Annotated in this window: 53 protein-coding genes and 2 pseudogenes; 29 read left to right on the top strand and 26 right to left on the bottom strand. The window is 71.3% G+C overall.

Annotated elements, in window-relative coordinates:
* Positions 1–282 (top strand): TusE/DsrC/DsvC family sulfur relay protein (locus tag ACWC09_RS37985; RefSeq protein ID WP_450855596.1); only part of this gene is annotated, 282 nt, incomplete at its 5' end.
* A 14-nt stretch (positions 283–296) separates the two neighbouring features.
* Entirely contained in the window at positions 297–770 is a 474-nt protein-coding gene (locus ACWC09_RS37980) for a DsrE/DsrF/DrsH-like family protein (RefSeq protein ID WP_450855595.1), read from the top strand.
* A 10-nt stretch (positions 771–780) separates the two neighbouring features.
* Here the strand turns inward: ACWC09_RS37980 and ACWC09_RS37975 are convergent, their stop codons facing one another.
* Positions 781–1,044, bottom strand: a complete 264-nt coding sequence (locus tag ACWC09_RS37975) for a hypothetical protein (protein WP_450855598.1) — start codon at positions 1,042–1,044, stop codon at positions 781–783.
* Positions 1,045–1,265: 221 nt separating this feature from the next.
* On the opposite strand from ACWC09_RS37975, the gene ACWC09_RS37970 reads away from it, so the two are divergent.
* Entirely contained in the window at positions 1,266–1,706 is a 441-nt protein-coding gene (locus tag ACWC09_RS37970) for a hypothetical protein (protein WP_450855597.1), read from the top strand.
* 5 nt (positions 1,707–1,711) lie between these two features.
* Here ACWC09_RS37970 and ACWC09_RS37965 read toward each other — a convergent pair whose 3' ends face one another.
* The 6 genes from ACWC09_RS37965 to ACWC09_RS37940 all read right to left on the bottom strand — a co-directional run bounded on the left by ACWC09_RS37965 (position 1,712) and on the right by ACWC09_RS37940 (position 8,451).
* Positions 1,712–2,749 (bottom strand): ABC transporter ATP-binding protein, encoded by a 1,038-nt coding sequence (locus ACWC09_RS37965; RefSeq protein ID WP_450855594.1) that lies wholly within the window; start codon positions 2,747–2,749, stop codon positions 1,712–1,714.
* Complete coding sequence (locus ACWC09_RS37960) at positions 2,746–3,774, bottom strand: ABC transporter ATP-binding protein (RefSeq protein ID WP_450855593.1); 1,029 nt, start codon at positions 3,772–3,774, stop codon at positions 2,746–2,748. The genes ACWC09_RS37965 and ACWC09_RS37960 overlap by 4 nt, the downstream gene beginning before the upstream one ends.
* Positions 3,767–4,735, bottom strand: coding sequence for an ABC transporter permease (locus ACWC09_RS37955; RefSeq protein ID WP_450855592.1), 969 nt, complete (start codon positions 4,733–4,735; stop codon positions 3,767–3,769). The genes ACWC09_RS37960 and ACWC09_RS37955 overlap by 8 nt, the downstream gene beginning before the upstream one ends.
* A 7-nt stretch (positions 4,736–4,742) precedes the next feature.
* Positions 4,743–5,768: an ABC transporter permease gene (locus tag ACWC09_RS37950; protein ID WP_450855591.1), complete on the bottom strand. Its 1,026-nt coding sequence runs from the start codon at positions 5,766–5,768 to the stop codon at positions 4,743–4,745.
* Positions 5,765–7,489 carry an ABC transporter substrate-binding protein gene (locus tag ACWC09_RS37945; protein ID WP_450855590.1) on the bottom strand — a complete coding sequence of 575 codons (1,725 nt, stop codon included), beginning with the start codon at positions 7,487–7,489 and terminating at the stop codon, positions 5,765–5,767. Before ACWC09_RS37945 ends, ACWC09_RS37950 begins: the two co-directional genes overlap by 4 nt.
* Positions 7,490–7,554: 65 nt before the next feature.
* Positions 7,555–8,451 (bottom strand): proline iminopeptidase-family hydrolase, encoded by an 897-nt coding sequence (locus ACWC09_RS37940; protein ID WP_450855589.1) that lies wholly within the window; start codon positions 8,449–8,451, stop codon positions 7,555–7,557.
* Positions 8,452–8,692: 241 nt separating this feature from the next.
* Between ACWC09_RS37940 and ACWC09_RS37935 the strand changes: the two genes are divergently transcribed.
* On the top strand, positions 8,693–9,460 hold the full coding sequence (locus ACWC09_RS37935; RefSeq protein WP_450855588.1) for a FadR/GntR family transcriptional regulator: 768 nt from the start codon (positions 8,693–8,695) through the stop codon (positions 9,458–9,460).
* A gap of 3 nt (positions 9,461–9,463) precedes the next feature.
* Here ACWC09_RS37935 and ACWC09_RS37930 read toward each other — a convergent pair whose 3' ends face one another.
* Positions 9,464–10,162 (bottom strand): 2-phosphosulfolactate phosphatase, encoded by a 699-nt coding sequence (locus tag ACWC09_RS37930; RefSeq protein WP_450855587.1) that lies wholly within the window; start codon positions 10,160–10,162, stop codon positions 9,464–9,466.
* A gap of 97 nt (positions 10,163–10,259) precedes the next feature.
* On the opposite strand from ACWC09_RS37930, the gene ACWC09_RS37925 reads away from it, so the two are divergent.
* Positions 10,260–11,108 (top strand): SMP-30/gluconolactonase/LRE family protein, encoded by an 849-nt coding sequence (locus tag ACWC09_RS37925; RefSeq protein WP_450855586.1) that lies wholly within the window; start codon positions 10,260–10,262, stop codon positions 11,106–11,108.
* A gap of 12 nt (positions 11,109–11,120) precedes the next feature.
* On the opposite strand, the gene ACWC09_RS37920 is transcribed toward ACWC09_RS37925, so the two are convergent.
* The 5 genes and pseudogenes from ACWC09_RS37920 to ACWC09_RS37900 form a co-directional block, all read right to left on the bottom strand.
* The gene (locus ACWC09_RS37920; RefSeq protein WP_450855585.1) at positions 11,121–12,293 is read right to left on the bottom strand and encodes an acyl-CoA dehydrogenase family protein; all 1,173 of its coding nucleotides are present in this window, start codon (positions 12,291–12,293) and stop codon (positions 11,121–11,123) included.
* Positions 12,294–12,400: 107 nt separating this feature from the next.
* Positions 12,401–13,954: an acetolactate synthase large subunit gene (locus ACWC09_RS37915; protein ID WP_450855584.1), complete on the bottom strand. Its 1,554-nt coding sequence runs from the start codon at positions 13,952–13,954 to the stop codon at positions 12,401–12,403.
* Positions 13,955–13,976: 22 nt separating this feature from the next.
* Positions 13,977–15,350 (bottom strand): FAD-binding oxidoreductase, encoded by a 1,374-nt coding sequence (locus ACWC09_RS37910; RefSeq protein ID WP_450855583.1) that lies wholly within the window; start codon positions 15,348–15,350, stop codon positions 13,977–13,979.
* Positions 15,347–15,625, bottom strand: a pseudogene (locus tag ACWC09_RS37905) (cytochrome P450); the annotation flags it as partial. The gene ACWC09_RS37910 and the pseudogene ACWC09_RS37905, both read right to left, overlap by 4 nt.
* A 325-nt stretch (positions 15,626–15,950) precedes the next feature.
* Positions 15,951–16,658 carry a TetR family transcriptional regulator gene (locus tag ACWC09_RS37900; protein ID WP_450855582.1) on the bottom strand — a complete coding sequence of 236 codons (708 nt, stop codon included), beginning with the start codon at positions 16,656–16,658 and terminating at the stop codon, positions 15,951–15,953.
* A gap of 171 nt (positions 16,659–16,829) precedes the next feature.
* Between ACWC09_RS37900 and ACWC09_RS37895 the strand changes: the two genes are divergently transcribed.
* The 5 genes from ACWC09_RS37895 to ACWC09_RS37875 all read left to right on the top strand — a co-directional run bounded on the left by ACWC09_RS37895 (position 16,830) and on the right by ACWC09_RS37875 (position 21,953).
* Positions 16,830–17,654 (top strand): SDR family oxidoreductase, encoded by an 825-nt coding sequence (locus ACWC09_RS37895; RefSeq protein ID WP_450855581.1) that lies wholly within the window; start codon positions 16,830–16,832, stop codon positions 17,652–17,654.
* 460 nt (positions 17,655–18,114) lie between these two features.
* Positions 18,115–20,559 (top strand): nitrate- and nitrite sensing domain-containing protein, encoded by a 2,445-nt coding sequence (locus ACWC09_RS37890; protein ID WP_450855580.1) that lies wholly within the window; start codon positions 18,115–18,117, stop codon positions 20,557–20,559.
* Positions 20,556–20,993, top strand: a complete 438-nt coding sequence (locus ACWC09_RS37885; RefSeq protein ID WP_450855579.1) for a roadblock/LC7 domain-containing protein — start codon at positions 20,556–20,558, stop codon at positions 20,991–20,993. Before ACWC09_RS37890 ends, ACWC09_RS37885 begins: the two co-directional genes overlap by 4 nt.
* Positions 20,990–21,364 (top strand): DUF742 domain-containing protein, encoded by a 375-nt coding sequence (locus ACWC09_RS37880; protein ID WP_450855578.1) that lies wholly within the window; start codon positions 20,990–20,992, stop codon positions 21,362–21,364. Before ACWC09_RS37885 ends, ACWC09_RS37880 begins: the two co-directional genes overlap by 4 nt.
* Positions 21,345–21,953: a GTP-binding protein gene (locus tag ACWC09_RS37875; protein WP_450855577.1), complete on the top strand. Its 609-nt coding sequence runs from the start codon at positions 21,345–21,347 to the stop codon at positions 21,951–21,953. The genes ACWC09_RS37880 and ACWC09_RS37875 overlap by 20 nt, the downstream gene beginning before the upstream one ends.
* A gap of 19 nt (positions 21,954–21,972) precedes the next feature.
* On the opposite strand, the gene ACWC09_RS37870 is transcribed toward ACWC09_RS37875, so the two are convergent.
* Complete coding sequence (locus tag ACWC09_RS37870) at positions 21,973–23,013, bottom strand: LLM class F420-dependent oxidoreductase (protein ID WP_450855576.1); 1,041 nt, start codon at positions 23,011–23,013, stop codon at positions 21,973–21,975.
* 328 nt (positions 23,014–23,341) lie between these two features.
* Between ACWC09_RS37870 and ACWC09_RS37865 the strand changes: the two genes are divergently transcribed.
* The 3 genes from ACWC09_RS37865 to ACWC09_RS37855 are packed head-to-tail and all read left to right on the top strand — an operon-like array spanning position 23,342 to position 25,818.
* Positions 23,342–24,523, top strand: coding sequence for a hydroxylase (locus ACWC09_RS37865; protein ID WP_450855575.1), 1,182 nt, complete (start codon positions 23,342–23,344; stop codon positions 24,521–24,523).
* Positions 24,520–25,044: a flavin reductase family protein gene (locus ACWC09_RS37860; protein ID WP_450855574.1), complete on the top strand. Its 525-nt coding sequence runs from the start codon at positions 24,520–24,522 to the stop codon at positions 25,042–25,044. The genes ACWC09_RS37865 and ACWC09_RS37860 overlap by 4 nt, the downstream gene beginning before the upstream one ends.
* A 33-nt stretch (positions 25,045–25,077) precedes the next feature.
* On the top strand, positions 25,078–25,818 hold the full coding sequence (locus ACWC09_RS37855) for a hypothetical protein (RefSeq protein WP_450855573.1): 741 nt from the start codon (positions 25,078–25,080) through the stop codon (positions 25,816–25,818).
* Between the two features lie 64 nt (positions 25,819–25,882).
* On the opposite strand, the gene ACWC09_RS37850 is transcribed toward ACWC09_RS37855, so the two are convergent.
* Genes ACWC09_RS37850 through ACWC09_RS37840 form a run of 3 tightly spaced genes read right to left on the bottom strand, consistent with a single transcriptional unit; the run spans position 25,883 to position 28,580 of the window.
* Positions 25,883–26,659, bottom strand: coding sequence for an SDR family NAD(P)-dependent oxidoreductase (locus tag ACWC09_RS37850; RefSeq protein ID WP_450855572.1), 777 nt, complete (start codon positions 26,657–26,659; stop codon positions 25,883–25,885).
* A 7-nt stretch (positions 26,660–26,666) separates the two neighbouring features.
* Positions 26,667–27,431 (bottom strand): SDR family NAD(P)-dependent oxidoreductase, encoded by a 765-nt coding sequence (locus ACWC09_RS37845; protein ID WP_450855571.1) that lies wholly within the window; start codon positions 27,429–27,431, stop codon positions 26,667–26,669.
* A gap of 24 nt (positions 27,432–27,455) precedes the next feature.
* Positions 27,456–28,580, bottom strand: coding sequence for an acyl-CoA dehydrogenase family protein (locus ACWC09_RS37840; RefSeq protein WP_450855570.1), 1,125 nt, complete (start codon positions 28,578–28,580; stop codon positions 27,456–27,458).
* A 97-nt stretch (positions 28,581–28,677) separates the two neighbouring features.
* Here ACWC09_RS37840 and ACWC09_RS37835 point away from each other — a divergent pair, with 97 nt between their 5' ends.
* A complete protein-coding gene (locus ACWC09_RS37835) occupies positions 28,678–29,850 on the top strand; it encodes a thiolase family protein (protein WP_450855569.1) in 1,173 nt (390 codons plus the stop codon).
* A 6-nt stretch (positions 29,851–29,856) separates the two neighbouring features.
* Positions 29,857–30,618, top strand: a complete 762-nt coding sequence (locus ACWC09_RS37830) for an enoyl-CoA hydratase (RefSeq protein WP_450855568.1) — start codon at positions 29,857–29,859, stop codon at positions 30,616–30,618.
* Positions 30,619–30,657: 39 nt separating this feature from the next.
* Here ACWC09_RS37830 and ACWC09_RS37825 read toward each other — a convergent pair whose 3' ends face one another.
* From ACWC09_RS37825 to ACWC09_RS37815, 3 genes are read right to left on the bottom strand one after another with little or no spacing between them, the layout of a single operon-like run.
* Positions 30,658–31,383 (bottom strand): ABC transporter ATP-binding protein, encoded by a 726-nt coding sequence (locus ACWC09_RS37825; protein ID WP_450855567.1) that lies wholly within the window; start codon positions 31,381–31,383, stop codon positions 30,658–30,660.
* Positions 31,380–32,192 carry an ABC transporter ATP-binding protein gene (locus ACWC09_RS37820; RefSeq protein ID WP_450855566.1) on the bottom strand — a complete coding sequence of 271 codons (813 nt, stop codon included), beginning with the start codon at positions 32,190–32,192 and terminating at the stop codon, positions 31,380–31,382. Before ACWC09_RS37820 ends, ACWC09_RS37825 begins: the two co-directional genes overlap by 4 nt.
* A complete protein-coding gene (locus tag ACWC09_RS37815; protein ID WP_450855565.1) occupies positions 32,189–34,123 on the bottom strand; it encodes an ABC transporter permease in 1,935 nt (644 codons plus the stop codon). The genes ACWC09_RS37820 and ACWC09_RS37815 overlap by 4 nt, the downstream gene beginning before the upstream one ends.
* A gap of 197 nt (positions 34,124–34,320) precedes the next feature.
* Between ACWC09_RS37815 and ACWC09_RS37810 the strand changes: the two genes are divergently transcribed.
* Entirely contained in the window at positions 34,321–35,571 is a 1,251-nt protein-coding gene (locus ACWC09_RS37810; protein ID WP_450855564.1) for an ABC transporter substrate-binding protein, read from the top strand.
* Between the two features lie 36 nt (positions 35,572–35,607).
* On the opposite strand, the gene ACWC09_RS37805 is transcribed toward ACWC09_RS37810, so the two are convergent.
* Positions 35,608–37,086, bottom strand: coding sequence for an aldehyde dehydrogenase family protein (locus ACWC09_RS37805; protein WP_450855563.1), 1,479 nt, complete (start codon positions 37,084–37,086; stop codon positions 35,608–35,610).
* A 253-nt stretch (positions 37,087–37,339) separates the two neighbouring features.
* Between ACWC09_RS37805 and ACWC09_RS37800 the strand changes: the two genes are divergently transcribed.
* Positions 37,340–38,596, top strand: a complete 1,257-nt coding sequence (locus ACWC09_RS37800) for an amidohydrolase family protein (protein WP_450855562.1) — start codon at positions 37,340–37,342, stop codon at positions 38,594–38,596.
* A gap of 72 nt (positions 38,597–38,668) precedes the next feature.
* On the opposite strand, the gene ACWC09_RS37795 is transcribed toward ACWC09_RS37800, so the two are convergent.
* Both ACWC09_RS37795 and ACWC09_RS37790 read right to left on the bottom strand, forming a co-directional pair.
* On the bottom strand, positions 38,669–39,667 hold the full coding sequence (locus ACWC09_RS37795; protein ID WP_450855561.1) for an LLM class flavin-dependent oxidoreductase: 999 nt from the start codon (positions 39,665–39,667) through the stop codon (positions 38,669–38,671).
* A gap of 62 nt (positions 39,668–39,729) precedes the next feature.
* Positions 39,730–40,503: an enoyl-CoA hydratase/isomerase family protein gene (locus ACWC09_RS37790; protein ID WP_450855560.1), complete on the bottom strand. Its 774-nt coding sequence runs from the start codon at positions 40,501–40,503 to the stop codon at positions 39,730–39,732.
* 102 nt (positions 40,504–40,605) lie between these two features.
* On the opposite strand from ACWC09_RS37790, the gene ACWC09_RS37785 reads away from it, so the two are divergent.
* Genes ACWC09_RS37785 through ACWC09_RS37775 form a run of 3 tightly spaced genes read left to right on the top strand, consistent with a single transcriptional unit; the run spans position 40,606 to position 43,482 of the window.
* Positions 40,606–40,908, top strand: coding sequence for a hypothetical protein (locus ACWC09_RS37785; RefSeq protein WP_450855559.1), 303 nt, complete (start codon positions 40,606–40,608; stop codon positions 40,906–40,908).
* 14 nt (positions 40,909–40,922) lie between these two features.
* On the top strand, positions 40,923–42,443 hold the full coding sequence (locus tag ACWC09_RS37780; protein WP_450855558.1) for a class I adenylate-forming enzyme family protein: 1,521 nt from the start codon (positions 40,923–40,925) through the stop codon (positions 42,441–42,443).
* 4 nt (positions 42,444–42,447) lie between these two features.
* Entirely contained in the window at positions 42,448–43,482 is a 1,035-nt protein-coding gene (locus ACWC09_RS37775) for a phosphotransferase family protein (RefSeq protein WP_450855557.1), read from the top strand.
* A gap of 106 nt (positions 43,483–43,588) precedes the next feature.
* On the opposite strand, the gene ACWC09_RS37770 is transcribed toward ACWC09_RS37775, so the two are convergent.
* Entirely contained in the window at positions 43,589–44,365 is a 777-nt protein-coding gene (locus ACWC09_RS37770; RefSeq protein ID WP_450855556.1) for an SDR family NAD(P)-dependent oxidoreductase, read from the bottom strand.
* Positions 44,362–45,681 carry an acyl-CoA dehydrogenase family protein gene (locus ACWC09_RS37765; RefSeq protein WP_450855555.1) on the bottom strand — a complete coding sequence of 440 codons (1,320 nt, stop codon included), beginning with the start codon at positions 45,679–45,681 and terminating at the stop codon, positions 44,362–44,364. Before ACWC09_RS37765 ends, ACWC09_RS37770 begins: the two co-directional genes overlap by 4 nt.
* 103 nt (positions 45,682–45,784) lie before the next feature.
* On the opposite strand from ACWC09_RS37765, the gene ACWC09_RS37760 reads away from it, so the two are divergent.
* Genes ACWC09_RS37760 through ACWC09_RS37720 form a run of 9 tightly spaced genes read left to right on the top strand, consistent with a single transcriptional unit; the run spans position 45,785 to position 55,713 of the window.
* Positions 45,785–47,017 (top strand): CaiB/BaiF CoA transferase family protein, encoded by a 1,233-nt coding sequence (locus ACWC09_RS37760; protein ID WP_450855554.1) that lies wholly within the window; start codon positions 45,785–45,787, stop codon positions 47,015–47,017.
* 25 nt (positions 47,018–47,042) lie between these two features.
* On the top strand, positions 47,043–48,242 hold the full coding sequence (locus ACWC09_RS37755) for a cytochrome P450 (RefSeq protein WP_450855553.1): 1,200 nt from the start codon (positions 47,043–47,045) through the stop codon (positions 48,240–48,242).
* A 6-nt stretch (positions 48,243–48,248) separates the two neighbouring features.
* Complete coding sequence (locus ACWC09_RS37750; RefSeq protein WP_450855552.1) at positions 48,249–48,722, top strand: VOC family protein; 474 nt, start codon at positions 48,249–48,251, stop codon at positions 48,720–48,722.
* A complete protein-coding gene (locus tag ACWC09_RS37745; RefSeq protein ID WP_450855551.1) occupies positions 48,713–49,864 on the top strand; it encodes an acyl-CoA dehydrogenase family protein in 1,152 nt (383 codons plus the stop codon). Before ACWC09_RS37750 ends, ACWC09_RS37745 begins: the two co-directional genes overlap by 10 nt.
* Before the next feature lie 4 nt (positions 49,865–49,868).
* Entirely contained in the window at positions 49,869–51,380 is a 1,512-nt protein-coding gene (locus tag ACWC09_RS37740; protein ID WP_450855550.1) for a class I adenylate-forming enzyme family protein, read from the top strand.
* Positions 51,377–52,654 (top strand): FAS1-like dehydratase domain-containing protein, encoded by a 1,278-nt coding sequence (locus ACWC09_RS37735; RefSeq protein WP_450855549.1) that lies wholly within the window; start codon positions 51,377–51,379, stop codon positions 52,652–52,654. The genes ACWC09_RS37740 and ACWC09_RS37735 overlap by 4 nt, the downstream gene beginning before the upstream one ends.
* 2 nt (positions 52,655–52,656) lie before the next feature.
* Positions 52,657–53,421, top strand: coding sequence for a crotonase/enoyl-CoA hydratase family protein (locus ACWC09_RS37730; RefSeq protein ID WP_450855548.1), 765 nt, complete (start codon positions 52,657–52,659; stop codon positions 53,419–53,421).
* Between the two features lie 2 nt (positions 53,422–53,423).
* Positions 53,424–54,545: a CaiB/BaiF CoA transferase family protein gene (locus ACWC09_RS37725; protein ID WP_450855547.1), complete on the top strand. Its 1,122-nt coding sequence runs from the start codon at positions 53,424–53,426 to the stop codon at positions 54,543–54,545.
* A gap of 22 nt (positions 54,546–54,567) precedes the next feature.
* On the top strand, positions 54,568–55,713 hold the full coding sequence (locus ACWC09_RS37720) for a thiolase family protein (RefSeq protein ID WP_450855546.1): 1,146 nt from the start codon (positions 54,568–54,570) through the stop codon (positions 55,711–55,713).
* 19 nt (positions 55,714–55,732) lie between these two features.
* On the opposite strand, the pseudogene ACWC09_RS37715 reads toward ACWC09_RS37720, so the two are convergent.
* Positions 55,733–55,972, bottom strand: a pseudogene (locus tag ACWC09_RS37715) (theronine dehydrogenase); the annotation flags it as partial.

The following is a 55,972-nucleotide window of genomic DNA, read 5'->3' as shown; positions in this document are numbered from 1 at the left end:
GTCGACGACGAAGGCTTCTTCACCGACCCCGGCCGGTGGACCGAACCGATGGCCGAGCAGATCGCCAAGGAACTCGGCATCGACACGGTGACCGACCGGCACTGGACGGTCATCCGCTTCATGCGCGCCCAGTACGCGGAGAAGGGCACCGGGCCCACGGTGCGGGTTCTCGGCAAGACCTCCGGCGTGGGCGTCAAGGAGCTCTACCAGCTCTTCCCGAAGGGACCGGCGAAGACCGCCGCGAAGATCGCCGGTATCCCCAAGCCCCGCGGCTGCATCTGAGGAGCGCACCCGTCATGGCCGACACCGCCACGATCGAGAAGGTCTCGATCATCGTCTCCAAGGGATCCCTGGAAGGGATCTACCCGGCTCTGATCATGGCCAACGGCGCCCGCGCCGAGGGCATCGAGGCCGACCTGTTCTTCACCTTCTTCGGCCTGGACGCCGTCACGAAGAAGCACTGGGAGCACATCAAGCTGGCCACCGTCGGCAACCCCGGCCTGCACCTGCCGACCCTGCTCGGCGGCATGCCCGGCGTCCCCGACCTCGTCACCCGTTACATGGAACGCAAGATGGACAAGCTCGACATCCCGCCGATCCCCGAGTTCATCGAGATGATCGCCGACACCGGCGCGGGCATCTACGCCTGCAAGGCGTCCGTGGACCTGTTCGAACTCGACAAGGACGACCTCGTCGAGCAGGTCCAGGGCATCATCACGGTGGGCGAGTTCTACGAGCATGCCGCCGGCGGCCAGATCATCTTCACCTGACCGCGGGCAGTCACCGAGGCGCGTCGCCCTCCCGCTCGGCCGCGGCGGCCTGGGCCAGCAGCAGCCGGGCCAGGTCGCGCGCCTCGTCGGCGGTGAGCGCCGCCCACACTCCCGGCTCGCCGCTCTGGTCCCGGCCCACGTCCAGGGCGACCCGGCTGATCGGCCGGTCCGCCACCGCCAGACGCAGGCGCCGCACCTCGATCCGGCGACCGCAGCCGGTCACCAGATGAGCGCCGTCGGCCGTGGGTGACCGGTCTCGTCCCGTGTCCGCCATCGGTCTCACGCCCTTCCTCCTCGATCAGGAACATACCGGCAGGGGTATTACGGACAGCGTCCTGGAATGGCCGATTGTTCCCGGGCGCGCGCCCTTGAACAGCGACCGTCCTTGATCCGTACCCCCAGGTGGAACAGCCGGTGAACGCGGAGACGGAGAGCCACGTGGTACTGCAGCGACCCCACGGACGCACGGATCGCCTCACGCCCGCCGTCCGCCTGATGCGCGGCGCGACCTTGGCCGGCGCCCTCGCCCTCCTCCCTCTGGCCGCCGCCTGCACCTCGGGGGAGGACGACGCCGCGGAGAAGCCGAAGGGGAGCGGACCGGCGGTGACCGCCGCCCCCGAAGTCGGAGTTGTGGCACCGGCCAAGGTGGAGGTGATCGCCGGCCTGATCGGCTGCAAGCCCAGGATCCGCGTCGACGCGAAGGAGCTGCGGCAGGGCGTGTGCCACACCAAGGCGGCCGACCGGGTCATCACCACCTTCCCCGAGGAGAAGTACAAGCTGGCCTGGCTCGACGCGGCCAGCGGGTACGGGGGAAAACACCTCGTCGGCTCGCGCTGGGTGGTCAGCGCGAAGCCGGAGGCGCTGGAGGCCTTCCGTAAGAAGCTCGGCGGGGAGATCCAGCAACTCCGCGGCTTCGGCCCGACCGCGTCGCGGTAGTCCGCTCAGCCGACCAGCGGGTAGTGACAGGCGACCTCGCGGCCCGAGGCGGTCCGGGTCAGCCGGGGGCGTTCGAGGGCGCACTGCTCGCGGGCGTACGGACAGCGGGTGCGGAAGGGACAACCCGTGGGCTTGTCCACGGGGTTGGGCACCTCGCCGGTGAGCACGATGCGTTCCCGGACCGGTGCGTCCGCCGTGAGCGTCCCGTCGTCGATGTCGGGCACGGCGGACAACAGCGCCTGGGTGTACGGGTGCGCGGGGGAGCCGTACAGCGCCTCCGTCCCGGCGAGTTCGACGATCTCGCCGAGATACATCACGGCGATCCGGTCGGAGACATGACGGACCACGCCGAGATCGTGCGCGATGAACACGTAGGTGAGTCCGAACTCCTCCTGCAGGTCCGCGAAGAGGTTCAGCACCTGGGCCTGGATCGACACGTCCAGCGCGGAGACGGGTTCGTCGGCGACGACGAGCTTGGGATCGGTCGCCAACGCCCGTGCGATGCCGATGCGTTGGCGCTGTCCGCCGGAGAACTCGTGCGGGTACCGGTCCAGATGAGCCGCGGACAGTCCTACGACGTCGAAGAGCTCGGCGACCCGGCGGCGGACGGCGGCCGCGTCGCCGTAGCGGTGCACGAGCAGCGGTTCCGCCACGATGTCCCCGGCGCGGCGGCGGGGGTTGAGGGAGGCCTGCGGGTCCTGGAAGACCAGCTGCATGCCGGGGCGGATCGGCCTCAGGCGGCGCGTGGACAGGGTCGAGATGTCCTGGCCGTCGAACTCGACGCGGCCACCGGTGAGTTCGGTCAGCCGGACCAGGCAGCGGCCCAGGGTGGACTTGCCGCAACCGGACTCGCCGACGATGCCGAGCGTCTCCCCGGTGCGCACCTCCAGCGACACACCGTCCACGGCGCGCAGGACTCGGTGGCGCCGGGTGAGGCCGTCCGCGCGCAGGGGATAGTGCTTGGTGAGGTCCGTGGCACGCAGGAGCACGTCACCGACGGGCAGCGCGGCCGGGTCCGTCGCCGCGATGTCCTGTGCCGTCACGAGGCCACCTCCGAGTCTGCTGTCCGGGTCGTCAGCCGCAGTGCCGCGCGCTGGTCGGGAGGCAGCCAGCAGGCGTCCCGGTGCGCGGCGTCGGCGCTGCCCGCGGACAGCACGGGCAGCTCCTCGCACCGCTCGTGCCGCAGTCGGCAGCGCGGCGCGAACGCGCAGCCCTCCGGCAGGCTCCCGGGCGCGACCGGCATGCCCGCGATGGTGGGCAGTCGCCGCAGCCGGGGTCCACCGACGCGCGGCACCGAGTCGAGCAGGCCCCAGGTGTAGGGGTGCCGTGGGCCGTGGAACACGGCCCGGCGCGGGCCCTCCTCGGCCGCCCGGCCGCCGTACATGACCAGCACCCGGTCGGCGATCTGCGAGATGACGCCCATGTCGTGGGTGATGAGCACGACGGCAGAGCCGCGCGTGTTCAACTCCCGCATCAGATCCAGGATCTGGGCCTGGACCGTGACGTCCAGCGCGGTCGTCGGCTCGTCGGCGATCAGCAGGGACGGGTCGCAGGAGAGCGCCATCGCGATGACCGCCCGTTGGCGCATACCGCCGGAGAACTCGTGCGGGTAGGCGTTCACCCGCGAGGCCGCGTCGGGGATGCCGACGTCGGAGAGCAGCCGCACGGCGCGGGCGTTCGCCTCCTTGCGGGATACCTGTTCGTGGGCGCGGATCTGTTCGGCGATCTGCCAGCCGACGGTGTACACGGGGGTCAGCGCGGTCATCGGGTCCTGGAAGACCATGGCGATCTCCCGGCCCCGTATCGCGCGCATCTCCTTGTCGGGCAGGGACAACAAGTCGCGTCCCCGGAAGAGGACTTGGCCCGAGACGGTCACGTTCGGGTTGGTCAGCAGGCGCAGCACGGCCAGCATCGACACACTCTTGCCCGAGCCCGACTCGCCCACGACACCGAGTATGTCGCCGGGCGCCACCGAGAGGGACAGACCGTCCACCACGGTGACGGAGCCTTGGCGGGTGCGGAAGGACACCCGCAAGTCGCGTACGTCCAGCAGGGGTTGGTCAGGCATGGCGGGCCCTCGGGTCGAGTCGGGCGTACAGGATGTCGACGAGCGCGTTGGCGAGGACCACGAAGAAGGCCGCGTACAGGACGGTGCCCATGATCACGGGCAGGTCCAGGTTCTGCAGGGCGTCGAAGGTGAGCTTGCCGATGCCGGGCAGGCCGAAGACCACCTCGGTCAGCAGCGCGGCCCCGCCCACCAGCGCGCCGAAGTCCAGGCCGAACAGCGACACGATCGGGATGAGGGAGCAGCGCAGGGCGTGGCGGATCAGGATCCTGCGCTCGGACAGGCCCTTGGCGCGGGCGGTGCGGACGTAGTCCTCACCCAGGGCGGTGACGACCTCGCCGCGCAGCAGGCGGGCGTAGATCCCGGCGTACAGCAGGGCCAGGGTCAGCCACGGGAAGAGCATGTGCAGGGCCCACTGGCCGGGGTCCTGGCTCAGGCCGACGTAACCGGGCGGCGGCACCCACGAGAACACCGAACTGTGCAGCTGTTTCTGGGTGATGAGGTTGACGACCTCACCGAGCCAGTAGGCCGGGAGGGAGACGCCGACCACGCCGACGAGCATGATCAGTGGGTCCGCGGCCTTGCCGCGCAGGGTGGCCGCGGCCGTGCCCATGACGATGCCGGCCACCATCCAGATCAGGGCGGCGCCGATGACCAGCGACAGGGTCACCGGGGTCGCCTGCACGATCTGCGGGATGACACGGGAACCGCGGTTGACGAACGACTCCAGGTCCCGGTCGACCAGCAGGTGACGCATCATCAGCAGATAGCGGACGGGCATCGGGCGGTCGAGGCCGAAGGAGTGGCGCACCTGGGCGAGCGTGGCCGGGTCGGCGTTGCGGCCCGCGATACGGGCCGCCGGGTCGACTCCCGGTGTGGCGAAGAAGATCAGGAACACCAGGACGCTGATCGCGAACATCACCAGCAGGGCCGAGCCGAAGCGCTTGAGCGCGAAGGAGAGCATCGGAGCGTCACACCCCTCCGCGCAGCCGGGCGCTCGGGTCGAGCGCGTCGCGCACCCCGTCGCCCAGGACGTTGAGTGCCGCCGTGGTCAGGGCGATCAGCAGACCCGGGGCGATCGTCACGGTGGGGCGGGTGTAGAGCAGCCCCAGACCGTCCTCGATGATCGTGCCCCAGCTGGCGTCGGGCGGCTGGACGCCGACCGACAGGAAGGACAGGGCCGACTCGGCGAGCATGGCCAGCGCGGTCATCAGGGGGACGAAGACGATCGCCGTCGGCAGGACGTTCGGCAGCACCTCGCGGCGCAGGATGCGCAGGGTGGGCGCACCCGAGCCGACGGCCGCGTGGATGAACTCCTTGTTGCGCAGCACCAGTACCTGCCCGCGCAACGGTCGTGCGATGTACGGGACATAGATCGCCGCGATGATCGCGACGGGCAGCCAGAGGCTTCCCGCGTCCACGGTGATCGGGCCGAGCCTGAGGCCGTTGGTGAGCAGGACCACCGACAGGGAGATGGCCAGCAGATACACCGGGAACGCCCAAATGACGTCCAGGACACGGGAGATGACCGCGTCCACCACCCCGCCCGCGTAACCGGCGACGACCCCGACCGCCGTACCGAGGGCGCAGGTCAGCAGGGCCGCGGTGAAACCGATGAACAGGCTCGTACGGCCGCCGTAGAGCAGGCGGGCCATCACGTCGCGGCCCTGGTTGTCGGCGCCGAGGAAGTAGTGGGCGGGGTCCCAGGTCGGGCCGATCGGCGTGACGCCCAGGCCGAGGCCGGTGCTGCTCGGGGTGAGCACCGGGACGGTCCTGCCGTCGACGACGGTGGTGCCGGAGACATGGGACTGGAAGGGGTCGGTGTGAGCGACATGGGCCGCGTACAGCGGTGCGCACAGGGTCGCCGCCACGACGATCAGCAGGACGACGGCCGCGGCCAGCGCCGACCTGTTGCGCGACAGGTCGGCGGCGGCCGTCCGCCAGGGGCCCGGCGAGCGCCGGGCCTCGGCGGCCGACGGGGGCAGGAGGGTGGTCACTTGACCCACAGCTGCCCGACCAGCATGTAGAACTGCTTGCTGAACTGGTAGTCGCCCACCCGCTTCGACGTGAAGTCGATGAGCTTGGGGTTGATGAGCGGGACGACCGGCGACTCGCCCATGATCTGCTGGTCGATGGCGCCCCACTGGGTGTTGGCGCTCTTCGCGTCGGTCTGCGCGGACTTCAGCGCGGACTGCATCTTCGCGTCGACGCCCTTGTCGCAGAACCCGGAGATGTTGATGCTGGAGTCGCTGCCGGGGTGGAACGAGGCGCAGGACAGCAGCACGTTGAGGAAGTCCGAGGCCGCCGGATAGTCCTGGTACCAGGACGTCAGCGCCAACTGCACCTTGTTCTTGGTGTTCTGGATGTAGGTGAACTGGATGTTCCCCGACAGCGGCTTGAGCTTCGCCTTGTAGCCGAGCTGGGTGAGCAGGCTCTGCAGGTACTGCCCGATCGACTTGTTGACGTCGTCGTCCTGGGTGACGATGCCGACCTCCTGCCCCGCCGTACCGGACTTCTTCACCAGCGCCTTGGCCTTGGCCAGGTCCGCGGCCGTCCAGGTCTTGCCGCCGCCCTTGGTGTAGTCGCACGAGTCGACGTGTCCGGGGAAGCCCGGCGGCAGGATCGTGCACGCGGGGGAGGCGAGGTTGGTGCCGCCGTACAGCCGCACCACGGCGGACCGGTCGACCGCCCAGTTGATCGCCTGGCGCGCCATCTTGTTGTTGAACGGCGCCATGTTGACGTTCAGCGTGGCGTACCAGAACGCGGTCAGCGGGTTCACATGCGCCTGGGAGGTGTACTTGGTGCCGATCTCGTTGAGGCGGTCGGCGGGCGGCGGGTCGTACATCCAGTCCGCCTGGCCGTTCTCGACGGCGGTGACCTCGGACTCGACGGTCTGCCCGAAGGTGTAGTCGATGACGTCCGGGTAGCCCTGCGGCTCGGCCTCGCGCGACCACTCCCTGAAGTGCGGGTTGCGGACCAGTTTCAGCTCGCGGTTCGGGTCGTAGGAGGCGGCCATGTACGGACCGGTGGTCGGCAGTGGCTTGGTGCCGGCGTCCTTCGTGGGCGAGTCCTCGGGGAGGATGCTGGCGTGCGGGACGGCGAGTTTGTACTCGAACTCCGAGTCCGGAGCGGTCAGGTTGACGGTGACCGTGTTCGCCTTCGCGTCGCCGATCACGCCTTTGGACAGGGTGCAGGAGGCGGGCTTCTTCAGGCAGGCGTCCGCGCCGACGATGCCGTTGTAGAAGGTGCCGGCGGTCGGGCTGGAGACCTTGAAGATGCGCTGGAAGGACGCCACCACGTCGTCGGTCGTGAGTGCCTTGCCGTTGGAGAACGTGATGCCCTTGCGGAGCGTGAAGGTGTACGTCTTTCCGCCGTTGGTCACCTTCGGCAGCGCGGCCGCCAGATCCGGGACGACGGTGAACGACTCCTGCCCGCCGACCTTCTTGAACGACAGCAGTCCGTCGTACAGCGACTGGTACAACTGCCAGTACTGGAGCGTGTAGTTGACCTGCGGGTCGAAGCTGCCCGCCGCCGCGTGGGCGACCAGCTTCAGGGTGCCGCCCTTGTGCTGCGGCTGGAAGGCGGACGCTCCCGAACCGGAGGAGGACGCGCTCGGGTCGGAGGAGGAGCCGCTGCCGGAGGACGAACAGGCGGCGGCGGTGAGGGCGAGAGCGACGGTGGCGGCGGCGAGCACGCCCCGTCTCGTGCTGCGGGACATCGCGATGAACTCCCGTCGGGGGAACGGACGTTGGTTCGGCCGATGGACTCTCGACCGATGGAGTCTCAGTCGGTGGAGTCGAGGAATTCGCCCACGACCCGGAGGTAGAGCTCCTCCTCCTCGACGTGCGGCATATGGCTGGAGTGCTCGAACATGTGCCAGCGCACGTCGGGGATGTGGTCGGCGAAGGGCTTGAGGGTGTCGGGAGTCGCCTCGTCGTACCGGCCGGACACCAGCAGGGTCGGCGCCTCGACCAGGTGCAGCCGGTCGATGACGGACCAGTCCTTGAGCGTGCCGACGACATGGAACTCGTTCGGCCCGTTCATGGTGTGGTAGACGGTCGGATCGGCCGCGATGTTGTCCCAGGTCGCCTGCACTTCGGGCGGGTTGGGGGTCAGGCGGCACACATGGCGACCGTTGAAGACCTGCTCGGCGGCGCGGTAGTCGGGGTGGTCGGTGGTCCCGGCGGCCTCGTGGGCGAGCAGGGTCTGCTGGACCTCCGGCGGAAGCGCGGCCCGCAGTTCGGCGGCTGCGTTCAGCCAGAGCTCCATGGACGCGGGGGAGTTGGCGATGACCAGCCCGCGCAGCCCGGCCGGACGGCGTACCGCGTGCTCGGCGGCGAGCATGCCGCCCCAGGACTGACCGAGCAGGTGGTAACCGTCGGCGATGCCCAACTCCGCGAGCAGGGTGTCGAGTTCGTCGAGGAAGAGCTGGACGGTCCAGAAGTCGGCTCCCCGGTCGGGCAGATGGGTGGACAGCCCGGTGCCCAGCTGGTCGTAGTGCACCACCTGCCGGCCCTGGTGGGCGATGCCCGCGATGCTGAGCGTGTAGTGGTGACCGGCTCCGGGGCCGCCGTGCAGCACCACCAGGGGTGTTCTGCCCGGCTCGCCCGTGATCCGGTACCAGGTGGAATGTCCTTTGAAGTCGACGGTTCCGGTGTGGTTCGGTTCGGGGATCGCCACGAAGGATGCCTCCCAGACCGGCCGTGAGGATCGGGCCGCAGTCTGAAACGAGTTGGGTGTGCCGGGATGGATGAGATAGTGATTGGGTAAATGGTCAGCGCACAAGACCTTTTGGCGGTGCGAGGAGAAGACGTAACGGCGTGTTAACGCAGCCCGTTCGCGTTAACAGAACCGGCGATCGAGGGGGAGTCAGCTGACATCCGTACCTGAGGCAACCGAACCCGGAGGCGAGTTCTCACGGGTGCTCGACCGTGTCCTCCTCGGCGGGGCGCCCTCGCCCGAACTGCGCCCGGTGCGCGTCGCCTCCGCCGTCGACGAGGTCGCCGACCGGCTGCTCACCGCGATCGCCGTAGGGGACTTCCTGCCGGGCGAACGGCTGCCGGTCGAGCGGGAGTTGATCCAGCTGCTGCGGGTCAGCCGCCCCACCGTGCGCGAGGCCGTCGCCCGCCTCCAGGCCGTCGGCGTCGTCGAGATCCGGCGCGGCCGCAATGGCGGGGCCTACGTCCGCGACAGCTGGACCGAGTCGACGGCGGCCGCGGTGCGGCACACGCTGGTGCCCCGCTGGGAGGAGTTCGAGCAGCTCTTCGACCTGCGCGGGCTGGTGGAGGGCATGGTGGCCGCGACGGCGGCCCGGCGCCGGCGTCCGAAGGACCTCGACCCCATGCGGGACGCCCTGACGGCGTACCTGTCCGCACGCACCCCGCGCGACGAACAGACCGCGGACAGCGCCTTCCACCAGGCCGTCCGCGCCGCCACCGGCAACCCGCAGATCGTCATGCTCAGCCGCGACCTGCTGGCGCGGATCAGCCTGGGCTTCCCGGTCGAGCCCTGGGGCAAGGGCGAACGCACCCACTTCCACCGGGCGAGCCACGACCACAAGGCGCTCTACGAGGCCATCGCGGCCGGCGAGCCCGAGCGGGCGGAGGAGATCGCCCGCGAGCACTTCACGATCAGCGCCGACATGATCCGCGAGGTACTGGCCCGGGTACGGGCCGTGGAGCCGTCCTGACGCTCACGCTCCGGGGGCCCGGCGGGGGCGCAGGATCATGTGCCCGCGCTCCGGCGCGGCCGCCATGGCGAAGGAGAAACGATCCGCCTCCAGGCAGAGCGAGACATCGTCGGGATGGATGCCCCGGTGGCCACGGCGGACGCCCGCCACGAGTTCGGCGGCGTGCGCCGAAGCCGCGGCACGCCCGAGGTACGGCGCCGCACTCGGCGTACGCCCCGCGGCGAGCTCGGCGATGTACTCGGCGCAGGCGAGGTCCTCCTCGGCCCTCCCGTCGTCACCGGTGATCACGAACGTCACGTGACGCACCCGCTCGGCACGCAGGACCTCGGCGGTCGCCGCGGCGACGGTGAAGCCGGCACACAGCAGCAGCGGGGCGGACTCGGCGGCCAGGGCGCCGGTGGTTCCGTTCGTGGTCTTCTGCACGAGGGTGCGCCCGCCGAGGTCCAGGGCTCGCACCGCGGCGGGCGAGTTGACCGTGTCGAAGCCGGGTGCGGGTGGCCCGTCCTTGAGCGTGATGAACTCGGGGTGGCCGGCCTTGAGGCCGCGAGCCTCCTCCAGCGACCCGGCCAGGACGATGCTGTCGGCCCCTCCCGCGAACGCCCAGGAGGCGGTGGTGAAGGCGCGCAGGACGTCGATCACGACGACGGCGGCGGCGGAGGGGACCTGCGTGAGCCCGGCGATACCGGTGAAGTGAGACTCCATCCCGACATGATCATCCAATGCGGCCGTGGGAGTTGTCGATTTCGCTGGCCTCCCTTCGTGTAGACACTGAAGGACCCGCGTCGAAAGAAGGGCTGTGATGACGATGACCGGGGTATCCACGCTGCTCGGCGGCCGTGGTCTGGTGGAGTCGCCCCGCTGGCACGGCGGACGGCTGTACTTCTCGGACTGGTCCGCCGGCGAGGTCGTCGCCGTCGACCCGGCCGGGCGCGACGAGGTCGTCGCGCGGGTGGCGGCGCTGCCGCTGTGCACCGCCTGGCTTCCCGACGGCCGACAGCTGATCGTCTCCTCGGCGGACGGGCTGCTGCTGCGCCGCGAGCCCGACGGCCGTCCGGTCACCCACGCCGATCTCGGTATGCCGGGCTGGAACGACATCGTGGCGGACGGCCGCGGCAACGCCTACGTCAACCGAGCCGGCTTCGACCCGATGGCGGGGGAGGACGTCAGACCCGGCACCGTGCACCTGGTCACACCGGACGGCTCGGTGCGCGAGGTGGCCGACGACATCGCCTTTCCCAACGGCATGGCGGTGACGGCGGACAACTCCACCCTGATCGTGGCCGACTCCTACCGCCACCGGCTCGTCGCCTTCGCGGTCGAGCCGGACGGCACGCTGTCGCACCGCCGGGTCTGGGCCGACCTGGGCGAGGGCACCCCGGACGGCATCTGTACCGATGCGGAGAACGCCGTCTGGTACGCCGACGTCCCCCACCGCCGCTGCGTACGCGTCGCCGAAGGCGGCACGGTCCTGCAGACGGTGACGCTGGATCGAGGAGCGTTCGCCTGTGCGCTCGGTGGCCCCGACGGCAGGACGCTGTTCATCACGGCGGCCCGCTGGCAGGGCATGACGGAGGCCGAGATGGTGGCACCCGGCAGCGGTCAGGTGCTCGCCGTGCCGGTCGAGGTGCCGGGAGCGGGTTGGCCGTAGGAACCGACCCGCTCAGAGGAACGGCGTGCCCGCGTCGAGCCCCGACAGCACCCGGCCGTACAGCTCCAGATTGGTCGCCGGGTTGACGAACGAATGCAGGTTCAGGGCCTGCACATCGCGCACCGCCCGCTGGACGGGAACCTCCCGGTGCAGGGACGAGGCCCCCGAGGCGGAGGCGACCAGATCGACCGCCTCCTTGCACAGTCGTGCCACATAGCCGCTCTGTGCCCTGATCCTCGCGCGTTCCTCCTCCGAGTACGGCTCGCCGGCCTCGATACGGGCGACGAAGTCGCCGGTCATCAGCTCCGCGCAGGAGAGCTTCAACGCCGCCTCGGCCGCCTGGAGATGGGTGACCGTCGCCTCGTTCTGCCGCTGGTGGAAGGTGTACGTGATACCCCGCCGATGGATCCGCTCGGTGAACTCCGCCAGCGCGCCCCGCGCCAGACCGAGGGCGTTCGGTGCCGTCCAGGCGCAGAACATCAGCAGGACCGGCATCCGGTAGAACCGGTCGTCGGCGTTCGCCTTCGAGGGGAACTCGCCGCCGAGCAACGGGCCGACCGGCAGCACACGGTGCGCCGGCACGAGGACGTCCCGGGCGACGACGCTGTTGCTTCCGCTGCCGGCCAGCCCGGTGACGTACCAGTCGTCGAGGATCTCCAGCTCCGTCATCGGTACGGCGGTCCACAGCACCTCGGGCGGGCCGTCCGCGGACTCCACCCGGGCGGTCAGCAGATGCCAGTCGGCGTGCCGGCAGCCCGTGGCGAAGCCGGAGGTGCCGTTCACGACATAGCCACCGTCCACGGCGACCGCGGTGGCGTCCGGCACGAGCGTGCCGCCGACCCGGACGTCGGGGCTGGTGAAGATCTCGTCCTGCGCCTCGTCCGGAAAGAGCGCCGCGATGAAGGAGCAGCCCGCCTGGATCATCGCGGCGAAAGCGGTCGAGCCGCATGCGGTGGCCATCTCGGTGATGGCGTCGACCTGGGTGTGCAGCGCTGTCTGGTAACCGCCGTACCGTCGGGGCACGTTCATCCGGTAGACCCCGGCCTCCGTCAGCGCGGCGACGACCTCGTCCGGCACCCGCCGCTCCTGCTCGGTGCGCAGCGCCTGCTCGCGGATGAACGGACGCAGGGCGCGCAGGTGCTCGACGAGGTGGGTGTCGGACGAGGGTGCTGACGGCGGAGCCATGGCGGACCTCCGGGCAGGCACGAAACGGGACATCACCGTCGCGCGGATCGCCTGGAGTGTCAACGCCGTCTGACGCAAGGGGAGTTGACCTTTCCTGTGGGGTGTTCTCAGAACAGTGCGGGTACCGCCGCCTCGATGAGATGCGGACCCGGCTCGGCGAGGGCCCTGCGCAGCTGGACGGTGAAGTCGTCGGCCGTGGTCGCGCGGGTCGCCGGCACGCCCATGCCCCGGGCCAGGGCCACGAAGTCGAGGCCCGGCCGGGACAGGTCGAGCAGATCGCGGCGGGCGGGGCCGTCCGCGGCCGTGCCGAGGCGCTGGGACTCCATGGTGAGGATGGCGTACGCGCTGTTGGCGAAGATCACGGTGGTGATGTCGAGGCCCTCGCGGGCATGGGTCCACAGGGCGGAGACGGTGTACATCGCGCTGCCGTCGGCCTCCAGGCACAGCACCGGGCGGTCCGGGCAGGCGAGTGCGGCTCCGGCGGCGAGGGGCAGGCCCTGGCCGATGGCGCCGCCGGTGAGCGTCAGCCAGTCGTGGCGGGGCGCACCCGCGGTGGCCCCCGGGAGCCAGAGGCCGGAAGTGTTGGCCTCGTCCACCACGATCGCCCCCTCGGGCAGCAGGGCGCCCACGACCGCCGCGGCGTTCTCGGCGGTCAGTGCGCCGGTCGGCGCTGCGGGGCGCCCGGCGGGCTGGAGCACCGCGGGCGTGTCCGCCGCGACCGCCTCGGCCAGCTCCCCCAGGGCCGCGGCCGCGTCGTCGGCGGCCGTGGCCAGGGTGTGGACGGTGCAGGCGTCGGGCGCGAGCAGACCGGGCAGGCCCGGGTGGGCGAAGAACGACACCGGGGAGGCCGCACCCGCCAGCACCAGGTGCCGTACGCCGTCGAGCTGGGCCATCGCCCCCTCGGCGAGGTAGCCGAGCCGCTCCACGGCGGGCAGGCCCGCGCCGCGCTCCAGGCGGGCCGGGAAGGTCTCGCACAGCAGCCGGGCACCCGTGGCGGCGGCGATCCGGCCCGCCGCCAGCAGCGAAGGTTCGCGGGTGGCGGGCCCGCCGAGCAGGAGCGCGGCCGGCTCGCCGGTGCGCAGCGCCTCGGCCACCTCGGCGACGGTCTGCGCGGGCACGGTCGCGGGCGGCGGGGCCGGGATCGGCGGCGCGGGCCGGCCCCCGTCCGACCAGGAGACATCGGCCGGCAGGATCACCGTCGCCACCTGCCCGGGCGCACCGGTGGCGGCGGCCACCGCCTCCGCGACGACTCGGCCGGCCGTGGCGGGGTCGTCGCAGCGGCCCACCCAGCCGGAGACGGTCCCGGCCAGCGCGTCGATGTCCGACTCCAGCGGAGCGTCGTACTTCTTGTGGAAGGTCGCGTGGTCGCCGATCAGGTTCACCAGCGGGGTGGCGGCGCGGCGGGCGTTGTGGAGGTTGGCCAGGCCGTTGCCGAGGCCGGGGCCGAGGTGCAGCAGGGTGGCGGCGGGGCGGCCGGTCATCCGGCCGTGGCCGTCGGCCGCGCCGGTGGCCACGCCCTCGAACAGACAGGGCACGGCCCGTAGTCCCGGCTCGTCGTCGAGGGCGGCCACGAAGTGCAGTTCGGAGGTGCCGGGGTTGGCGAAGCAGATCCCGACACCGCAGTCCAGGAGGGTGCGGGCCACGGCATGGGCACCGTTCACGGTGATTCCGCCTTTCACGCGCTCAGTCGAAGAGGATCCCCGGGTTGAGGATCCCGTCGGGGTCGAAGGCGTGCTTGATGCGGCGCATCAGTTCCACCTTGGCGGGGTCCTCCAGTTCGAGGAAGTACCGCTTCTTGGTCGTACCGATGCCGTGCTCGCCGGAGATCGCCCCGCCCAGGGCCGCGCCCGCGCGGAACAGCCGCCGCAGCACCGCGTCGCGCCGCTGCGGGTCGGGCTGGAAGACGGCCAGGTGCACATTGCCGTCGCCGGCGTGTCCGCAGCCGGTGATGACCGACCCGCTGTCGCGGGCGATGACGTCCGCCTCGGCGAACAGCGCGGGCAGCGAGGCGCGGGGGACGACGATGTCCACGACCTCGTCGGCACCGGCCGCCTTCGAGGCCCAGAACGCCCGCTCCCGCGCCTCCATCAGATCGCGCGCGGCGGCCGCGGGCAGTACGTACACATCGGCCGCGCCCAGGCCGAGCAACTGCTCTCCGAGGCCTTCCACCTCGGCTTCGAGCCGCTCGGCGGACCGTTCTTCCAGGAGTACGACCAGATAGGCCAGGGCGGTCCGGCGGACCTGCTCGGGGATGCCGAGCTCCAGCTCCTGCCGGGCGGTCATCGCCGCCATCGTGAGCATGTCGACGTACTCCAGGGCCAGCGGGTCGAGGCCCTCGGCCAGCAGTCGCGGCACGGCGCGCGAGATCTCCTCGGCGGAGGCGAAGGGCGCGAGAACGGTCCCCCGGTGCCCGGACCGGGGCCGCAGCCTCAGGGTCGCCTCGGTGACCAGGGCCAGGGTGCCCTCGGAGCCGACGACCAGCTGGGTCAGGTCGTAGCCGGTGCTGGTCTTGACGTACTTTCCGCCGCCGCGCACGATCTCGCCCGAGGCGAGGACGGCCTCGACGCCGAGCACATGATGGCGGGTGACGCCGTGCCGCACGGCGTGCATACCGCCGGCGTTGGTGTTGACGGTGCCGCCGACCGTGGCGCTCTGCTCGCCCGGGCGCACCGGGTAGCAGAGGCCCAACGGCTCGGTCCGACGGTCGAGTTCGGCCAGTGTGACCCCGGGCTGCACCACGGCGACATGGTTGGCGGTGTCGATCTCGACGATCCGGTCCATCCGCTCGAAGGACACGACGATCCCCTCCGCGCGAGGAACGCAGGCCCCGCACAGGCCGGTCCCCGAGCCCCGCGGCGTCAGCGGAATCCGCTGCGCGGCGGCCACCGCCACGATCCCCGACACCTCCGCCGCGGTGGCGGGGCGCACCACATACGCGGGCGGCTGTGCCACGGCGGTCAGCGACTCGTCGTGACCGTACTGCGCCGGAACGCGCTCCCCGCTCAGAACGTGCTCCGGCCCCACCACCTTGGCCAGCAGCGATCCGATGTCGGTCATGATCCGGTCCCCTCGACGACGGTGACGTGCTGCGTGCGGTCCGCAGCCGTGCTCGCCATCATGGGTCCGTGGCCGCCGATCACGGACCGGCCCAACAGGCCCTGTCGAAAGGCCAGTTGGCCCCGTGGGCCGGTCACCGGGTGACCGGCAGCCCGTACACCCCGTACACGGCGGAACAACGTGCCGTAGACGACCTGGAGTTCGAGACGGGCCAGGGGCTGGCCGAGGCACTGGTGGACGCCGAAGCCGAAGGCCATGTGGCGGCGCGTCTCCTTCAGGGTGGGGGAAGGGGAGCCGCCGTCATGCAAACCCACGAACCTGACAACTACCAGTCAGTGAACTGACAGCGGATCGATGTGGCCGGATATCGGCCGTGATCCGCTGCCGTCACTGCTCCGGCGCATCGAGCCGCGGTGTGACGGCGGGCGGGGGCCCATCCGTGGTGGGGCGCCGACGGCCCGCTCGCACCCGACCGTGCGCAACTCCGCGCCGCCCGGCAGCGCATGCTCGCGCTCGCCCCGGCCCTGATCGTGCCGGGTCACGGCACACCCTTCCCACCCTTCGGCGCCACACCGGTGCGAGCCGGGCGGCGCCGTACCGTCAACCGGTGGCGTCGACGGGCTCCCACTCCGCCTCGGGATCGAGCGGCAGGCCGGGCCGGTCGCGCTTGAACGCCGCGGCCTGCTCCTCGACCTTCGGCAGCGCGTGGTCGGGCGCGCCGAAACCGCGGAACAGGGTCGCGCAGTACTCACGGGCCAGATAGGTCGCGTCCCACTGTCCGTCCGGCCTGACCCACTGATAGGTGTGGTTGTGGAGGTTGAGGAACTGCAGGGTGGCCAGCCGCGGCGGCAACGCCCGGAAGGTGCCCTGGTCGACGGCCTCCGCGAGCAGCCCCGAGATCAGGTCCTCGAAGTCGGAACGCTGGCCCAGCAGGGTCTTCAACTCCGGGCCGCTGAGGCTGCGGTAGTCGTGCTCGTAGACCCAGATGTGGTCCAGCCTGCGGAAGATGATCGTCAGCAGCGACTCCGAGAGCAGCCGCAGCCGCAGCAGGGGGTCGGTGTCGAGCTCCGCGATCTGCCGGGTGCGGGACAGCAGCGGCCCCATCACCCGGGACTGGATCTCGACGAGGAGGTTCTCCTTGGACCCGATGTAGTAGTACAGCGCGCCCTTGGCGAGCCCGACCGCCCGGCCCAGGTCGTTGATGGACGTCGCCGCGTAGCCCTGCCGGGCGAACAGCTCCGCCGCGACGTCGATGATCTTCTGTCGTCTGACCTCGAAGCCCGGTCCATGGCCCGGCGGTCGTGGCATGAGTCCTCTCCCCGCTTGATGTGACGAACGGCCGACCGAACCGACTCCCGGGGCCACGTCGGACGCGCTTGCGCACATCCGGGGGAAGTGGACGCCGGGACATCACTCGGTTCGCTCGACCAAACGGTACGTTAAAAGACGGAGCTCAGGCGGGACAGTGAGGAGTGGCGCATGACCACGGTAGGTATTGCCACCGGTGCCGGTCGCGGGACGGGAGAGGCATGCGCGCGGCGCCTCGCCGACAGGGTGGACGTTCTGTTGCTCGCGGACCGCAACGAGGCGGCCGTGGCGGCCGTCGCGAAGGACCTGTCCGGCTCCGGCAGGAAGGCCGTCGTCGAGCCGATCCGTGTGGACGTCACGGATCCGCAGGACCTCGCCGCGCTGGCCGGGCGGGCCGGTGAACTCGGCACCCTGCGGGCGGTCGCGCACGCGGACAGCGTCGAGCCGGAGGACGCCGACTGGCGCGGGATCATCGAGGTCGACCTCGTCGGAACCGCCCTGCTCGCCGAGGCGCTGCGCCCCCTGGCCACCGCCGGCACGGCCTTCGTGTACTGCGCCTCGGTGTCTCCGCTGATCGCCCACGTCGAACCCGACCCGGTGGTCGCCGCCGTCCTGGACGACCCGGCGCAGGACGAGTTCCTCGACCGCATCCGCGAGGCGATCGGCCCGGCCGTCGAGGACCCCGCGTGGGCCTACCCGTGGGCGACCTACGGCGTGCAGCGCTTCACCCGGGCCGAGGCGGTCCGGCTCGGCCCGGTGGGCGCCCGTGCCTGCTCCGTGTCGCCCGGGGCGATCGACACCCCGCAGACCCGCCTGGAGGCGGCGCGGCACAAGGCCGTCCAAGAGCTCATCCAGCGCACCCCGCTGGGCCGCACCGGCCGCTACGAGGAGGTCGCCGCCGTCGCCGCGTTCCTGCTGTCGGACGAGGCGAGCTTCGTCAACGGCGTCGACATCGTCGTGGACGGGGGCCTGTGCGCGGCGGTGCGGGACGAGTAACAGCTCCAGGTGTGTGTGATCTAGGTCACATATGCGCCCGAGTGGGGTGGCCTTCGCCGTGGCACCCCCGGGTGACCTCCCGGCGTCCGTCGAAGTGCGTCCCGCAACCGCTTCACCCTGCGTAATCAGCTGAAACATCTTCATGGGTCGCGCGATCGCACGCGATCTGCCCCCCGAATTTCTACGCGCGTAGTGGACTGATCGTCCTAATCGCGTGGGTGGGCGTGCTTACGCGTTCCCTTGACCCCGATCGACTGGCTCGGTTTCATACCTATCCGGCTTGCAGCCCCACCGGCGTTCCCGCTGCGCTCCGCCAACTCCCCAGCCTGCCCTGGCGTGTTCCCGCATGCCCGGGCCGCTCCGCCGTGCCCTGCGCCACCCCGGAAAGGAAATACCCGGTGCCCCCGTTCCCCACCCCAGCCCAACTCCACAGCCGTGCCGTCCGATGCGAGTGGGCGAGGTGAGCCGACACCGGGTCAAGTCCGCGCGGACCAAGGTCAACGCCGGTCGCGGCCGCAGTATTCGGGCATCGCTCATCGCCCTCGCGGTGGTCCCGGCGGCGGCGATGGCCCTGCTGTGGGCCAGCGGCTCGGCCGTACAACTCGACCAGTGGCACAAGGCGGAACAGGTCGGGAGTTCGGCGCGGACCACGTATGCCCTCGTGCCCGCCATCGGCGCGTTCCAGGAGGAACGGCAGCTGACGGTCCGTCGGCTCTCGTCGCACGGCGACAGCAGCGCCCTGGAGGCACAGCGCCGCCGGACCGACGCGGTACTCGCCGCTTTCCGCAAGGCGGATTCCGCTTCCGCGGGCGACGGTTCCGCGCAGTATCGGGACCAGCTGGTCGTCGTACGGAAGCGGCTGGCCGATCTGATCGCCGAACGGACGGTCGTCGACAAGGGGAAGACGACCCGGCAGCACGCCTACGACGTCTACTCCGAAGCCGTGGCGTCCGTGCTGAATCTCTTCGGAATGCTCAACACCGACAGCGGCGACGGGGCCACCGCGGCCGACGCCGGTCACGCCCTGGCGTTCATGCGCGCGACGGAGGCACTGGCGCAGGAGGAGACGATCCTCGACGGGGCCCTCGCCACCCGGCAGTTGAGCGTACGGGAGCGGACCGACCTGACGGCCGCCGCCGCCGTCCGCGCCTCCGTGCTGTCCAACGAAGTGGCGCCGTACCTGCCCACGGACCTGCGCGGGGCGCTCAAGAGGGTCATGAGCGGCCGGGACTGGGCCGCGATGAGCGCCTTGGACACCGCCGTCACCGACGCGACCACGGTGAAGGACGGCACGATCGAAGTCCCCCGTGCCACGGCCGACCGCGCCTCCGCGCCAGGGCGTGTCTCCACCGACGTGCGGGACGTCCAGAACCGGTATCTGTCCACGGTCACCGGCAACGCCCACGACCGGACCCGCACGCTGCTCTACCGGGTGCTGCTGGGCAGCGCGCTCGCCCTGGCGGCGGTGCTCGCCGTCGCCTTCCTCTCCTGGCGCATCACCCGCTCGCTGCTCGGCCGTATGGCCCGCCTGCGCACGGAGACGCTCGAACTGGCCCAGGACCGACTGCCCGAGCTGATCACCCGCCTGCGCGCCGAGGGCAGCCGGGCCGATGTCGACCAGTTGCCCGAACTCGACTACGGCACCGATGAGTTGGGCAAGGTCGCCGAGGCCTTCAACAGCGCCCAGCGGACCGCCGTGAACGTCGCGCTGGAACAGGCCTCCCTGCGCGAGGGAGCCCGGCTGGTCTTCCACAACATGTCGCGTCGCATCCAGATCCTGGTGCACCGTCAGCTCACGGTGATCGACGCCATGGAACGCAAGGAGCAGGACCCGCAGCTGCTGGCCGACCTCTACCGCGTCGACCATCTCGCGACCCGGATGCGGCGCAACGCCGAGAGCCTGACCGTCCTGTCCGGCGCGGCCCCGCGGCGCCGCTGGAAGCAGGCGGTGCCGCTCGCGGACCTCCTGCGCAGCGCGGTCTCCGAGATCGAGGGCTACGCCCGCGTGGTGGTCGAACCGATGCCACCGATCGCGGTGGCGGCTCCGGCCGTCGGCGACGCGATCCATCTGATGGCCGAGCTGATCGAGAACGGTGTCACCTTCTCCCCTCCGCACACGGAGGTCCGGGTCCGGGCCCTCCCGGTGGCCCAGGGGTACGCCGTCGAGGTGGAGGACCGGGGCCTGGGCCTGTCGGCGGAGGAGTACGACGCGGCGAACGTCCTGCTGCACGACCCGAAGGACTTCAGCTTCACCGCGCTGGGCGAGGACCCGCGGCTGGGCCTCTTCACGGTCGGACACCTGGCGCAGCGGCACGGGATCACGGCCGGCCTGCAGGCCTCGTCGTACGGCGGAACGCTGGCCGTCGTCGTCCTCCCGCACGCCCTCACCGAGCCGGCCACCGAGACCGTGCCGCCCCTGGACCCACGGGCGGAGCGCCATCTGGCCTCGGTCGCCGGCTCCGTGGGCGCGGGTACGTCGCCGGGTGGTCTGCCGAGGCGCACCCGCGCAGCAGGGCAGCATCCCCGAACGGCACCCCCGGAAGGTGGTCCGCCCCGCGTCGCGGTACCTCCGGACGGGGCCGCCCCCGTCGCCGGACCTCCCCAGGGGGCCCCTTCTCCGCAGCCCCGTACCGGTCGCCCCAGCCGTCTCCCGCGCCGGGTGCGCCAGGCCAACCTCGCGCCGCAGCTGAGGACAGGGCCCGTGGAACCGGACGGCGAGTCCGAGCGCGCCCGGCAGGCCCCGGAGCGCAGGCCGGAGCAGGCGCGCTCGATGCTCGCCGCCCTGCGGGACGGCACCCGCCGGGCCAGGGCCCAGGAGGAAGTCCCCGAACCCGTCTGGCCCTCGGTCCCGCCCGAGCGGCGTCCGCTGCCCACCCGTCCCCGCCCCACGAGGAGCACCCCATGACAGCGACCAACACCACCCAGGACGGACTGGCCTGGCTCCTGGACAGTCTGGTCGAGCGGATCCCCGAGACCCTGCACGCCATCGTCCTGTCGGAGGACGGGCTCCTCGTCGGCGCCTCCGAGGCCCTCGAACGAGCCGACGCGGAGCAGCTCGCCGCCATCGCCTCCGGCGTCCACTCCCTGGCGCAGGGCACCAGCCGGCACTTCGGCGGGGGACGGGTGCAGCAGACCGTCATCGAGATGGACGACCTCTTCCTCTTCGTCACCACCGCGGGCGGCGGTGCCCGGCTCGCGGTCCTCGCCACCTCCGCGGTGGACGTCGGCAACGTCGGCTACGAGATGACCATGCTCGTCCGTCAGGTGGGCCAGTTCCTCAGCGCCGCCCCGCGATTCCCCGAGTACGGCGACGGACGTTTCGCGGGTGAGCATGAATGAGGCACTGGTCGGAGGAAGACCCCTGGGCGGACGACGACCCGGGCCCGCTCGTCCGCCCCTACACCGTGACCCGCGGCCGTACCTCGTCCGCCCGCCCCGGTATCGAACTCATCTCGCTGATCAGCACCGTCCGTCCACCCACCCGCGACCAGCGGCTGCAACCCGAACAGAACCGCCTGCTCGCCCTGTGCCGCACACCGACGGCCCTGGTGGAGGTAGCCGCTCGCCTGGACCTGCCCGTCACGGTGATCCGCGTACTCCTCGACGACCTGCTCGACCACCAGCTCGTCTCCGTCTCCCCGCCCTCCGCGACCGGTACCCCCGACGCCCGCTTCATTCAGGCAGTGATCGATGGCATTCGCAGAATCTGACCGCGGCCGCACCGCGCTCGCACCCGACGCCGCGACGGCCAAGATCCTCGTCGCCGGCGGCTTCGGCGTCGGCAAGACCACCCTGGTCGGCGCGATCAGCGAGACGGAGCCCCTGCGCACCGAGGAGCTCATCACCGAGGCCAGCGTCGGCGTCGACGACCTGGCCGGCGTGGAGCGCAAGACCACGACGACGGTCGCGATGGACTTCGGCCGCATCACCCTCAGCCAGGCCCTCGTGGTCTACCTCTTCGGAGCCCCCGGGCAGGACCGCTTCTGGTTCATGTGGGACGACCTGTCGCGGGGCGCGCTGGGCGCGGTCGTCCTGGCGGACACCCGGCGCCTGGAGAGCTGCTTCCCGTCGGTCGACTTCTTCGAGCACCGGGGCATCCCCTTCGCCATCGGCGTCAACTGCTTCGACGGCCGCTGCGAGGAGGACGAGGAGGAGATTCGCGCCGCGCTGGACCTCGCTCCCGACGTGCCTCTCGTGCTGTGCGACGCCCGCGACCGGGAGTCGGTGAAGAGGGTGCTGCTCGCCCTGCTCGAACACGTCATGCGAGGCTTGGCGGCCGAGGCCGCGGCGGCCTGGTGACATCGGGGACGGGGCTGTTTCAGGAGGTCATGGCCCTGAGTCGCTCGACGTCGTTCAGCCGCTGTGCCGTGGTGGGGGCCAGGGGCCGGACCTGGAGGGTGGTGACGCCGGCGGCGCGGAAGGCCGCGAGCCGTTCGGCGACGTAGGAGGCCGGGCCGATCAGGGAGGTCGCCCGCAGCAGATCGGCGGGGACGGCGGCCGCGGCCTCGTCCTTGCGGCCCGACAGGTACAGGTCCTGGACGGTGGCGGCCGCGGACTCGTAGCCGTAGCGGCGGGCGAGGTCGTTGTAGAAGTTGTGGCCGCGGGCCCCCATCCCGCCGATGTACAGGGCGAGTTGGGGCCGGGCGAGTTCGATCAGGTGGTCCACGTCCTCGCCGATGGCCAGGGGCGGGGAGACCACCACGTCGAGCGCGCCGAGGGCGGGATCCCGCCGTGCGGAGCCCTCGGCCAGCGCCGGGCCCCACACCTCGGCCGCCCGCTCCGGATGGAAGAACATCGGCATCCAGCCCTCCGCGATCTCGGCGGCCAGTGCCACGTTCTTCGGCCCGATGGCGGCCAGCACGATCGGGATGCGTGCGCGCACCGGGTGGTTGATGAGCTTGAGCGGCAGGCCGAGGCCGGTTCCCTGCTCGGGCGGGAGCGGGATGCGGTAGTGACGGCCCTCGTGCACGACCTTCTCCCGGCGCCAGACCGACCGGCAGATCTCCACGATCTCGCGGGTGCGGGCCAGCGGAGCGGTGTACGGCTGTCCGTGGAACCCCTCGATCACCTGCGGCCCGGAGGCACCGAGACCCAGCGTGAACCGGCCGTCGGAGACGAAGTCGAGGCCGGCTGCCGTCATCGCCGTCAGCGTGGGCGTGCGGGTGTAGATCTGGAGGATTCCGGAGGCGATCTCCAGGCGCTCGGTGTGTGCGGCGATGAAGCCGAGCTGGCTGATCGCGTCGAAGGAGTAGGCCTCGGGCACGAAGACGATGTCCAAGCCCGCCTTCTCGTAGTCGCGGAGCCCGGCCACGGCCTCCTTGAAACCGCCGCTGTAGCTCAGGGGCATACCGATGCGCATCCGGACCCTCCACCCACCCATGCACCGCCAATAAAGGACACTCTATAGAGAGATTGACCGGATCTGCGAGGCCGACTGAACGGCGTCGACGTCCTTGTCGACGGCGCGGTGTTCGCGGCCGTCCGCGACAGGTGACGACCGGCATGACCGGCGCACGTCAGGGGCGGGTGGGGCACACGGCCCACCCGCCCTTCGTCGTGCCCGCGCCCCAGTCCCGGTCAGCGGAAAGCGCACAGCGGCCGCCGGTCCCGCGCGCCGACACTGAGGCCGTCCGGCCGCCGGTGACGCGCGGCCCATGCGAGGGATCAGGGACCGGGAGGTGTGCGGAGTGACGCATGAAGTGGTCGGCCGTGTCGAGGAGTCGGGTGCCGAACTGGCCGGGCTCGCCGACGAGAACGAGTCACTCGGCAAGCTGAGCGACCGGACCGTCGAACTGCTCCGTTCCACCGGGGTCGTACGGCTGCTGCAGCCCAAGGAGTTCGGTGGATTCGCCGCCCATCCCCGGGACTTCGCGGAAGCGGTGATGGCGGTCGCCCGGCACGACGGGGCGGCCGGCTGGGTGTGCGGTGTCGTCGGCGTCCACCCCTGGGAGCTGGCCCAGCTGGACCCGCGCCTCGCCCACGAGGTCTGGGACGAGGACCCGGACACCTGGATCGCCTCGCCCTACATGCCCAACGGCATCGCCGAACCGGTCGACGGCGGCTATGTCCTCAGCGGCCGCTGGCCCTTCTCCTCCGGCAGCGACCACTGCCGCTGGGACTTCCTCGGAGCCCTCCTCGGCGACGGCAAGGGCAGGCCCGCCGGGCCCATCACCGTGCTCCACGTCGTCCTGCCCCGCTCCGACTACGAGATCATCGACGGCACCTGGGACGTCGTAGGACTGGCGGGCACGGGCAGCAAGGACGTCGTCGTCGACAAGGCGTTCATCCCCGAGTACCGCACGATCCGGCAGGAGGCGGTCCAGGAGGGCGCCGCCGCGGAGGCGGTCGGGCTCACCGACACCCTCTACAAGCTGCCGTTCGCCTCGATGTTCCCGCTCGGCATCACCGCCGCCGTCATCGGCATCTGCGAGGGCGCCCTCGCCGTCCACCTCGCCCAGCAGCGCGACCGCGTCGCCGTGACCGGCGTCCAGGTGCGCGACGACCCGTACGTCCTCTACGCCGCCGGCGAGGCCGCCGCCGAGATCGCCGCCTCACGGGTCCAACTCATCGACGGCATCAGCCGGTTGTACGACAAGGTCGAGGCCGGCCGGCCGGTCACCATCGAGGATCGCGCCGACGTACGGCGCAACCAGGTCCGTTGCGCCTGGCGTGCCGTCTCCGCCCTCGACGAGATCTTCGCCAGGTCCGGCGGCAACGCGATCCGCCGCGACAACCCGATCCAGCGGTACTGGCGGGACGCCCACGTCGGACTCCAGCACATGATCCATGTGCCGGGCACCGCGTACCACGCCAACGCCCTGGCCCAGATGGGACTCGAGCTGCCCGAGTCGATGCGTGTCCTGATATGAGCCGGCGGTTCCGCGACGTCCTGGGCAACTTCCCCACGAGCGTGGTCGCGATCACCACCACGGACGCCGAGGACCGGCCGCACGGCATGATCGTCGGCACCTTCACCTCCGTGTCGCTGGACCCGCCCCTGGTGTCCTTCCTGGCCGACCGCTCCTCCACGACCCTGCGGACGATCAGGGCCGCGGGCCGCTTCTGCGCCAACGCCCTTGCCGGCAAGCAGGAACGGCTGTCGAGGAAGCTCGCGACCGGTCCGGCCGGGCAGCGGTTCGAGGGCACGGCCTGGCAGGCGTCCGCCCTCGGCAACCCGGTGCTGGACGGGATCGTCGCGTGGGTCGACTGCACGATCGAGCAGGTCGTTGAGATCGGAGATCACCTCCTGGTCGTCGGGCGGGTCCATGACCTGCGCGCCGAGTCGCCGGGGACCCCGCTGCTGTTCTTCCGGGGCGGATACGGCGACTACCTGTCGAGCGCGGGACCGCTGCTCGACAGCCTCGTGGGCTGGCACGAGATCGGCCGGTAGACACCGGCCGGTCGACAGAAAAGGGAGCCGCAGATGAAGCAAGACCTCCATTTCAGACTGCAACGCATCTCGGCGTGGTGCGGAGTCGTCCTGTTCGTCGGATTCTTCGCCGCCTTCGCCGTGGGGCACCTCACCCCGCCGATGAGTCCCACGGAGAGCCCCCAGGACATCGTCACGTTCCTCAAGGACCACCGCACGGGCATCCTCACTTGTGTCGCCCTGATGGTCCTGCTCGTCCCGTTCGAGTACCCGTACGTCGTCGTGACGAGCATGCAGCTGCGCCGGGTCGAGGGCGGCTGGGGCCTGCTCTCCATGATCCAGCTCACCACGGGCGTGGTGGCCCCGCTCGGGTTCTTCTTCCCGCTCGCCATCCTCGCCGCCGCGGCCTGGCGGCCCCAGGCGCACTCCGCCGACGTCCTGTCCGCGATGACCGACACCTTCTGGCTGATGTTCGTGGGCAACGCCTGCATCTTCGTGCTCCAGGTCTGGTCGATCGGGTACGCCGCCTTCATCGACCACCGCCGCGCCAAGCCGGTCTTTCCGCGCTGGTACGGCTGGCTCAGCATGGTGCTGGGCGTGCTGCTCATCCCGGGCGCCTTCGTCTTCCTCAACAAGACCGGACCGCTCGCCTGGGACGGCCTCCTCGCGTACCTGATCCCCTCGATCGCGTACGTCTTCTGGAAGATCGCCACGCCGTACGTGCTGCTGAAGGCGATCACGTCCGAGCAGAAGGAGCTGACCGAGAGCACGACGGCCGAGCCGGCGACCGTGTAGAGGCACAGCCGTACACGCCTGTGGCCCCGCGAGAGCCGTCGCGGGGCCACAGACGTGTACGGGGCTAGACGGAGAGCGCGAACCCGCCCGTCACGCGCAGGGTTTCGCCGGTGACGAAGGACGCCTTCGAGGAGACCAGATACAGCAGCGCCTCGACGATGTCCTGCTCCCGGCCTTCCTGGCGCAGGATCTGCTCCCCGAGGACACGGTCCGCCTCGGCGGGGGAGAGCTGGGCCCGTACGGTGTCGGTGAAGATGAGGCCCGGCGCGATCGCATTGACCCGGATGCCGTCGGCGGCGAACTCGCGCGCGAAGGACACCGTCAGGCCGCGTACGGCGAGCTTGGAGACGCCGTAGATGCTTCGGTTCGCGTACGCCGCCGACGAGGAGATGTTGACGATGGAGGCGCCCTCGCGTCCCCGCATGGCCTTGTGCGCCGCGAGCGAGCAGATGATGGTGCCCATGACGTTGACGTCGATGACGCGCCGTACCTTGGCGAGGCCCAGTTCGGTGAACGGCCTGTTGTAGGCGGCGTGCAGGCCTGCGTTGTTGACCAGGACGTCCAGTCCGCCATGGCGTTCGACGATCTCACCCACGACCGCGCCGACCTCGTCCTCGTCGGCCACGTCACAGCCGACGCCGGCCGCGCTCAGGCCCTTGGCGGTGAGTTCCGCCGCCGCCTCGGCCGCGGCGTCGCCGTCGATGTCGGCGAGCACGACATGGGCGCCGAGGGACGACAGCGCCTCGCCGAAGGCCTTGCCGAAGCCGCGACCGCCCCCGGTGACGAGGGCCACCCTGCCCTGGTGTTCCGCGCTGTCGTCCGGCATCAGAACCTCACTCATCAGAACCTCACTTCGGTCCGAACCGCTGGCCCGCGTCGAGCCGCAGGCACTGGCCGTTCAGCATCGGGTTGTCGACGACGGCGAGGGCGAGCTTGGCGTACTCCTCGGGTCGGCCCAGCCGCCTGGGGAACGCGGCGTCCTTCACCAGCGCGGCCCGCGTCTCGGCGGGGATCTTCTCGGTGGCGCCCGTCTCGAAGAGGCTGGGCGCGATGGCGACGACGCGGATGCCGAGCGAGCCGAGGTCGCGGGCCATGGTGAGGCTCATGCCGGCGATGGCCGCCTTGGCCGCCGAGTAGGCGACCTGACCGATCTGTCCCTCGTAGGCGGCGATCGAGGACGTGTTGACGATGACGCCCCGTTCGCCGTCGGGCTCCTCCGGCTCGTTGCGGCTCATGCGCGCCGCTGCCAGCCGGCTGATGTTGAAGCTGGCGACGGCGTTCAGGTCGAGCACCCGGCGGAAGGTCTCCAGGTCGTGCGGACCGTCCTTGCCGAGCGTCCGCCGTACGCTGCCGCCGCCCGCGGTGGTGACGGACACATGCAACCCGCCGAGAGCCTCCACGGCGGCGTCCAGGGCGCCCTCCGTCGCCTCGAAGTCGGTGACGTCGACGGGATGGAAGCTCCCGCCGAACGCGGCGGCGACCTCGGCTCCCGCCGACGTCGGACGGTCCAGTACGGCGACGTCGGCACCGCGGGCCGCGAGCAGCTCGGCGGTGGCCCGGCCCATGCCGGAGGCGCCGCCGACCACCACGGCCTTCTTGCCCTTGATCTCCATCGGGAACCTTTCGGATCGTTCGGCTCAGGCGGACGCGGGAGACCGCCGCAGGAGGGTGCACAGCCGGTCGCGGTGCACGGCGGCGTCGCCGTACAGCACGCTGTCGGCACGGGCGCGGCGCAGGTGGAGGTGGAGGTCGTGCTCCCAGGTGAAGCCGATGCCGCCGTGCAGCTGGAGGGCCCGGGCGGCGACCTCGCCGGCCCCGGCCGCGACGTACGAGGCGGCTGCGCAGGCGGCTCGGCCGGCGTCGTCGGCCCCCGCGTCGGCCGACATCGCCGCGTAGGAGGTGGCGGCCCTGGCGCCGTGCACCAGCAGCGCCATGTCGGCGCACGCGTGCTTGACGGCCTGGAAGGTCCCGATGGGCCGCCCGAACTGCACACGGGAGCCGGTGTGTTCGACGGTGAGCTCCAGCATGCGCTGCATCACTCCGAGGGCGTCGGCGCACCGCAGCACGGATGCCTCGTCGAGCAGCCGCTGGATCTCCTCGGGCCGGGCGGCCAGGCGGCGCTCGTGCGGGACGCGTACGCCGTGGAAGCGGACCTCGTAGAACGAACGGGTCAGGTCCAGGACCTGCTGCCGGCGGACGGTGATGCCGGGGCCGGCGCGGTCGACCAGGAAGGACGCCGGGACCCCGTCGTGGCGTGCGGTGACGAGCAGCCGGCGGGCGCCGCCGGCGTCCTGCACCGCCGTCTTGACCCCGTCGAGGACGATCGCGTCCCCGTCGGTCCGGGCGGTCGCGCGGATACCGTCGAGGGACCAGGGGGCGTGCGGTTCGGCGAAGGCCCAGGTCGCCCAGCCCGATCCCGTGGCGAGTTCGGGCAGCACCTCCGCCCGCAGTCCGGGCGACCCGGCGGCGGCGAGTGCCCGTCCGACGACCGAGGTGGGCGCGAACGGACCCCGCCCCAGCGCGCGCCCCAACTCCTCGGCGACGAGAGTGAGTTCCACGAGTCCCTGGCCGGTGCCGCCGTACTCCTCGGGCAGACCCAGACCGGGCCAGCCGAGGCCGGCCGTCAGCCGCCACACCTCGGGATCGACGTCCTCGTCGCGATCCGTCCACGCCCGTACGTGCCCGATCGGGGCCCGGTCCGACAGCAGGTCGCGCGAGGCCTCGCGCAGCATCTCCTGCTCCTCGCTGAGCTCGAAGTTCACCGTAGCAAGGTATCCTCTTTTATCGCAGCGGTCGAGATCTGCGCTCAATCTCGCGGGATATCTGTTGATCGTTCCCCTATTTAAGTACTCTGAATTCATGGTTGATGCCGTTCTTCTCTCCGCGTGCCGCACCGCGATCGGAACCGCCCGCCGAGGAACCCTGCGGGACACCGACGCCTTCGAACTCGCCACGACCGTGGTCCGCGAGGCCGCTCGGCGCAGTGGACTGCCTCCCGAGACCGTCGACGACGTCGTCCTCGGCGAATCCCTGGCCGGAGGCGGGGACATCGCCCGGTACGCCGCGCTCCAGGCAGGGCTGACGCACGTCCCCGGCCTGGCCCACAACCGGCACTGCGCCTCCGGACTCGCCAGTGTGGCGACCGCCGCCGCGAGCGTGCGGGCCGGGATGGACCGGGTGGTGATCGCGGGCGGGACCCACTCGTCGTCCACGGCGCCGGTGGCGCGGCGGCGCATTCCGGGCACCGACGACTGGCAGGACCCATGGATGGCGCCGACCCATGTCCCCACGCCCGAGGCGCCCAACGACGACATGGGCGTCCTCGTCGGCTGGAACACGGCCCGGCTGGCCGGCCTCACCCGTCGGGAGATGGACGCCTGGGCGCTCCGCTCCCACGAGCGGGCCGTACGGGCCATCGACGAGGGCCGGTTCACCGAGGAGATCGTGCCCGTCAAGGTCGCCGGCCGGGACGGAGCGACCGTTGTCTTCGACACCGACGAGCATCCGAGGCGCGACACCAGCGCCGAGAAACTGGCCGCGCTGAAGGTGCTGCACCCCGAGATCGAGGGCTTCTCCATCACGGCCGGCAACTCCAGCGGTGTCAACGACGGCGCGGCCGCGGTCGTCGTCGCCGGCTCGGACGTGGCCGCCGCGCACGGACTCACCCCCCTCGCGACGGTACGGGCCTGGGCGAGCGTGGGAGTCGATCCCGTCGAGACCGGGCTCGCGCCGATCGCCGCGATCCGCAGGGCGCTCGACCGTGCCGGGCTCGGCCTCGACGACGTCGACCTGTTCGAGGTCAACGAGGCGTTCGCCGCGGTCGCCCTCGCCACCACCCGCGAACTGGGCCTCGACCCCGAGCGGGTCAACCCGTTCGGCAGCGGGTGCAGCCTCGGCCACCCGATCGCGACCACCGGCACGCGCATGGTCGTGACCCTGGCGCACGAGTTGCGCCGTCGTGGCGGCGGGACCGCGGTCGCGGCCATGTGCGCGGGCGGCGGCATGGGCTCGGCCATGGTCCTGACGGTGTGAACGACGGTGATCGAGGCCGGGGCCGACGGACTGGAGGGTCGTTGGAGCGACGGCGTGCTGTGGCTGACGCTCGACCGGCCGCAGACGCGCAACGCGATGACGATCGCGATGCGACGCGGGCTCATCGAGGCGGTACGGGCGGCCGACGCGGACGCGGAGACCCGGCTGGTGGTCCTCACGGGCGCCGATCCCGCGTTCTCGGCCGGCATCGACCTCAAGGAGGCGCTGGGCAACGGCGGAAGTTCCCCGCGGGGAGCGCGCACGGACCCCGCCGAGGTGGTACGGGCGTCCCGCACGCCGGTGCTCGGGGTGATCAACGGCCTTTGCTACACAGGGGCGTTGGAGCTTGCCCTGTCGTGCTCGTTCCTCATCGCCTCCGACCGGGCCCGGTTCGCCGACACCCATGCCGCCGTCGGACTGACCGCGGGCTGGGGGATGAGCGCGCTGCTGCCGCGAGCGGTCGGCGTACGCCTCGCGCGCCGGATGATGCTGACGGGCGAGCCGATCGACGCCCGTCAGGCGCTCGCGGCGGGCCTGGTGACCGAAGTCGTACCGCCGGACCGTCTGCTCGACCGGGCGCGCGAGATCGCCGGTCTGATCCGAGCCGCCCACCCCGGAGCCGTGGCGGAGACGCTCGAGCTGCTCGCCGCCGGGGAGGACACCAGCCTCGCCCACGCGCTCGCGCTGGAGGCGCAGGCGAAGCTGCGGCGACGCCATGACGTGGCCGATGTGGCGCGACGGTTCGCGGCACGCACGGACACCTCGTGACCGTGGTGATGTGCCGCGCGGGCGACCAGCCGTGACAACTCAGGCCGCCGTCGCCTCCCCGAGGTAGCGGCGCAGGAGTTCCGGCCCGGCGCGATCCGCCTCGCCCGCCCACGCGATCCGGCCGCGCCGCAGGAGGAGGCAGTGATCGGCGAAGTCGAGCGCCCGGCTCGCGAACTGCTCGATCATGACGACCGCGACGCCGGCGGCCCGCGCCCGCCGCAGGCTCTCGAACACCACGTCGACCATCTTCGGCGCGAGACCGAGCGACAGCTCGTCGGCGATCACCAGCCGCGGGTGGACCATCAGGGCCCGCGCGAGGGACAGCATCTGCTGCTCGCCGCCCGACAGCGTCCCCGCCGCCTGCCGCTGCCGCTCCCGCAGCACGGGAAAGATCTCGAAGGCCCGGTCGAGGGCCGCGGACCGCCCGCGCCGGTCGCGGGCGGTGGCCATCCGGAGGTTCTCCATGACCGTCAACGTGGGGAACACCCCACGGCCCTCGGGGAGATGAACCAGCCCGGCCCGGCGGATCGCGTCGGGCGACTGCCCGGTGAGGTCCCGGCCGTCGAGCACGAAGGTTCCGGCGCCGGGCTGCACAAGCCCCGAAAGCGCCCTGGCCAGCGTGCTCTTGCCGGCTCCGTTCGGTCCCAGCACGGCCAGCGCGCTGTTGGGCGACACCTCGAAGGTCACGTCCCGCAGCGCCTGAGCGGTTCCGTAGTGGACGGTCAGATCGCGGACGGCGAGCAGCGGAGACGCGGTGCCGTTCATGCGGGAGTCCTTTCCTCGCCGTGGCCCGCGCCCAGGTACGCGGCGCGTACGGCAGGGTCCTCCCGCACCTCGGCGGGGGAGCCCTCGCTGATCTTGACGCCGAAGTCGAGGACGTGGACCACGTCGCTCATCCCCAGCACGAGCTCGACATCGTGCTCGACCAGGAGCAGCGACACCCCGTGGTCGGCCACGACGCGGGTGAGCGTCGCCGCCAACTCGTCGGTCTCGCGCGCGTCCAGCCCGGAGGACGGCTCGTCCAGGAGCAGCACGCCCGGGTCGACGGCGAGCGCCCGCGCGATCTCCAGCAACCGGCTGGTGCCCAACGGCAGCCCGGAGACCGGCCGATGGGCCTGCCCGGTCAGCCGCAGCGCCCTGAGAAGCGCGTCGGCGCGCCGGTCCTCGTCGACGGGCGCCTTCCGGAAACCGCCCCCGGTGACGAGGTCGGTCCAGATCCGGTGCCGTGTGTGCCGCAGCCGGTACGCCAGCACCACGTGCTCGCGGACGGTCAACCCCGGGAACAGCTCCGGATGTTGAAAGGTACGGGCGAGACCGCGCCGGGCCCGCGCCTGCGCACTGGCCCGGGTGACGTCGTGACCGTCCATCAGCACCGAGCCCGCACTGGGCGCCAGCAGCCCGGAGAGTACGGCGAACAGCGTGCTCTTTCCCGCCCCGTTGGGGCCGACCAGCCCGACCACCGAGGCAGGCGGCACCGCCATATCGACCTCGCTCAGGGCGACGAGACCGCCGAAGCGGACGGTGACGCCCCGGGCCTCGATGCGAGCAGGTGTCCCGACGGAGGCCGCGCTCATACGAATTCTCCCTGAGGCGTCGAAGGCTCCTCGACGGGAGCTCGCCGCCCCTGCCGCCACCGCCCCAGCTCACGCAGCTGCCGGGCGTGCATCGCGATGATGCCCTCGGGGTTGCGGGCGAGCATGACCGCGCCCCAACCGAAGAGGATGACCGGGACTTCGGCCCAGCGGGTCGGCAGATACGTCTGGAACACACTGGGCAGCACGGCGAACGCCACCCCCGCGACCAGAGCGCCGACAACGGGCCGTGCTCCCACGGTGACCAGGACGGCCAGCCAGACCAGCCCGGTGAACGGGTTGAACGAGTCCGGCAGCGCCGACTGGTAGGCGAGGGCCACGAAACCGCCGCCGACCGCGGCGACGAAGGTGGCAGCGGCGGAGACGAGCACCTTGACCGGCACGATGCCGAGACCCAGCGTGCGCGATCCGGTCTCGCTCCAGCGGACCGCCGTCACGGCCAACCCCGCCGTCGAGCGGCGGAGGTTGACGACGAACAGACCGAGTGCGGCGAACACCGCCAGGGCGAGCAGGGCGAAGGTCCGGTTGTCCAGGGCCCATTCGGGGCGGGGCATGAAGATGCCCTGGCCCGAGTTGTAGAAGCGGTCCCGCATGAAGACCAGGTTCTGCGCGAGGAGTCCGAAGGTCAGTGTCACCAGGGCGACGTACAGGTTGCCCAGACGGATCGTCAGCAGACCGAGCACCACACCGATCGGAACCACGCACACCGCGCTCACCAGCACCGCCGCCAGCGGAGGCCACCCCGAGTTCGTGGTGAGGTCGGCGGCGAGCAGGGCGCCGAACCCCGCGAAGGTGATCTGGCACAGCCAGATCATGCCGCCCTCGCCCGTGACGAGCGTGCACGACAGCAGGGCCGTGGCCAGCGCGATGCCGGTCGCGGTCAGCCCGGTCCAGAAGTCGTCGAGGACCAGGGGGAGGCACGCGACCACGGCGAGTACCGCGAGCGGGGCGAGGAACCCCGACCGGATGGCCGTGGCAGGAGCGCTCGCGTTCTCCGCCCGGACCGCGCGGTCCAGGACCCCGCCCGCCGACGTGTCCCCGGCCCGTCCGCGCACCGCGTGGGCGACGAGGAAGACGAGCATGAACAGGAACGGCACGCTCGGCACGATCTGCGAGGACAGCGCACTCTGCGGATCGAGGTAGCGCTGGATCACGCTGGTGACGACGCCCATGGCGAGCGCGACCCCGACGGCCGTCGGCAGGCTGCGCAGCCGTGCCGCCACCACGGCCGCGAAGGCCGCCGCCATCAGGAAGGTCATACCGTCCACCGACAGACCGGCGGTGGGCGCGACGAGCACCCCGGCCAGACCGGCGAGCAGCGCACTGAACGCCCACACCCCGACCGACACCCGCGCGGGGCTGACCCCGGACATCGCGGTGAGCGCCTCGGAGTCGACCAGGGCGCGCACCTTCAGGCCGATGTCGGTATATCGCAGCAGCACGGTGCCGACGATCAGGACCACGGCGAGGCCCGCGTACGTGATCAGCTGGTTCATGTCGACCACCGTGCCGAACGGCCGGTAGACGGCGACCGGTTGGGGCGCCAGACCCGGCGCGGTGACGTTCACCAGCTGCCCGAACACGAGATTGACCAGGGGCGGCAGCGCCACCGACAGACCGATCGTCGCGACGATCTTCACCAGCGGCGAGCGCAGCCGCAGATGCCGGAAGAGCACCGCGTACAGCAGTACGCCCAGCGCCGGACCGAACAGTCCGATCGCGACGACCGCGGCGAGCGGCAGCGGCCAGCCCTGCTCGACGTAGAGGAAGTAGTAGAAGCGGGCCACGGCGAACGCCATGGCCCCGAACGCGAAGTTGAACACGCCCGACGACACATGGGTGACGACCAGCGAGGCCGCCGCGATGGCGTAGACGGCCCCGAGAGCGAGGCCGGCGACAACGTAGGAGAGCAACGACGGCCTCCTGGAAGGTCGTGCTCGGGAGAGCAGCGGAGTCCCGATTAAAGTGCGCTCATAAGGAGCCCACGTCAACCCTCAGGGGGCATATCGCCGCGCGATCCGATGACAAAGGATACTTAATATGCTCCACTGTGCCTCGCGTACCACCTGTCGGAACCGTCGTTCGACGGGCCGGGGACGGAGGAGAGCACATGAGAAGAGTCGGTGCCATCGCAACCTGGACGAGCGCCGCCGTACTGGTGCTCGCGGCCTGCGGCGGCGGATCCGCCGGGGCGGCCGGCACGAGCGGGCCGGTGAAGGTCGGCGTGCTGACCTCGCTGAGCGGCGCGGCGGCAGCGCACTATGCGGACACGGAAAGCGGAGTCAAGGCGCGGCTCGCGGCCTACAAGGCCGCCGGCGGCACGTGCGCCTCGCGCGGCTTCGACGTGGTCATGGGCGACGACCAGTCCACCCCGCAGGGCGCGCTCACCGCGGCTCAGCGGCTGGTGCAGCAGAAGCACGTGTACGCCGTGCTGCCGGTGAGCACGTACTTCTACGGCGCCGGACAGTACGCGGGCACCCAGGCGGGCGGCACCCCCTTCCTCGGGGGCGCCTTCGACGGCGGCGAGCAGTGGCTCGACCCGAAGTACGACAACCTCTTCCCTGCGATGTCCGGCACCGACTACGACCGGGCCGCGACCACCCTCGGCGCGTACTGGAAGAAGCTCGGCGGGACCAAGGCCGCCGTGGTCGCCTACAACACCCCGAGCTCCGCCAAGGCCGCCGAGGGCGCGGCGGTGTCGGCCGAACACGCCGGCCTGGGGCGCGGATACGTCAACGAGCGCATTCCGTTCGGGAGCAGCGACGTCGGTCCGATCGTCCTGGGCATCAAGAAGTCCGGCGCCGACGTGCTCTACGCCCCGGTGATCCCCGAGACCGGCTTCGCGCTCGCCACCGGTCTGCGCCGGGCGGGCGTGAAGATGAGGTCGATCCTGCTGGCCACCGGTTACGGGGCCGACCTCCTGAAGTCGCCGCCGACGTTGAAGGTGGCGCAAGGGGTGGGCTTCATGACGTCGTACGAACCCGTCGAGACGGACACGAAGGCGACCCGGGCGTGGTCCGCGGCGCTCAAGACGTACGCCAAGTCGGCCTCCGGCATCCCGTCCTTCTCCCAGGCCGTCGGCTGGATCAGCGCGGACCTGCTGCTGCACGGGCTGGAGAAGGCCGGTTGCACCGCGAGCCAGGAGAAGCTGATGGACGCCTTGCGCACCGACAAGAGCTGGACCGCCGGAGGACTGTTCCCGAAGCCCGCCGACTTCGCCGCCAAGGGGTCGTACTCGGTCGGCGGTCCGGGCGACTGCACCTTCGTCTCCCTCCTCAAGGGCGAGAAGTTCGTGCCCGATCCGGCGGGGGCGCCGGCCTGCGGTGAGCAGATAGCCGGTGTGAAGGTGAGCATCAAGTAGGGCGCCCGCGGCCGGGTGGCCCGCTCACCCGGCCGCTCAGCGCGAAGCCCAGCTGACGGTCTTGGTCTGCAGGTACTCGTCCAGCCCGAACTCGCCCCACTCCCGGCCGAGTCCACTCTGCTTGTAGCCGCCGAACGCCGCACGCGGATTCACCCCGGCGCTCCCGCCGTTGATCGCGACACCGCCGGCCCGGATGCGGGACGCCATCGCGTACGCGGCCACGGTGTCGGCGCTCCAGACGGCGCCGGCGAGACCGTACGGGCTGTCGTTCGCGATCCGCACCGCCTCCTCGTCCGTGCGGAACGGGATGACGACGCCGACCGGGCCGAAGAACTCCGTACGGGCGATGGTCATGTGGTTGTCGACGCCGGTGAAGAGGGTGGGTTCGACGAAGTAGCCCCGGTCGAGACCGGAGGGGCGCTTTCCGCCGCAGACCAGACGCGCCCCCTCCTCCTCGCCGATCCGGATCAGCTTCTCCACCTTGTCCCGCTGCGCCTCGCTGATCAGGGGGCCCATGGTGGTGGACGGGTCGGCCGGGTCGCCGACCCTGACCTCGGCGAGGGCCGCACTGAGCCGGGCGACGAACTCGTCGTGGACGGACTCGTGGACGAGCGTGCGGGTGAGCAGTGAACAGCCCTGTCCGGCATGGGTGGTGATGCCCGTGAGCGCCGAGCGGACGGCGCCGTCGAGGTCGCCGTCGGCGCGGACGATGTTGGCCGACTTGCCGCCGAGTTCCAGGACGACCTTCTTGAGGGAGGCCGCGGCCTGGGTGTAGACCGTGCGGCCGACCGTGTCCGACCCGGTGAAGCTGACGAGGTCGACCAGGGGATGCGTGGTGAGTTCGCGGCCGGCCTCCACATCACCGGTGACGATGTTGAGCACGCCGGGCGGCAACCCGGCGGCATCGGCGAAGTCGCCGATCAGCAGGGATTCCAGGGGGGTCGAGGGGGCCGGTTTCAGGACGGCCGTGCAGCCTGCCGCGAGGGCCGGGATCACCTTCATCATGCTGAGGAAGAACGGGAAGTTGTACGCGGAGATCAGCGCGCACACGCCGAACGCCTCGCGGCGCAGCACCCCTTGGGAGATGCCGATGCCCGGGGCGATCGTCGGGTCCATCGGGCGCTCCCAGGCGAAGGCCGGCAGCACCCGCTCGGCCATGTCGCGCAGATGCGTCACCGGGACCCGGGTCTGCAGGGTCTCGGCCAGCGCGCGGACCGAGCCCGCCTCGGCCATGTTGACGGCGACGAGCTCGGGCAGTCTGCGCTCCATCTCCTCGGCCATGCGCAGCAGGACGGCGCCCCGTTCCGCGGGCCTCATCCGCGGCCAGGGACCCTCGTCGAAGGCGCGCCGGGCCGCCTCGACGGCCTGCCGTACGTCCGCCGTCGACGAGCCCGGGACCTCCGCGACCGTCTCCTCGGTCGCCGGGTTGCGGACCGGGATCGGGGTGTCCGCGCGGCCGTCGGTCCGGCGTCCGTCGATGTAGAGCTGCGAAGAGAACGAGTACGCCGTCGTCATGTGTCGTCTCCAGATCGCCGGCCGACGTGTCAATTTGAGTGTACTGAATGAACAACCCGAAGTCAGTGGTGGTGGCGTCCACCCCTGTGTCAGTGAAATGTCAGCCTCGGTGCTGACGGCTGGTCGTCAATCCGTATGCCGAATCATTGACTCGACCGGTCGGTACAGCTAACTTCGGCAGTGCTGCGGGGGTGGGTTCCAGCACGAACGACGAGGTTCGAAAGAGGTACCGCCTGTGTTCAAGGAATTTGTCGTGTCCGGCGATTCGCACATCATCGAGCCGGCCGATCTCTTCAGGGATCGGCTGCCGAAACAACTGCGGGACCGGGCCCTCTGGGAAGAGGAGTTCACCCTCGACGAGCCGATCGTGGAGGGCGGGCACACCGAGTTCAAGAAGCTCCACACCATCGGCTTCGACGGCTGGACCATCTCCAAGTACCGGCAGTTCGGCGGCGAGACCCCGGACGGCGAGCCGGACCACATCATCCGGGACATGAACCTCGACGGCGTCGACGCCTCGGTGATGTTCCCCAATCTCTCGCTGTTCGTCCTGTTCACCGACGACCACGAGCTGTCGATGGCCCACGCGCGGGTGTGGAACGACTACATCGCCGAGCGCTTCCTGAAGTACAAGGACCGGCTGCGTCCGACGGCGGCGATCCCCGTGACCGACATTCCCGAGGCGGTCGCCGAGATCGAGCGGTGCGCCCGTCTGGGTCTGGGCGCGATCCTGCTGCCGGAGACCCCGCCCGCGCCGTACTACTCGCGGATCTACGACCCGGTGTGGGCGGCCGCCCAGGCGCACGGGATGCCGGTGTTCGTCCATGTCGCCACCGGCGGGGTGCGCGTCAGGGAGGCCGAGTCCGACACGGCGGTCACGGTCCGGGGCATGATGACGGCCGTCAACATGGGCAAGGGGCAGCTGACCGACGACATGGTGTCGGGCCGGCTCCTGGCCGGCGGGGGCGGTGACGGCGGCCCGCGGCGCATCATCGCGGATCTCGTCGGCGGCGGGGTCTGCGAGCGGTACCCCGACCTCCACTTCAATCTCATCGAGTACGGTGCCGGCTGGCTGGTCTCCTTCATGGGCTACATCGACAAGGCCTGGAAGACCGGCACCGGTCAGGACGCCGACTGGTGGCTCGGTTTCTGGGACGACAGCCGCTCGCCGAAGGACCAGCCCGCGATGGGCAGGCTGTTCGCCGTCAACGACAAGTGGCCCTACCCGCTCAAGCCCAGCGAGTACATCCAGCGGCAGATCCATGTGCAGTTCGCGGACGACCCGACCGCGGTGAAGGCCCGTCACATCACCGGGTTGTCGACCATCATGTGGGGCAACGACTACCCCCACGCCGAGGGCACCTTCCGCAGCAGCGCCGAGTGCATCGCCGAGAACATCGACGACACCGTCTCCGACGAGGACCGCGCGGCCATCCTGGGCGGCACGCTGGCCGACGTCGTGCACTTCGACAAGAGCCGGAAGCTCGCCCCCGTCACCGAGAACGCCTGAGCCGCGGCCGAGCGGCGGACCGGCCCCGGAGCGCTCCCGCTGCTCCGGGGCCGGTCGCCGTACGCGTGTCGCTCAGACCGCTTGCGGTACCGCGCCCACGAGCGCGAGGGACGCCTGGGCATAGGCGGCCTTGCGCCCACGGCTCACCATGAAGCTCGGGGGCGCGAAGTAGCCGACGTCGCGGGGGAGCGACCCGGCCCGGCGCGCGAGGGCGTCCTTCGCGTCGGCGGTGCTCCCGCAGACGGCGATCTCGGTGAGCATCTCGTCGGTGACCGCCCGCGCCATGCCCTCCGTGTCGCCGGCCCGGAACGCCGCACGGACCAGTGCGACCGGCTCCTCCCAGCCGTGGTGGGCGACGAACGGGTCGTACGTCTTGACGGTGAGATAGAAGGCGATCATGCGCTTGGCGTCGGCGACGGCGCGCTCGGGTGCGGCGTCGTCGACCGCCGTGATGACCCAGCCGTGTTCGAGCGGACGCGCGCCGTCCGTGCGGCCGCGCTCGACCGACGGCCGTACGACGTCGTTCCACCACGAGGCGGTGAACAGGCCGTGCCCGATGACCCCGTCGGCGGCCCGGCCCGCGGTGGTGGCCATACGGGTGTTGAACGCGGCGAGCAGGACGGGGATGTCCAGCCGGCCGAGCACCGGGGCGCGGACGTCGGCGTCGAGCTCGTAGAACTCGCCGGAGTAGCGGACCTGTTCGCCGTTCTCCGCGTGCAGCCAGGCCCGTACGGCGCCGACCGTCTCGGCGATCCGGTCCACGGGCCGCTCGGGGGGCACGCCCAGCCAGTCCCGGTTGATCCGGAACGCCGCACTGCCCAGACCGAGGAAGAGCCGGCCCGGGGCCCGGTCGTGCAGATGGCGCAGTGCGGTGGCGTGCGCGTAGGGGGTGCGGGCGAAGGCGTAGGCGATGGCGGGGCCGGCCAGTGCGCGTTCGGTGTTCGCCACGATGTCGGCCACCGTGAGGTAGGCGTCGTGGTCCGCGAACTCCCCGGCGCAGAAGGCGCCGACACCGGCCTGCTCGGCCTCCCGTCCGACGTCCCGGCCGGGCCAGGGCATGCCGAACCGCATGAGAGCCTCCCGATGCTGGGCACCTAAAAAAGTACACTTATTTCAGGGAGGGTAGGGGAGTGTCAGCGCAGTGTCCACTGCCCCCGGGGCACCGCTGAGCGGTCGACCTCCGCCTTTCCGATCGGGTTGCCGACCTGCGTGTACGACAGTCCGGTGCGCAGCGCCTGGGTGCGGGTCGAGTCGAGCGACTCCCAGATCGCGCGGACGGTGCCCTGGATCGCGGCCGGCGGTTTGGCGGCGATGGCGCGGGCGATCTCATCGGCCCGGTCCCACAGGTGCGCACGCGGCAGCACCTCGCTGACCAGGCCGATCTGCAGGGCGCGGGCAGCCGACACGCGTTCGTCGAGACCGAGCAGGGCGATGCGCAGCGCCTCGCCGAGAGGGATGCGGCGGGCGAGGCCGATCGGCTCCAGGGCCGCGGTGAGGCCGTAGCTGACATGCGGGTCGAAGAACGTGGCCTCCTGAGAACAGATCATGATGTCGGCCTCGTTGAGCCAGTAGAAGGCGCCGCCGGCGGCCATGCCGTGCACCGCGCACACCAGGGGCTTCCACACCTGGTTGAGCTTCGGCGAGAGATACTCGCCCGGGTCGGTCTGCGACCAGACGTTGGGATGGCGGTCGATGCCCTCCTTCACGTCCATGCCGGTGCAGAACGCCCGGTCGCCCGCCCCGCGCAGGACGACGACCCGCACGTCGTCATCGGTCTTGACGGTGTCCCAGAGGGTGGAGAACTCCTCCAGCATCCGCTGGTTGAAGCCGTTCATGGCCTCCGGCCGGTTGAGGGTGATCGTGGCGACGTGGTCGGTCACCTCGTACAGGACGGTCTCGAGTTCCATCAGGCGGCTCCGTTCTCGACGCGATCGAGGAAAGTAGTATACTTTTCTCTGGTTACTCGGTACCCCTGACTCGGTACCACGAGAGCCGCGGAGGACACTGCGATGAGGCCACGCGTGGGGCAGATGCTCGCCAGTACGGTCGACACGACGGCGGTGATCGTCGTGCGGTGCCCGGACGAGGACCTGGAGATCACGTGCGGCGGGGCCGCCATGAGCGAGGGGACCGGGCCGGGCTCCGGCACCCCGGACCCCGCCCTGATGGGCGGTGCGCTGCTCGGCAAGCGGTACGCCGACGAGGATCTCGGCCTTGAACTCCTGTGCACGAAGCCCGGGCCGGGCACGCTGGCCGTGAACGGCGCACCACTGCCCGTGAAGAGCGCCAAGCCGCTCCCGGCCTCGGACTGAGGGGCGGGCGGCCCGTGAACACAGGAATGCTGCTGGACATGGCCGCCGAGGGATTCGGCGACCGGGTCGTCATCGGGCGCACGGACGACGGGCTGACCGCCCGGCGATTGCGGGAACTGGCCGTCGGCGGGGCGCACTTGGTGCGCGCGGCCGAGGCCGACGCGATCGTGTACCTCGCGGTGAACGGCCCCGCCCTCCCGGTCGCGCTGTTCGCCGCGGCCCGGGCCGGGGTGCCGCTGGTACCGGTCAACTACCGCCTGGGCGACGCCCAGCTCGACGCGCTGCTGGCGAACCACCCCCGTGCGCTGGGCATCGCGGATCCGGAGCACGGCGAGGCACTGCGCCGCGCCGGGCTGGAGGTGCGGAGCCCGGCCGAGTGGCTGGCCCGGGCGGCGGAGAACGCCGGGCCACCCGCCGTTGCCGACCCGGCGCTGTCCGACGCGCCCGCCGTCCTGATCTACACGAGCGGGACGACCTCCGCGCCGAAGGGCGTGGTCCTGCGTCACCACAACCTCGTGTCGTACGTGCTCGGCACGGTGGAGTTCGCCGGAGCCGGCCCCGACGAGGCGGCCCTGGTGAGCGTGCCGCCTTACCACATCGCGGCCGTGTCGAATGTCCTGACGAACCTCTACGCGGGGCGCCGGGCCCTCACCCTGGAGCAGTTCACACCGGACGGCTGGCTCGGTCTCGTACGGGAGCAGCGGATCACCAACGCCATGGTGGTGCCGACGATGCTCGCCCGCATCATGGACACCGACGGACTGGACCGCTCGGTGCCGACGCTGCGCGCGCTCGCCTACGGCGGCGCCCGGATGCCGGTGCGGGTCATCGAAGCGGCGCTGGGCGAGTGGCCGCACGTGGACTTCGTGAACGCCTACGGGCTCACCGAGACCTCGTCCACGATCACGGTCCTGGGACCGGAAGAACACCGGACGGCCGTGGCGAGCGACGATCCCGTCGTGCGCGCCCGGCTCGGGTCGGCCGGACTGCCCGTGCCGGGCGTCGAGTTGGAGGTCCGTGACCCGTTCGGCGCAGTGGTGGCCCCCGGCGCGACCGGCCAGATCTGGGTGCGCGGCGAGCAGGTGTCCGGAGAGTACGCCGGGCAGGGCTCCGCGGTCGACGAGCGGGGCTTTTTCCACACCCGCGACCAGGGGCACGTGGACGCCGACGGCTACCTCCACATCGAGGGCAGGGCCGACGACACGATCATCCGCGGCGCCGAGAACATCGCGCCCGCCGAGATCGAGGACGTCCTGCTCGGCCACCCGGACGTGCTCGACGCGGTGGTCGTCGGCGTCCCGGACGAGGAGTGGGGGCAGCGGATCGAGGCGGTGGTCGTCCTGCGGGAGGGTGTGCTGATCGACTCGGACGCGCTGCGCGCCCAGGTGCGCGGCACGTTGCGCGGCTCGAAGACTCCGGAGCGCATCACCCGCTGGCCCGAACTGCCCCGCACGCCGACCGGCAAGCTCATCCGCCGCGACATCGTCGAGGCACTGACCGCCGTCGGCCGTCAGGCCGTCGGCCGACAGGGATAGGGACATGACCGTCATCGCCAACAATGCCGATCTGACCGCGGAGTTGACGCAGCGTACGGCTGTCGTGCTCCGCGGCTGGGCTCCCGACGCCACGGTGGAGTCGGTCGAACCGCTCGCCGGCGGCACGTCGAGTCTCACCTACGTGGCCACACTGGCGGGCGTCCCGGCCGGGTACGGGCGCGTGGTCCTCAAGGTGGCCCCGCCCGGCCTGGCACCGGTCCGCAACCGGGACGTGCTGCGCCAGGCGCGGCTCATGCAGGTGCTGGCGGGCGTGCCGGGGGTACGGGTGCCCAAGGTGCTGTTCTGCGACAAGGGTGAACCACCGGTTCAACAGCCTTTTGTGGCCATGGAGTTGGTGCCCGGGGACTGTTTGGAGCCGGTGCTCGTGCCTCGGGGGACCGTGCCCGCCGGGCAGGTACGGGCCCGTGCTCTCGACGCGGCCCGGATGCTCGCCCATCTGCACCGCGCGGACCCCAAGCGCACCGCCCTGGCCGTGGAGCCCGTTGTCACCCTCGGCGCCGAGATCGACCGCTGGACCCGGGCGTTCACCACCGTTCCCGCGGACCTGCGCACCGGTTACGAGGCGGTCGCGGACCGGCTGCACGCCACGATGCCCGCCGCGATGATGCCCGTGTTCACCCACGGCGACTACCGGCTCGGCAACACGCTGTGCGAGGGCGACTCGGTCACCTCGATCATCGACTGGGAGATCTGGGCGCTCGGCGATCCTCGCGTCGACCTGACCTGGCTGACCTTCTTCACCGACGAGGCCCGGCACCCGGCGGCGCCCTCCGTCGAGCCGACCGGGATGCCGGGCAAGGCCGAACTGATCGACGCCTACCAGGAGATCAGGGGCGAACCCCCGCACGACCTGGCCTGGTTCGAGGCGCTGACCAAGTACAAGGAGTCCGCCGCGACAGCTCTGCTGATCAAACGGGCCCGGAAGGCCGGGGAGTTGACGGACATGCACCGGCGCATGCGGCCCGCGCTGCCGGTGCTGCTCGCGGAGGCGACGGAATTGCTGGGTCGCAGCAGCTGAGACAGGCCGTCGGTCGTCTGCGGCGTCGTCGTGGGTGGTCGCGCCCACGCGGCGGAGCCGCACATCGACACAGTCCCGCGCCCCTTCAGGGCGTTGCCGAACCGCCTTAGTACAGCCCGCCGTCCACCCGGATCAGCGCCCCGGTCGTGTAGCTGGACGCATCGCTCGCCAGATACAGCGCCGTGCTGATGATCTCCTCCGGCCGCCCCGGTCGGCCGGCCGCGCTGCGCGTCGTCCGGCGTTTCTCCTCCGTCCAGGCCTTGGAGATGTCGGTGAGGAACGGTCCGGCCGAGATCGTGTTGACGCGTACTTTCGGGCCGTACTCCAGGGCGAAGACCGTCGTGAGGGTGTTGAGAGCGGCCTTGGCGCCGGCGTAGGGGCCGAACCGCGGCTGCGGGAACAGGGCCCCCGAGGAGGAGACGTTGATGATCGAGCCGCCGTCGCCCTCGGACATCCGCTGCCCGATCAGCGAGGCCAGCCGGAACGGGCCTTTGAAGTTGACCCCGATCACCTTGTCGAACAGCTCCTCGCTGGTCTCGGCCGACGAGGGGGCGAGAGGTGACATGCCGGCGTTGTTGACCAGGACGTCCACCTTCCCGAACGCCTCGTACGCGGCGTCGGCGAGGCGGCCGAGGTCGTCCCAGTGCCCCACGTGCGCGGCGACCGGCAGCGCGCGCCGGCCCAGGTCGCGGACCTCCGCGGCGACCGTCTCGCACGCGTCGAGCTTGCGGCTGGCGATCACCACGTCGGCGCCGGCGGTGGCGAAGGCCCGCACCATCTCCCGGCCCAGGCCCCGGCTGCCGCCGGTGACCAGCGCGACCTTGCCGGACAGGTCGAACAGGTCGGCCGGGGCGATGGACTTGTCGTCGCGCCCGTTCGTCACGCGTCCACCCGACCCGACAGGCTGTCGTCGTCGACGATGTGCGCGTACCGCTTGCGGGCCGCCTCCAGCTTGGGCGGGATGTGCTCGCTGGGGAACAGGCCCTCGGCCGGCCGGTAGTTCTTCAGCAGCTGTCTGGCGATCGTGGTGCGGTGCACCTCGGTCGGACCGTCGGCCAGGGCGAGGTTCGGTGCGGCCATCCACCACTTGGCGAGCGGGAGTTCGCCCGTGGTGCCGAGCGAGCCGTGCAGATGCACCGCCCGCTGGATGATGTCGTGCAGCACCTTGGCCGTCTGCACCTTGCACATGGCGATCTGGGTGCGGGCGGCGCCGTGCGGCTGGGTGTCGATGATCCAGGCCGTGTGCAGGACGAGCAGCCGGAACTGCTGCAGCTCCACCCACGAGTCGGCGATGAACTGCTGCACCGCCTGCTTGTCGGCCAGCGGCGTGCCCTGCGTACGCCGGGACAGCGCGCGCTCGCACATCATGTCGAAGGCGCGGCTGCACTTGCCCACCGTACGCATCGCGTGATGCACCCGGCCGCCGCCGAGGCGGGCCTGGGCCACCTCGAAGCCCTCACCGGGGCCGCCGAGCATGGCGTCCGACGGGACGCGCACCTGGTGGTAGCGGATGTAGGCGTGGATGCCCTCGTCGAGGTTCTCGCGCTCGTCCATCGTGCCCACGTTGCGCTTGATCTCGATGCCGGGTGTCTCGGCCGGGACGATGAACATCGACATGCGCCGGTGTGGCGGCGCGTCCGCGTCGGTGACGGCCATGACGATCAGGAAGGCCGCGTACCGGGCGTTGGAGGAGAACCACTTCTCACCGTCGATGACCCACTCGTCGCCGTCGCGGTGGGCGCCGCAGACGAACTCCTTGGGGTCGGCGCCCGCCTGCGGCTCGGTCATGGAGAACGTGGAGACGATCTCCCCGTCCAGCAGTGGCCGGAGGTAGCGGGCCTTCTGCTCCTCGGTGCCGAACATGGCCAGGATCTCGGCGTTCCCGGTGTCGGGGGCGGCGGTGCCGAACACCGTCGGGGCCCAGTAGGAGCGGCCGAGGATCTCGTTGAGGAGGGCGAGCTTCACCTGGCCGTAGCCGGGGCCGTCCAGATCGGGGCCGAGGTGGCACGCCCACAGGCCCTGCTCCCGGACCTGCCGCTGCAGCGGACGCAGGATCGCGCGGGCCTTCTCGTTGCGCGTGTCGTACGGGTCCCCGCCGTGCGGGAAGAGGAGGTCGAGCGGCTCGACCTCCTCGCGGACGAAGGCCGCCGCCCAGTCCAGCTTCGCCTGGAAGTCGGGTTCGATCGTGAAATCCAGCATGCCGAAAACAGTATACTTTTTATGGCTCACGGTCCATACTCATGGGCAGACTCGGCGCATTGGGTATGCGCAATAGGAGATGAGCCGCGGAGGAGTTGGTCCGATGCAGAGGCCGATGGAGGGCGTGCGGGTGCTCGAAGTCGCCCAGTTCACCTTCGTCCCGGCGGCGGGTGCCGTGCTCGCCGACTGGGGCGCCGACGTGATCAAGATCGAGCACGCCGAACGGGGCGACGCCCAGCGGGGGTTGGTCCGGGTGCTCGGGTACGAGGCCGTCAGCAAGGGCTCGTCGTTCTTCCCGATCATGGAGGGGCCCAACCGCGGGAAACGCAGCGTCGGTCTCGCCCTGGAGAAGCCGTCCGCGCGCCCCGTGCTGGAGGAACTGATCCGGGGCAGCGACGTGTTCCTCACGAACTTCCTGCCCGAGGCGCGGGCGAAGCTCCGGATCGACGTGGAGGACGTCCGGGCGATCAACCCCGACATCATCTACGTCCGCGGCAGCGGCTTCGGTGCGCGCGGCGAGGAGGCGGGCAAGGGGGGCTACGACAGCACGGCCTTCTGGGCGCGCGGCGGAAGCGCCGCCGGTGTCACCCCGCCCGGCGCGGACCGGATGACCCGGATGCCGGCCGGCGCCTACGGCGACGCGATGGGCGGGATGACCATCGCCGGGGGCATCGCCGCCGCCCTCTACTCCCGTGCCACGACCGGTGAACCGTCCGTCGTGGACGTGTCGTTGGTCGGCGTCGGCGCCTGGGCGACGCAGTTCACGGTCAACATGGCACTGATGTCCGGCGGCCCGCTCCCCGTGCACACCCCGCCCCGGCACGGCTCGGCCACCAACCCGCTCATCGGGGCCTACCGGTCCTCGGACGGCCGCTGGATCGAGCTGTCGATGCTGCAACCGGGCCGGTACTGGGCGGAGTTCTGCAAACTGGCCGGCCGCGAGGAGCTGGCCGCCGACGAACGCTTCGACAGCACCGAGAAGTTGATGGCGAACGCCGCCGAGGCCGCCGAGATCGTCGCCGACGTCATCGCCTCCCGCCCCTACGCGGAGTGGGTCGAGATCCTCTCCCGGGGCGAGGGCCAGTGGGCGGCCGTGCAGAACGCCTGGGAGGTCGGCCAGGACCCCGCCCTGCGCGCCAACGGCCTCATCGCCCCCGTCGTGGACGCCGACGGAGTCGACCGCGAACTGGTCGCGAGCCCCGTCCAGTTCGACGAGATGCCGGTCGGCCTCACCCGGGCGCCCCAGTTCGCGGAACACACCGACGAGGTCCTGCGCTCCCTCGGCCTGAGCGAGGACGAGCTCATCGCGCTCAAGATCGACGGCGCGGCGACCTGACGGACGTACGAAGAGAGGAGCCGTGATGAGTACGACGCTCGAACCCGACGGCACCCATGACGGAGTGCCCGCCTACCACTTCGACAACCGGCTCGGCGGCCCGGTCCTCAGCCACCAGGAGCGCTGGGACGAGATGGCCGCCGGCCACGCCGGTTTCCGCAGCACCGTCGCCCGCGGCTACTGGGTCGTCACGGACGGCCCCGCCGTGCAGCAGGCGCTCCAGGACTGGCGGACCTTCTCCAGCACGTCGGTGACCGTACTGGAACCGGACCCCAAGTTCCTGTGGATCCCCGAGATGCTGGACCCGCCCACGCACTCCGTGTGGCGGCGCCTGCTGGGCCGTTACTTCTCGCCGAGCTCCGTCGCCGCCCGGGAGGCGGAGGTCCGCCGGGTGGCGGGTGAGATGATCGACGAGCTGAAGGGCCGCGACGGCGCGGACGTGCTCGACGAGTTCGCGCGCCGCTTCCCGACCGTGATCTTCATGCGGCTCATGGGCCTGCCGGAGGAGGACCTGCCCACCTTCCTCGCCTGGACTCACGAGCTGCTGCATCTCTCGCACCGCGAAGATCCCGACGGCGCCCGCCAGTTGGCCGCCATGCGGGAGGTGTCGGCCTACTTCGAGGAACAGATCGCCCTGCGCCGCAGGACCCCGCGCGACGACCTGCTCTCCACCGCCATGGCCTGGACGATCGACGGCGCACCGATCGACGACCGGGACATGCACGCCTTCTGCATCCTGATGTTCCAGGCGGGCTTCGACACGGTCCCGATCTCCGTCGGCTGGGCGCTCTACCACTTCGCCACCCACCCCGAGCAGCGGGCGGAGATCCTCGCCGACCCCTCGCTCATCCCCACCGGGGTCGAGGAGATCCTCCGCGTGTACTCACCCGTCGTCCCGGCGCGCAAGGCGACCCGGGACGTGGAGATCGGCGGCTGCCCGGTCAAGGCGGGCGAGATGGTGATGCTGCCGATCGTGGTCGCCAACCGCGACCCCGAGCGGTACGACAACCCGCTGGAGGTGGACCTGCACCGCAGGGCCACCAACCACATCGCCTTCGGCTCCGGCCCGCACCGCTGCCTCGGCTCGCACCTCGCCCGCCTCGAACTCAACGTGGCGGTCGAGGAGTGGCACCGGCGCATCCCCGACTACCGGGTCGCCCCGGGCCAGGAGCTGTGGCAGCACGGGAACATGTACGGCATCACGTCGCTGCGTCTGGAGTGGTGACCGGGAATGACCCCTCCCCTCAGCGCGGCGGACCTCTATCACACCGGGATCGTGGTCCCCGACATCGAGGCCTGGAAGGCCCGGATGACCGAGGTCGCCGGCTACCGCTGGACCGAGACCATGACCGGCGACGTACGGGTCCGTCTGGCCGACGGCGACCACGCCCTGCACCTGCGCTACGCGTACTCGCTCGACGCACCGCACATCGAACTCGTCCAGGAGGTCCCCAAAACCCCCTGGACGGCGGCCGAACGCATCGCGACCCACCACCTCGGCTACTTCTGCGACGACGTCCCGACGACGTCCAAGCGGCTGGAGGAGGCGGGATTCCCGCTGGAGGCGTGTGCGATCGTCGACGGCGCTCCGGCGCTCTTCGCCTACCACCTGGATCCCTCCGGCGTACGTATCGAGATCGTGGACCGCGCCCTGATCCCGGACCTCGACGCCTACCTCCGCGCGAAGGCACCGACGTGGCGCTGACGTTCACCGAGGAGCACGAGGAACTCCGGTCGACCCTGCGCCGGTTCCTCGCGGACAAGGCGCCGAGCGATGCGGTGCGGCGGTCGATGGAGTCCGAAGAGGGGTACGACCCACGCCTCTGGCGGCGGATGGCCGACCAACTCGGCCTCCACGGGCTCGCGTTGCCGCAGAAGTACGGTGGTTTCGGCGGCGGCCCCGTCGAGTTGGGGATCGTCCTGGAGGAACTGGGCCGGGTCCTGCTGCCCTCGCCGTACTTCGCCAGCGTGGCCCTCGCCGGACAGGCGCTCGCCGTGTCCGGCGACGACACGGCGAAGGCCCGCTGGCTGCCCGCGATCGCCGACGGCACGTCGACCGGCACGCTGGCGCTGGCCGAGGAGAGCGGGTCGTGGAACGTCGGGGACGTGACGGCCGAGGCCGTGCGGGACGACGCGGGCTGGCGTGTGTCGGGCACGAAGATGTTCGTCGTCGACGGTCACCGTGCCGACCTGCTCCTCGTCGTGGCCCGCGCGCAGGCCGGGCCAGGGCTGTTCGCCGTGGACGGCGGGGCGGCCGGAGTCTCCCGTACCCGCCTGGAGACGCTCGACCCGACAAGGCGGCTGGCGCGCGTCGACCTCGACGGCGCACCGGCGCTGCGGGTCGGCCCGGAGGGCGACGCCACCGCGTATCTGCGCACGGTGACCGACCTCGCGGTCGTGGCGCTCGCCGCCGAACAGGTCGGCGGGGCGCAGGCCTGTCTGGACTCGGCGGTCGGGTACGCGAAGGTGCGGGTGCAGTTCGGGCGGCCGATCGGGTCGTTCCAGGCGATCAAGCACAAGTGCGCCGACATGCTGATGAAGGTGGAGGGCGCCCGGTCGGCGGCGTACCACGCGCTGTCCGTGGCGGCCGAGGAGGGCGTTCGCGGAGCCGGCGAACTGCCGGTGGCCGCCGCCCTCGCCGCGGCCTACTGCGCGGACGCCTTCACCCACGCGGCCAAGGAGAACATCCAGATCCACGGCGGCATCGGCTACACGTGGGAGCACGACGCGCACCTCCACCTGAAACGCGCGAAGTCGTCCGAGCAGCTCTTCGGCAGCCCGGCGACGCACCGGGGGCGGCTGGCCGACCTGGTCGGAATCTCCGCAACCACGGCGACGGAAGGCTGAGTACGTGGGAATTCGCGACCGTCTGTCCCGGCTGCTGACAGAGGCGGACGCCGACGCCGAGGCGATCGAGCACGACGGCGAGTGGTGGACATGGGGCCAGGTGCAGAAGACCGCCCGGCAGATCGTCGACGCCCTGGACGCGGCCGGCCTTCGGACCGGTGCCCGCGTCGGTGTCGTCCTCGAGAACCGGCCCGAGCATGTCGCCGTCGTCGCCGCGGTGCTCGCCTCCGGGCGCTGCCTGGTGATGCTGAGCCCGTTGCAGCCGGCCGCGCGACTCGCGAACGACATCGCCGGGTGTGAGCTGCCCGTCGTCGTCTCCGGTGCCGAACCCCTGTCCCGCGAAGGCGTGTCGGCAGCGGTGACCGCGCACGGAGCGGCGCTGGAGCTGGGCACCGACGGCACCCTGCGGCCCGCGGGCGGCACCGCGCCCGCCGACGCCCCGGTCAACCCCGGCGTCGCCGTGGAGATGCTCACCTCCGGCACCACCGGCCCCCCCAAACGCGTCCATCTGCGCATCGGCCAGCTCGACCAGGCCCTCGTCTCCGGCGGCCAGACCCCGAAGGCGGAGCGACTGCTGTCCCGGTCGGCGGCCCTCGTGGCCACACCCCTCGTGCACATCGGCGGCCTGTGGCGGGCGCTCGGCTGTCTCGCGACCGGGCGCCGCATGCTTCTGATGCCCAAGTTCGCCGTGGAACCCTGGGTGAGCGCGGTGGAGCGCCATCGGCTGAAGGCGGCCAGCCTGGTGCCGGCGGCCATCCGCGCCGTGCTCGACGCGGGCGTGCCGAAGGAGCGGCTGGCCGGCCTGCAGGTCATCACCTCCGGCACCGCACCCTGCCCGGCCGAACTCGCCGACGCGTTCTTGCGGACCTACGGCGTTCCCGTCCTGATGACCTATGGCGCGACGGAGTTCGCCGGAGCGGTGGTCGGCTGGACGCTGCCGCTGCACGAGCGCTGGTGGCAGCGGAAGGCGGGCAGCGCCGGACGCGCCTTCGACGGCGTGGAACTACGGGTGACCGGCGAGGACGGAGCCGAGCTGCCCGTCGGCAGAACCGGGCGGCTGGAGGTGCGGACCGAGCAGAGCACCCGGGGTGGCGGGGCGTGGACGCGCACCAGCGATCTCGCCCGCATCGACGCGGACCGGTTCGTCTGGATCGAGGGACGCGCGGACGACGCCATCATCCGCGGCGGCTTCAAGGTGCAGCCGGAGACGGTCAAACGCGTACTGGAGACGCATCCGGCCGTGCGCGAGGCGGCCGTGGCGGGGCTCCCGGACGCGAGGCTGGGCGAGGTGCCGGTCGCCGCGGTCGAGATCGAGCCGCAGCGGCAGGCCCCGGACACCGCCGAACTCGTCGCCCTCTGCCGCGCCCGGCTCACCCCGTACGAGGTCCCGGCGCACATCGTCGTCCTGGACGCCCTGCCCCGGACCCCGTCGAGCAAGGTCAGTCGTGTGGAGCTGCTGGACCTCGTCCGCGCCAGGATCGAACCGCAGGACCGCGTCAAGGAGAACCAACGATGACGGACACACAGGAGAAGTCCGCCGAGACCTTCGGCGTACTGACCGACGAGGCCGTCGAGCGCTCCCGCCGCCGCCTCGGCGTCCCCCAGCCCCAGCGCAACCCCCCGCACAACTACGAGGTGACCTGGGACGGCGCACGCCACTTCGCGTACGGCTACGGCGACGACAACCCCCTCTACTGCGACCCGGAGTACGCGGCCGGCACCCGCTGGGGAACACTCCTCGCACCACCCACCTTCCTGTACACGATGGGCGAGGACGCCGCCCCGACGCCGGACCCCGAGACCAGGGCACTGCTCAGGGGCGACCCCTTCGCCGGACTCGGTTCCTACCAGGCGGTGATGGAGTACGAGTGGTGGCGCCCGCTCCAACTCGGCGACCGCTGCCGGGTGTTGCAGACCCAGGTGGGCGTCCACCTCAAGCCCAGCCGGTTCGGCGGCCGCACCGCACACGTGGTCCGCGACTACCTCTACGCCAACGGGCGCGGCGAGATGCACGCCCTGCGCCGGGGCACCTGGATCAACGCCGAGCGGCACACCTCGAAGAAGCGGGCCAAGGAACGACTCGTCCAGGAGCCCTACGGCCCGGGGCAACTCGCCGAGATCGACGCGGCGTACGCGGCCGAGACCCGTCGCGGTGCCGAGCCCCGCCACTGGGAGGACGTCGAGATCGGTGAGGAGCTCCAACCCCGGGTGAAGGGGCCGCTGACCACGACGGACGTGGTCGTCTGGCACCTGGGCTGGGGCATGCAGCTCACCCCGCCCGGGGCGTTCGGGATCGCCGCGAAGGTCCGGCGCAAGGCGCCCGGCCTGTATCCGCCGAACCCGCTGAACGTGCCCGACACCGTGCAGCGTCTGCACTGGGAGCCGGAGCGGGCACGGGAGTTGGGGTTGCCGGGTCCCTATGACTACGGAGGCATGCGCGAGACCTGGCTCTGCCATCTGCTCACCGACTGGATCGGCGACGACGGCTGGCTGTGGAAACTCCGCTGTGAGCACCGGAAGTTCAACTACCTGGGCGACACCACCTGGGTGCGCGGCACGGTCGTCGACAAGCGGCGGACGGACGGGCGGGCCGAGGTGCACATCGAGGTGCGGTGCGAGAACCAACGGGGCGAGATCACCACCCCCGGTACAGCCGTCGTCCTCCTGCCGACCCGCGACCGCGCCGCCGAACTGCCGGCACCGCCCGCCGACGACCTGGACGGCATGGTCGCCCATGAACTGGTCCAATTCGCCGTCACCGGCGATCAGTCGCACGATCAGAGGAGGTAGGCGTGTCCGACGAGGTGCTGGTGGAACGCCGTGGCGCGATCCAGGTCATCACGATCAACCGCCCGGCGAAGAAGAACGCACTGGACGCCGGGGTGGCCACCGGCGTCGCGGCCGCGGTGGACGAGCTCGACGAGTCGGACGAGCTGCGGGTGGGTGTCCTCACCGGCGCGGGCGGGACGTTCTCGGCGGGGATGGACCTCAAGGCGTGGCTGCGCGGCGAGACGCCCGCGATCGAGGGCCGCGGCCTGTGCGGGATCAGCATGACCCCGCCGCGCAAGCCGTTGATCGCCGCGGTCGAGGGCTGGGCCCTGGCCGGCGGCTTCGAACTCCTGCTGGCCTGCGACCTGGTCGTCGCCGCCCGCACGGCACGGCTCGGCGTGCCCGAGGTGACCCGGTCGCTGGTCGCCCGCGCGGGCGCCGCCCTCCATCTGCCGCGCCGGATCCCGTACGCCGTCGCCCTGGAACTCCTGCTGACCGGACAGCCGATCGACGCCGAGCGTGCCGCCGCGTACGGTCTGGTCAACCGCCTCACCGACGAGGGCGGCGCACTCGAAGGCGCCCTGGAACTCGCCGGGACCATCGCGGCGAACGGGCCTCTCGCGGTCGCGGCGACCAAGCAGATCGCCCGCTCCACCGCCGACTGGTCCCTGGACGAGGCGTGGGGCAGGCAGTTCGACATCGCCGAGCCGGTGTTCCAGTCGCAGGACGCCCGGGAAGGCGCGGCGGCCTTCGCCCAGAAGCGGGCGCCGGTCTGGAAGGGACGTTGAGTGTGACCTCGGGACCGCTCGCCGGCTGCCGGGTCGTCGAACTCGGGGGCATCGGACCGGGCCCGTTCGCCGGGATGCTGCTGGCCGACCTCGGGGCGGAGGTCGTCCGCGTGGACCGGCCGGGGCGGGCGGACGAGCCGGACGCGGGCGGACCGGCGGATGTACTGGGCCGGGGCAAGCGGTCGGTCGTACTCGACCTCAAACAGCGGGAGTCGGCTGCCGCGCTCCTCCAACTCGTCGAGCGGGCCGATGTGTTGATCGAGGGGTTCCGTCCGGGTGTCACCGAGCGACTGGGCCTCGGACCCCACGACTGCCTGGCCCGCAACCCCCGCCTGGTCTACGGCCGCATGACGGGCTGGGGACAGGAAGGGCCGCTCGCCGCCGCCTCCGGACACGACATCACCTACATCGCGCTGACCGGCGCGCTCGGCGCCATCGGCGCCGCGGACGGCCCGCCGCAGATCCCGCTGAACCTCGTCGGTGACTTCGGGGGCGGCGGCTGCTACCTCGTCATCGGCGTCCTGGCGGCCCTGCACGCCGCCGCCCGCACCGGCCACGGCCAGGTCGTCGACGCGGCCATCGTCGACGGCACCGCCCACCTCCTGGCCAGCACCTTCGCGAAGCTCGCCCGCGACGAGTGGAGCGACCGGCGGGGCGTCAACCGCTTCGACGGCGGCTGGCCCTTCTACGCCGTGTACGAGACCAAGGACGGCCGCCATATGGCCGTCGGGGCACTGGAGCGCAAGTTCTACCGGAGCCTCGTGGTACTGCTCGACCTGGACGTGGACCCGGACCGGCAGCACGACCGCTCGACCTGGCCGGAGCTGCGGCAGCTGCTGACGAAGCGGTTCGCGGAGCGCACCCGGGACGAGTGGGCGCGGCTCTTCGAGGGCACGGATGCCTGCGTGGCGCCCGTCCTGAGCCTTACGGAGGCCGCCGCCCACCCTCATCTGGCCGCGCGCGCAAGCCTGTTCACCCGCGACGGAGTGGTCCAGCCCGCCGCAGCGCCCCGCTTCTCGGCGACCCCGTCGAGTCCCGGCCGCACGGCACCGGCCGTCGGCGCCGACACCCGGGCGGTGTTCCGGGACTGGGGAGTCGACGCCACCGGGCTGTTCCCCGAATGACCTGACTGACGAAGGAGTTGTCATGCGAGACGCCGTCATCGTCGACGCCGTACGCACCCCGATCGGCAAGCGCAACGGAACGCTGGCGTCGGTACATGCGGCGGATCTGTCGGCCGAGGTGCTCAAGGCGCTCGTCGAGCGCACCGGAATCGACCCCGGCACGGTGGACGACGTGGTCTGGGGCTGTGTCACCCAGATCGGCGACCAGTCCAGCAACGTCGGTCGCTTCGCCGTACTCGCCGCCGGCTGGCCCGAACACGTCCCGGCCGTCACCGTCAACCGGGCCTGCGGCTCCAGCCAGCAGGCGGTCGACCAGGCCGCACACGCCGTGATGTCGGGCCAGTACGACCTCGTGGTGGCGGGTGGCGTCGAGACCATGAGCCGGGTGCCACTCGGCTCGCACCGGACCATCGGTCAGCCGTACGGCCCCGCCGCGATCGCCCGCTACGACGGTTTCGAGTTCAGCCAGGGCATCGGAGCCGAACTCATCGCCGAACGCTGGGGTTTCACCCGCACCCGCCTCGACGAGTTCGCCTCGGAGTCGCATGCGAAGGCCGCCGCGGCGATCGACGCGGGCGTCTTCGACGACCACACCGTGCCCATCGAGGTCGACGGCACCAAGTTCACCGTGGACGAGGGACTGAGGCGCGGCACCTCGCCCGATACGCTGGCCGGCCTCACACCGTCGTTCAAGGAGGACGGTGTGATCCACGCCGGGAACTCCTCCCAGATCTCCGACGGGGCGGCCGCCCTGCTCATCACCACCCCGGAACGCGCCCGAGAACTCGGCCTCACCCCCCTCGCCCGCTACCACTCCGGAGCGGTCAGCGGCGCCGACCCGATCACGATGCTGCTGGGCCCGATCCCCGCGACCGAGAAGGTACTGCGCCGCTCCGGCCTGTCCCTCGACGACATCGGCGTCTACGAGGTCAACGAGGCCTTCGCACCGGTGCCGTTGGCCTGGCTGGCCGAGACCGGCGCCGACCCCGAGCGGCTCAACCCGCTGGGCGGCGCGATCGGCGTCGGCCACCCCCTGGGCGGCTCCGGCGCGATCCTGATGACACGGCTGCTGGCCCGCATGCGGCGCGAGAACCTCCGCTACGGCCTCCAGACCATGTGCGAGGGCGGCGGCACCGCCAACGCCACCGTCATCGAACTGCTGCGATGACGGTGGCGTTGGCGGTGGCTCATGCCTGCTCGTCGAAGGTGACGACGACCTTCTCCGCGGCCCCGGGAGTCAGCGCCAGCCGGAAGGCCCTCGCCACATCGGCGAACGGCACCCGGTGGCTGATCAGTCGGGCGAAGCGGTCCTGATGCTCGGCGAGTTCCGCGGTCACCTCGAAGATCTCGGTGGGGTAGCCCTGTGAGGCGATGAGGGTCAGCTCGCTGCGGAGCATTCCCCCGAGATCGATGTCCGCGCCCTTCTT

This window comes from Streptomyces sp. NPDC001617, from assembly GCF_053596855.1.
This window is presented reverse-complemented; position numbering and strand designations above follow the sequence as displayed.

What these genes read in the sequence shown, in the direction of transcription:
- ACWC09_RS37885 (WP_450855579.1), top strand. Translation starts at nt 20,556, where the DNA reads ATGACAGCGACCAACACCACCCAGGACGGACTGGCCTGGCTCCTGGAC.
- ACWC09_RS37765 (WP_450855555.1), bottom strand. Translation starts at nt 45,681, where the DNA reads ATGCTGGATTTCACGATCGAACCCGACTTCCAGGCGAAGCTGGACTGG.
- ACWC09_RS37805 (WP_450855563.1), bottom strand. Translation starts at nt 37,086, where the DNA reads ATGACGACGGCGTACTCGTTCTCTTCGCAGCTCTACATCGACGGACGC.
- ACWC09_RS37900 (WP_450855582.1), bottom strand. Translation starts at nt 16,658, where the DNA reads ATGCCACGACCGCCGGGCCATGGACCGGGCTTCGAGGTCAGACGACAG.
- ACWC09_RS37930 (WP_450855587.1), bottom strand. Translation starts at nt 10,162, where the DNA reads ATGGAGTCTCACTTCACCGGTATCGCCGGGCTCACGCAGGTCCCCTCC.
- ACWC09_RS37820 (WP_450855566.1), bottom strand. Translation starts at nt 32,192, where the DNA reads ATGAGCGCGGCCTCCGTCGGGACACCTGCTCGCATCGAGGCCCGGGGC.
- ACWC09_RS37850 (WP_450855572.1), bottom strand. Translation starts at nt 26,659, where the DNA reads ATGAGTGAGGTTCTGATGCCGGACGACAGCGCGGAACACCAGGGCAGG.
- ACWC09_RS37785 (WP_450855559.1), top strand. Translation starts at nt 40,606, where the DNA reads ATGAGGCCACGCGTGGGGCAGATGCTCGCCAGTACGGTCGACACGACG.
- ACWC09_RS37790 (WP_450855560.1), bottom strand. Translation starts at nt 40,503, where the DNA reads ATGGAACTCGAGACCGTCCTGTACGAGGTGACCGACCACGTCGCCACG.
- ACWC09_RS37775 (WP_450855557.1), top strand. Translation starts at nt 42,448, where the DNA reads ATGACCGTCATCGCCAACAATGCCGATCTGACCGCGGAGTTGACGCAG.
- ACWC09_RS37920 (WP_450855585.1), bottom strand. Translation starts at nt 12,293, where the DNA reads ATGGCTCCGCCGTCAGCACCCTCGTCCGACACCCACCTCGTCGAGCAC.
- ACWC09_RS37895 (WP_450855581.1), top strand. Translation starts at nt 16,830, where the DNA reads ATGACCACGGTAGGTATTGCCACCGGTGCCGGTCGCGGGACGGGAGAG.
- ACWC09_RS37755 (WP_450855553.1), top strand. Translation starts at nt 47,043, where the DNA reads ATGAGTACGACGCTCGAACCCGACGGCACCCATGACGGAGTGCCCGCC.
- ACWC09_RS37970 (WP_450855597.1), top strand. Translation starts at nt 1,266, where the DNA reads ATGCGCGGCGCGACCTTGGCCGGCGCCCTCGCCCTCCTCCCTCTGGCC.
- ACWC09_RS37735 (WP_450855549.1), top strand. Translation starts at nt 51,377, where the DNA reads ATGACGGACACACAGGAGAAGTCCGCCGAGACCTTCGGCGTACTGACC.
- ACWC09_RS37925 (WP_450855586.1), top strand. Translation starts at nt 10,260, where the DNA reads ATGACGATGACCGGGGTATCCACGCTGCTCGGCGGCCGTGGTCTGGTG.
- ACWC09_RS37795 (WP_450855561.1), bottom strand. Translation starts at nt 39,667, where the DNA reads ATGCGGTTCGGCATGCCCTGGCCCGGCCGGGACGTCGGACGGGAGGCC.
- ACWC09_RS37855 (WP_450855573.1), top strand. Translation starts at nt 25,078, where the DNA reads ATGAAGCAAGACCTCCATTTCAGACTGCAACGCATCTCGGCGTGGTGC.
- ACWC09_RS37845 (WP_450855571.1), bottom strand. Translation starts at nt 27,431, where the DNA reads ATGGAGATCAAGGGCAAGAAGGCCGTGGTGGTCGGCGGCGCCTCCGGC.
- ACWC09_RS37910 (WP_450855583.1), bottom strand. Translation starts at nt 15,350, where the DNA reads ATGACCGACATCGGATCGCTGCTGGCCAAGGTGGTGGGGCCGGAGCAC.
- ACWC09_RS37980 (WP_450855595.1), top strand. Translation starts at nt 297, where the DNA reads ATGGCCGACACCGCCACGATCGAGAAGGTCTCGATCATCGTCTCCAAG.
- ACWC09_RS37880 (WP_450855578.1), top strand. Translation starts at nt 20,990, where the DNA reads ATGAGGCACTGGTCGGAGGAAGACCCCTGGGCGGACGACGACCCGGGC.
- ACWC09_RS37720 (WP_450855546.1), top strand. Translation starts at nt 54,568, where the DNA reads ATGCGAGACGCCGTCATCGTCGACGCCGTACGCACCCCGATCGGCAAG.
- ACWC09_RS37750 (WP_450855552.1), top strand. Translation starts at nt 48,249, where the DNA reads ATGACCCCTCCCCTCAGCGCGGCGGACCTCTATCACACCGGGATCGTG.
- ACWC09_RS37825 (WP_450855567.1), bottom strand. Translation starts at nt 31,383, where the DNA reads ATGAACGGCACCGCGTCTCCGCTGCTCGCCGTCCGCGATCTGACCGTC.
- ACWC09_RS37870 (WP_450855576.1), bottom strand. Translation starts at nt 23,013, where the DNA reads ATGCGCATCGGTATGCCCCTGAGCTACAGCGGCGGTTTCAAGGAGGCC.
- ACWC09_RS37760 (WP_450855554.1), top strand. Translation starts at nt 45,785, where the DNA reads ATGCAGAGGCCGATGGAGGGCGTGCGGGTGCTCGAAGTCGCCCAGTTC.
- ACWC09_RS37860 (WP_450855574.1), top strand. Translation starts at nt 24,520, where the DNA reads ATGAGCCGGCGGTTCCGCGACGTCCTGGGCAACTTCCCCACGAGCGTG.
- ACWC09_RS37945 (WP_450855590.1), bottom strand. Translation starts at nt 7,489, where the DNA reads ATGTCCCGCAGCACGAGACGGGGCGTGCTCGCCGCCGCCACCGTCGCT.
- ACWC09_RS37975 (WP_450855598.1), bottom strand. Translation starts at nt 1,044, where the DNA reads ATGGCGGACACGGGACGAGACCGGTCACCCACGGCCGACGGCGCTCAT.
- ACWC09_RS37955 (WP_450855592.1), bottom strand. Translation starts at nt 4,735, where the DNA reads ATGCTCTCCTTCGCGCTCAAGCGCTTCGGCTCGGCCCTGCTGGTGATG.
- ACWC09_RS37810 (WP_450855564.1), top strand. Translation starts at nt 34,321, where the DNA reads ATGAGAAGAGTCGGTGCCATCGCAACCTGGACGAGCGCCGCCGTACTG.
- ACWC09_RS37960 (WP_450855593.1), bottom strand. Translation starts at nt 3,774, where the DNA reads ATGCCTGACCAACCCCTGCTGGACGTACGCGACTTGCGGGTGTCCTTC.
- ACWC09_RS37875 (WP_450855577.1), top strand. Translation starts at nt 21,345, where the DNA reads ATGGCATTCGCAGAATCTGACCGCGGCCGCACCGCGCTCGCACCCGAC.
- ACWC09_RS37835 (WP_450855569.1), top strand. Translation starts at nt 28,678, where the DNA reads ATGGTTGATGCCGTTCTTCTCTCCGCGTGCCGCACCGCGATCGGAACC.